General features: G+C 46.7%; 57 protein-coding genes and 1 tRNA gene (1 of these 58 running past the window's edge). 21 read left to right on the plus strand and 37 right to left on the minus strand.

The genetic code is table 11. From position 1 onward, the window contains the following. Window positions 1-310: transposase (locus BP71_RS34805; protein WP_496386296.1), on the plus strand; the 310-nt coding region annotated here is incomplete at its 5' end. A 359-nt stretch (window positions 311-669) separates the two neighbouring features. On the opposite strand, the gene dxs is transcribed toward BP71_RS34805, so the two are convergent. The 5 genes from dxs to nagB all read right to left on the minus strand — a co-directional run bounded on the left by dxs (window position 670) and on the right by nagB (window position 8,783). Beyond that, window positions 670-2,613, minus strand: a complete 1,944-nt coding sequence (gene dxs / locus BP71_RS34810) for a 1-deoxy-D-xylulose-5-phosphate synthase (RefSeq protein WP_496386297.1) — start codon at window positions 2,611-2,613, stop codon at window positions 670-672. Window positions 2,614-2,700: 87 nt separating this feature from the next. Then, window positions 2,701-3,615, minus strand: a complete 915-nt coding sequence (locus BP71_RS34815) for a rhomboid family intramembrane serine protease (RefSeq protein ID WP_496386298.1) — start codon at window positions 3,613-3,615, stop codon at window positions 2,701-2,703. A 3-nt stretch (window positions 3,616-3,618) separates the two neighbouring features. Next, window positions 3,619-4,404: a rhomboid family intramembrane serine protease gene (locus BP71_RS34820; protein WP_496386299.1), complete on the minus strand. Its 786-nt coding sequence runs from the start codon at window positions 4,402-4,404 to the stop codon at window positions 3,619-3,621. A gap of 58 nt (window positions 4,405-4,462) precedes the next feature. Beyond that, entirely contained in the window at window positions 4,463-6,349 is a 1,887-nt protein-coding gene (gene mutL, locus BP71_RS34825; protein WP_496386300.1) for a DNA mismatch repair endonuclease MutL, read from the minus strand. A gap of 493 nt (window positions 6,350-6,842) precedes the next feature. Then, window positions 6,843-8,783: a glucosamine-6-phosphate deaminase gene (nagB, locus tag BP71_RS34830; RefSeq protein ID WP_496386444.1), complete on the minus strand. Its 1,941-nt coding sequence runs from the start codon at window positions 8,781-8,783 to the stop codon at window positions 6,843-6,845. Between the two features lie 350 nt (window positions 8,784-9,133). On the opposite strand from nagB, the gene glyA reads away from it, so the two are divergent. From glyA to serS, 5 genes are all read left to right on the plus strand, one after another. Continuing rightward, a complete protein-coding gene (gene glyA / locus BP71_RS34835) occupies window positions 9,134-10,438 on the plus strand; it encodes a serine hydroxymethyltransferase (protein ID WP_496386301.1) in 1,305 nt (434 codons plus the stop codon). 244 nt (window positions 10,439-10,682) lie between these two features. Further along, on the plus strand, window positions 10,683-11,384 hold the full coding sequence (locus BP71_RS34840; RefSeq protein WP_496386302.1) for a tetratricopeptide repeat protein: 702 nt from the start codon (window positions 10,683-10,685) through the stop codon (window positions 11,382-11,384). Window positions 11,385-11,502: 118 nt separating this feature from the next. After that, a complete protein-coding gene (gene ribH / locus BP71_RS34845; protein WP_496386303.1) occupies window positions 11,503-12,000 on the plus strand; it encodes a 6,7-dimethyl-8-ribityllumazine synthase in 498 nt (165 codons plus the stop codon). 140 nt (window positions 12,001-12,140) lie between these two features. Beyond that, entirely contained in the window at window positions 12,141-13,499 is a 1,359-nt protein-coding gene (locus BP71_RS34850; RefSeq protein WP_496386304.1) for an aspartate kinase, read from the plus strand. Window positions 13,500-13,558: 59 nt separating this feature from the next. Beyond that, the gene (gene serS, locus BP71_RS34855; RefSeq protein WP_496386305.1) at window positions 13,559-14,851 is read left to right on the plus strand and encodes a serine--tRNA ligase; all 1,293 of its coding nucleotides are present in this window, start codon (window positions 13,559-13,561) and stop codon (window positions 14,849-14,851) included. A gap of 29 nt (window positions 14,852-14,880) precedes the next feature. Here the strand turns inward: serS and BP71_RS34860 are convergent, their stop codons facing one another. From BP71_RS34860 to BP71_RS34870, 3 genes are all read right to left on the minus strand, one after another. Next, window positions 14,881-16,224: a MutS-related protein gene (locus tag BP71_RS34860; protein WP_496386306.1), complete on the minus strand. Its 1,344-nt coding sequence runs from the start codon at window positions 16,222-16,224 to the stop codon at window positions 14,881-14,883. Between the two features lie 63 nt (window positions 16,225-16,287). Further along, complete coding sequence (locus tag BP71_RS34865) at window positions 16,288-17,529, minus strand: hypothetical protein (RefSeq protein ID WP_496386307.1); 1,242 nt, start codon at window positions 17,527-17,529, stop codon at window positions 16,288-16,290. Further along, the gene (locus tag BP71_RS34870; RefSeq protein ID WP_496386308.1) at window positions 17,526-18,797 is read right to left on the minus strand and encodes a hypothetical protein; all 1,272 of its coding nucleotides are present in this window, start codon (window positions 18,795-18,797) and stop codon (window positions 17,526-17,528) included. The genes BP71_RS34865 and BP71_RS34870 overlap by 4 nt, the downstream gene beginning before the upstream one ends. A gap of 186 nt (window positions 18,798-18,983) precedes the next feature. On the opposite strand from BP71_RS34870, the gene BP71_RS34875 reads away from it, so the two are divergent. After that, window positions 18,984-20,123 carry an acyl-CoA dehydrogenase gene (locus tag BP71_RS34875; protein ID WP_496386445.1) on the plus strand — a complete coding sequence of 380 codons (1,140 nt, stop codon included), beginning with the start codon at window positions 18,984-18,986 and terminating at the stop codon, window positions 20,121-20,123. A 172-nt stretch (window positions 20,124-20,295) separates the two neighbouring features. After that, window positions 20,296-21,225 carry a helix-turn-helix domain-containing protein gene (locus BP71_RS34880; protein ID WP_234669246.1) on the plus strand — a complete coding sequence of 310 codons (930 nt, stop codon included), beginning with the start codon at window positions 20,296-20,298 and terminating at the stop codon, window positions 21,223-21,225. A gap of 65 nt (window positions 21,226-21,290) precedes the next feature. On the opposite strand, the gene BP71_RS34885 is transcribed toward BP71_RS34880, so the two are convergent. After that, window positions 21,291-21,725, minus strand: a complete 435-nt coding sequence (locus BP71_RS34885; RefSeq protein ID WP_496386309.1) for a nuclear transport factor 2 family protein — start codon at window positions 21,723-21,725, stop codon at window positions 21,291-21,293. Window positions 21,726-21,829: 104 nt separating this feature from the next. Here BP71_RS34885 and BP71_RS34890 point away from each other — a divergent pair, with 104 nt between their 5' ends. Further along, window positions 21,830-22,222, plus strand: coding sequence for a hypothetical protein (locus BP71_RS34890; RefSeq protein ID WP_496386310.1), 393 nt, complete (start codon window positions 21,830-21,832; stop codon window positions 22,220-22,222). On the opposite strand, the gene nadD is transcribed toward BP71_RS34890, so the two are convergent. From nadD to BP71_RS34925, 7 genes are all read right to left on the minus strand, one after another. Further along, window positions 22,223-22,795 carry a nicotinate (nicotinamide) nucleotide adenylyltransferase gene (gene nadD, locus BP71_RS34895; protein ID WP_496386311.1) on the minus strand — a complete coding sequence of 191 codons (573 nt, stop codon included), beginning with the start codon at window positions 22,793-22,795 and terminating at the stop codon, window positions 22,223-22,225. Window positions 22,796-22,807: 12 nt separating this feature from the next. Continuing rightward, complete coding sequence (gene gmk / locus BP71_RS34900; protein ID WP_496386312.1) at window positions 22,808-23,377, minus strand: guanylate kinase; 570 nt, start codon at window positions 23,375-23,377, stop codon at window positions 22,808-22,810. Window positions 23,378-23,386: 9 nt separating this feature from the next. Continuing rightward, window positions 23,387-23,674 carry a phosphohydrolase gene (locus BP71_RS34905; RefSeq protein WP_295929577.1) on the minus strand — a complete coding sequence of 96 codons (288 nt, stop codon included), beginning with the start codon at window positions 23,672-23,674 and terminating at the stop codon, window positions 23,387-23,389. Between the two features lie 83 nt (window positions 23,675-23,757). Beyond that, entirely contained in the window at window positions 23,758-24,357 is a 600-nt protein-coding gene (locus tag BP71_RS34910; RefSeq protein WP_015813277.1) for a sigma-70 family RNA polymerase sigma factor, read from the minus strand. A 218-nt stretch (window positions 24,358-24,575) separates the two neighbouring features. Next, window positions 24,576-25,079, minus strand: a complete 504-nt coding sequence (locus BP71_RS34915; protein ID WP_496386313.1) for a hypothetical protein — start codon at window positions 25,077-25,079, stop codon at window positions 24,576-24,578. After that, window positions 25,076-25,915 (minus strand): rod shape-determining protein MreC, encoded by an 840-nt coding sequence (mreC, locus tag BP71_RS34920; RefSeq protein WP_496386314.1) that lies wholly within the window; start codon window positions 25,913-25,915, stop codon window positions 25,076-25,078. Before mreC ends, BP71_RS34915 begins: the two co-directional genes overlap by 4 nt. 98 nt (window positions 25,916-26,013) lie before the next feature. Continuing rightward, on the minus strand, window positions 26,014-27,039 hold the full coding sequence (locus BP71_RS34925; protein ID WP_019946014.1) for a rod shape-determining protein: 1,026 nt from the start codon (window positions 27,037-27,039) through the stop codon (window positions 26,014-26,016). Window positions 27,040-27,216: 177 nt separating this feature from the next. Between BP71_RS34925 and BP71_RS34930 the strand changes: the two genes are divergently transcribed. From BP71_RS34930 to BP71_RS34940, 3 genes are read left to right on the plus strand one after another with little or no spacing between them, the layout of a single operon-like run. Further along, window positions 27,217-28,719 (plus strand): GH3 auxin-responsive promoter family protein, encoded by a 1,503-nt coding sequence (locus BP71_RS34930; RefSeq protein ID WP_496386315.1) that lies wholly within the window; start codon window positions 27,217-27,219, stop codon window positions 28,717-28,719. Window positions 28,720-28,743: 24 nt separating this feature from the next. Beyond that, window positions 28,744-29,904: a 1-deoxy-D-xylulose-5-phosphate reductoisomerase gene (locus BP71_RS34935; RefSeq protein ID WP_496386316.1), complete on the plus strand. Its 1,161-nt coding sequence runs from the start codon at window positions 28,744-28,746 to the stop codon at window positions 29,902-29,904. Next, window positions 29,905-30,354, plus strand: coding sequence for a hypothetical protein (locus BP71_RS34940; protein ID WP_496386317.1), 450 nt, complete (start codon window positions 29,905-29,907; stop codon window positions 30,352-30,354). Between the two features lie 6 nt (window positions 30,355-30,360). Here BP71_RS34940 and BP71_RS34945 read toward each other — a convergent pair whose 3' ends face one another. The 5 genes from BP71_RS34945 to BP71_RS34965 form a co-directional block, all read right to left on the minus strand. Further along, the gene (locus BP71_RS34945) at window positions 30,361-31,125 is read right to left on the minus strand and encodes a glycosyltransferase family 2 protein (RefSeq protein ID WP_496386318.1); all 765 of its coding nucleotides are present in this window, start codon (window positions 31,123-31,125) and stop codon (window positions 30,361-30,363) included. A gap of 38 nt (window positions 31,126-31,163) precedes the next feature. Further along, window positions 31,164-31,994: a glycosyltransferase family 2 protein gene (locus tag BP71_RS34950; protein ID WP_496386319.1), complete on the minus strand. Its 831-nt coding sequence runs from the start codon at window positions 31,992-31,994 to the stop codon at window positions 31,164-31,166. A gap of 10 nt (window positions 31,995-32,004) precedes the next feature. Next, a complete protein-coding gene (locus BP71_RS34955; RefSeq protein ID WP_496386320.1) occupies window positions 32,005-32,823 on the minus strand; it encodes a phytanoyl-CoA dioxygenase family protein in 819 nt (272 codons plus the stop codon). Window positions 32,824-32,919: 96 nt separating this feature from the next. Then, window positions 32,920-33,855 carry a glycoside hydrolase family protein gene (locus BP71_RS34960; protein WP_496386321.1) on the minus strand — a complete coding sequence of 312 codons (936 nt, stop codon included), beginning with the start codon at window positions 33,853-33,855 and terminating at the stop codon, window positions 32,920-32,922. 38 nt (window positions 33,856-33,893) lie between these two features. Then, a complete protein-coding gene (locus BP71_RS34965) occupies window positions 33,894-34,775 on the minus strand; it encodes a class I SAM-dependent methyltransferase (RefSeq protein ID WP_496386322.1) in 882 nt (293 codons plus the stop codon). Between the two features lie 196 nt (window positions 34,776-34,971). On the opposite strand from BP71_RS34965, the gene BP71_RS34970 reads away from it, so the two are divergent. Next, window positions 34,972-36,165 carry a M20 metallopeptidase family protein gene (locus BP71_RS34970; protein ID WP_496386323.1) on the plus strand — a complete coding sequence of 398 codons (1,194 nt, stop codon included), beginning with the start codon at window positions 34,972-34,974 and terminating at the stop codon, window positions 36,163-36,165. Here BP71_RS34970 and BP71_RS34975 read toward each other — a convergent pair. Both BP71_RS34975 and BP71_RS34980 read right to left on the minus strand, forming a co-directional pair. Continuing rightward, window positions 36,128-36,892 (minus strand): polyprenol monophosphomannose synthase, encoded by a 765-nt coding sequence (locus tag BP71_RS34975; RefSeq protein ID WP_496386324.1) that lies wholly within the window; start codon window positions 36,890-36,892, stop codon window positions 36,128-36,130. The two genes, BP71_RS34970 and BP71_RS34975, sit on opposite strands and share 38 nt — an antisense overlap. Before the next feature lie 54 nt (window positions 36,893-36,946). Then, window positions 36,947-37,357 carry a DUF4296 domain-containing protein gene (locus BP71_RS34980; RefSeq protein WP_496386325.1) on the minus strand — a complete coding sequence of 137 codons (411 nt, stop codon included), beginning with the start codon at window positions 37,355-37,357 and terminating at the stop codon, window positions 36,947-36,949. A gap of 32 nt (window positions 37,358-37,389) precedes the next feature. Between BP71_RS34980 and BP71_RS34985 the strand changes: the two genes are divergently transcribed. Genes BP71_RS34985 through rnhB form a run of 4 tightly spaced genes read left to right on the plus strand, consistent with a single transcriptional unit; the run spans window position 37,390 to window position 40,859 of the window. Continuing rightward, window positions 37,390-38,286: a DUF58 domain-containing protein gene (locus BP71_RS34985; RefSeq protein ID WP_496386326.1), complete on the plus strand. Its 897-nt coding sequence runs from the start codon at window positions 37,390-37,392 to the stop codon at window positions 38,284-38,286. Next, complete coding sequence (locus BP71_RS34990) at window positions 38,279-39,202, plus strand: hypothetical protein (RefSeq protein ID WP_496386327.1); 924 nt, start codon at window positions 38,279-38,281, stop codon at window positions 39,200-39,202. The genes BP71_RS34985 and BP71_RS34990 overlap by 8 nt, the downstream gene beginning before the upstream one ends. A gap of 11 nt (window positions 39,203-39,213) precedes the next feature. After that, window positions 39,214-40,233 (plus strand): VWA domain-containing protein, encoded by a 1,020-nt coding sequence (locus tag BP71_RS34995; RefSeq protein WP_496386328.1) that lies wholly within the window; start codon window positions 39,214-39,216, stop codon window positions 40,231-40,233. Further along, window positions 40,233-40,859, plus strand: a complete 627-nt coding sequence (gene rnhB / locus BP71_RS35000) for a ribonuclease HII (protein WP_496386329.1) — start codon at window positions 40,233-40,235, stop codon at window positions 40,857-40,859. Before BP71_RS34995 ends, rnhB begins: the two co-directional genes overlap by 1 nt. Here the strand turns inward: rnhB and BP71_RS35005 are convergent. The 10 genes from BP71_RS35005 to BP71_RS35050 form a co-directional block, all read right to left on the minus strand. Beyond that, window positions 40,820-41,353: a DUF2480 family protein gene (locus BP71_RS35005; protein WP_496386330.1), complete on the minus strand. Its 534-nt coding sequence runs from the start codon at window positions 41,351-41,353 to the stop codon at window positions 40,820-40,822. The two genes, rnhB and BP71_RS35005, sit on opposite strands and share 40 nt — an antisense overlap. A 75-nt stretch (window positions 41,354-41,428) precedes the next feature. Further along, on the minus strand, window positions 41,429-42,124 hold the full coding sequence (gene tsaB, locus BP71_RS35010; protein ID WP_496386331.1) for a tRNA (adenosine(37)-N6)-threonylcarbamoyltransferase complex dimerization subunit type 1 TsaB: 696 nt from the start codon (window positions 42,122-42,124) through the stop codon (window positions 41,429-41,431). 41 nt (window positions 42,125-42,165) lie between these two features. Beyond that, complete coding sequence (locus BP71_RS35015) at window positions 42,166-43,818, minus strand: S41 family peptidase (RefSeq protein ID WP_496386332.1); 1,653 nt, start codon at window positions 43,816-43,818, stop codon at window positions 42,166-42,168. A 6-nt stretch (window positions 43,819-43,824) separates the two neighbouring features. Then, complete coding sequence (locus BP71_RS35020) at window positions 43,825-44,241, minus strand: ribonuclease P protein component (protein ID WP_496386333.1); 417 nt, start codon at window positions 44,239-44,241, stop codon at window positions 43,825-43,827. Window positions 44,242-44,349: 108 nt separating this feature from the next. Further along, window positions 44,350-44,508, minus strand: a complete 159-nt coding sequence (gene rpmH, locus BP71_RS35025; RefSeq protein ID WP_015813300.1) for a 50S ribosomal protein L34 — start codon at window positions 44,506-44,508, stop codon at window positions 44,350-44,352. Window positions 44,509-44,633: 125 nt separating this feature from the next. Next, window positions 44,634-46,052, minus strand: a complete 1,419-nt coding sequence (locus BP71_RS35030) for a hypothetical protein (protein ID WP_496386334.1) — start codon at window positions 46,050-46,052, stop codon at window positions 44,634-44,636. Between the two features lie 122 nt (window positions 46,053-46,174). After that, on the minus strand, window positions 46,175-46,399 hold the full coding sequence (locus tag BP71_RS35035; RefSeq protein WP_496386335.1) for a hypothetical protein: 225 nt from the start codon (window positions 46,397-46,399) through the stop codon (window positions 46,175-46,177). 381 nt (window positions 46,400-46,780) lie between these two features. Beyond that, window positions 46,781-49,129, minus strand: a complete 2,349-nt coding sequence (locus tag BP71_RS35040) for a TonB-dependent receptor (RefSeq protein WP_496386336.1) — start codon at window positions 49,127-49,129, stop codon at window positions 46,781-46,783. Window positions 49,130-49,201: 72 nt separating this feature from the next. Beyond that, window positions 49,202-50,116 (minus strand): DUF4249 domain-containing protein, encoded by a 915-nt coding sequence (locus BP71_RS35045; protein ID WP_496386337.1) that lies wholly within the window; start codon window positions 50,114-50,116, stop codon window positions 49,202-49,204. Between the two features lie 309 nt (window positions 50,117-50,425). Then, window positions 50,426-50,498, minus strand: a tRNA-Met gene (locus BP71_RS35050). A gap of 108 nt (window positions 50,499-50,606) precedes the next feature. Here BP71_RS35050 and BP71_RS35055 point away from each other — a divergent pair. The 4 genes from BP71_RS35055 (at window position 50,607) to BP71_RS35070 (ending at window position 55,625) form a co-directional block, all read left to right on the plus strand. After that, window positions 50,607-52,562 (plus strand): LTA synthase family protein, encoded by a 1,956-nt coding sequence (locus BP71_RS35055; protein ID WP_496386338.1) that lies wholly within the window; start codon window positions 50,607-50,609, stop codon window positions 52,560-52,562. A gap of 43 nt (window positions 52,563-52,605) precedes the next feature. Then, window positions 52,606-53,529: a GTPase Era gene (era, locus tag BP71_RS35060; RefSeq protein WP_496386339.1), complete on the plus strand. Its 924-nt coding sequence runs from the start codon at window positions 52,606-52,608 to the stop codon at window positions 53,527-53,529. Window positions 53,530-53,596: 67 nt separating this feature from the next. Next, window positions 53,597-54,907 (plus strand): ribosome biogenesis GTPase Der, encoded by a 1,311-nt coding sequence (gene der / locus BP71_RS35065; RefSeq protein ID WP_496386340.1) that lies wholly within the window; start codon window positions 53,597-53,599, stop codon window positions 54,905-54,907. Between the two features lie 322 nt (window positions 54,908-55,229). Beyond that, window positions 55,230-55,625, plus strand: a complete 396-nt coding sequence (locus BP71_RS35070) for a hypothetical protein (protein WP_496386341.1) — start codon at window positions 55,230-55,232, stop codon at window positions 55,623-55,625. Window positions 55,626-55,684: 59 nt separating this feature from the next. On the opposite strand, the gene BP71_RS35075 is transcribed toward BP71_RS35070, so the two are convergent. From BP71_RS35075 to uvrA, 4 genes are all read right to left on the minus strand, one after another. Further along, window positions 55,685-56,521 (minus strand): fumarylacetoacetate hydrolase family protein, encoded by an 837-nt coding sequence (locus tag BP71_RS35075; RefSeq protein WP_496386342.1) that lies wholly within the window; start codon window positions 56,519-56,521, stop codon window positions 55,685-55,687. 110 nt (window positions 56,522-56,631) lie between these two features. Beyond that, window positions 56,632-57,099 (minus strand): RES family NAD+ phosphorylase, encoded by a 468-nt coding sequence (locus BP71_RS35080; protein ID WP_496386343.1) that lies wholly within the window; start codon window positions 57,097-57,099, stop codon window positions 56,632-56,634. Between the two features lie 7 nt (window positions 57,100-57,106). Beyond that, the gene (locus tag BP71_RS35085) at window positions 57,107-57,538 is read right to left on the minus strand and encodes an Xre family toxin-antitoxin system antitoxin (protein WP_496386344.1); all 432 of its coding nucleotides are present in this window, start codon (window positions 57,536-57,538) and stop codon (window positions 57,107-57,109) included. 49 nt (window positions 57,539-57,587) lie between these two features. Next, window positions 57,588-57,671 carry the final stretch of an excinuclease ABC subunit UvrA gene (gene uvrA / locus BP71_RS35090; protein WP_496386345.1) on the minus strand. Its footprint extends 2,778 nt past the window's final position, so the window shows 84 of its 2,862 coding nt (coding positions 2,779-2,862); its start codon lies off the right edge, out of view; its stop codon occupies window positions 57,588-57,590.

A 57,671-nucleotide genomic window follows, 5' to 3' on the forward strand; every position in this document is an offset into this window, starting at 1 on the left:
TATTGGGCAGGCTTACAAGCTAGCAACAGGTTTGGGAACTGTTTTTAGGGTTTGCAAGTCCAAAGAACAAGCATTTAAAAGGCTTGCGCTTTGGTACAATGCAGTGGAAGATTGCGGCCTTGATTCGTTCAAAACTGTCGCCAGGTCTATTCAGACACATTATTTGGATATCCTCAACTTCTTTAATAACAGGACTACCAATGCTTCCGCTGAGTCATTCAACGCCAAAATCAAGGCTTTCAGGGCCTCATCCAGAGGTGTGAGGGATATTCCGTTCTTCCTATTCAGGCTCACGAAACTTTATGCTTAATCTCACCCCAAGAATTCTGCTTGATCCTGGATCCGCCACCCCGGGTCCAACAGAGAAGTTAAGTGGGGACGCCTAGTCGGGGCTGCCTAAGCCCGGGTCCGCCGATGATAAATTAGTGACCGTTTCGAGGTCCGGCGTAGCACAGGAGCCAGAAATGGGGCCTGATCGGCAGTGTGAAATCCAGCGGAGAACGCAATGTTTTTAAATCATGCTGTTTTTACGGTGATTATGTTTTGTCAGGCTAGTTGAGTGTCTTCATTTTGTTCTAATGCTTCGGTTTTTGAAGCTTTACCAACTCCTGCTAAATAAAAAGGCCGATCTCATTTCTGGATCGGCGTTCACTGTCAGGTCAAATCGTTTTAATGAGCTATTGATGCAATTCGTGTTGGCATCTGAATGAATTCGATTGCTGCTGCTATAATACCCGCTTTGTCAATGCCGCATTCATGATATAGTTCGCCAGGTTCACCATGTTCAATGATTGAATCAGGTATTCCAAGTCGCTTTATTTGGCTGCTATAACCATTGTCTATCATAAACTCAACGATAGCACTACCAAATCCGCCTTGTAAGCAGCCATCTTCCAACGTCATGACCCGATCATAGGAAGAAAATATTTCGTGCAGCAGAGCTTGATCCAGCGGCTTTGCAAAACGCATGTCAAATAACGCAGCGTCTATGCCTTGGTTATGAAGCTCTTCACATGCATCCAAGGCAAAATTTCCGAGAGGGCCCAATGATAGTATGGCTAGATTACTGCCATTGCGAATTTTCCTTCCTTTCCCGATTGTAATTTCTTCAAAAGGTGTTTTCCAATCCGGCATAATGCCAGTACCTCTGGGATAACGAATAGTGAATGCATTAGTACCTGACTGGAAAGACTCCAATTGAGCCGTATACATCATATTGCGGAGCTCTTGTTCATTCATAGGTGATGCCACCACCATATTTGGAATACACCGCATAAAGGCAATGTCATAAACACCATGGTGAGTCGGTCCGTCGGCACCAACCAGGCCAGCTCTGTCAAGACAAAAAACAACAGGTAGTTCCTGAATACAGACGTCGTGTACCACCTGATCATATGCTCTCTGCATAAAGGTGGAATAAATGTTGCAGTATACGATATCGCCGCGGGTTGCCATTCCCGCAGAAAATGTCACAGCATGTTGTTCTGCAATACCTACATCAAAGGCCCTTTCCGGAATGGCTTCCATCATAATATTTAAAGATGATCCGGAAGGCATCGCCGGGGTAACCCCTACAATTTTTGGATTTTGTCTGGCCAATTCTACTATGGTATGGCCGAAAACATCCTGATATTTTGGTGCCTGAGGCGTGTCGTAAACTTTCTTCTTGATTTCCCCGGTAATCTTATCGAAAACGCCAGGAGCATGCCATTTCGTCTGGTCTTTCTCGGCCGGACCGTAGCCCTTTCCCTTAACCGTAAGGCAATGTAGCAATTTTGGTCCCGGGATGCTTTTCAGGTCCTTTAATACTTCAGTCAGGTGGCTGATGTCATTACCATCAATCGGGCCGAAATAGCGAAGGCCAAGAGATTCGAAAAGATTACTTTGACGGAGTATCGCCGTTTTCATAACGGTCTCGACTTTGGAAACAACCTCCTGAGCACTTTTACCGAAGTTGCTCATTTTACCAAGCAGATTCCAAACCTCGTCTTTGAACTTATTATAGGTTTGGGAGGTGGTAATGTCTGTGAGATATTCTTTTAAGGCGCCGACGTTGGGGTCGATCGCCATGCAGTTATCATTGAGTATGATCAGCAGATTTGAGTCCGTGGCACCTGCATGGTTCATTCCCTCGAATGCCAATCCGGCTGTCATAGCCCCATCACCAATGATAGCGATATGCTGACGTTCGAAATTCTTCTCTAGTGCAGATGCCACCGCCATTCCCAATGCAGACGAAATGGAAGTAGAAGAATGGCCCACACCAAAGGCATCATAGATACTTTCCTTTCTCTTGGGAAATCCTGAAAGTCCCCCATAAGTGCGGTTTGAATGGAAGTCATCCCTTCTCCCGGTCAAAATTTTATGTCCGTAAGCCTGGTGGCCTACATCCCAGACAAGCTGGTCATCGGGTGTATTGAATACATAGTGAAGAGCCACACTTAGCTCGACGACACCCAGACTCGCGCCAAAATGGCCTCCATAAACCGAAACGTTATCGATAATGAACTGCCTTAATTCGTTACAAACCTGCGGAAGCTGAGAGCTATCCAGTTTACGAAGATCCTCGGGAGAATTAATCTTTGCCAGTAATTTTCCGGGCGTTATAAGCATACCGTAGGGTTATTGAATCAGAATTAACCAGCTGCTCGCTTTATGAAAGAGTAACAAAATTAAGCAAATACGTATTAAATCTGACGATTATTTTTGCTGACTTGCCTTGAACAGCTTTTGTTTTTCTTCACGAGTCAGGCTTTCATAGCCAGATTTGGAAATTTTATCCAGAATAGAATCAATTTCCATTTGGTCAGGCATTTCGATGGTTCCTGATGCAGATGATGAGTAAACACTGGTGCTACGGTAAACCTGTCTTTCACGGTACGTCACCTGCATGGAGGGACGTTTGCGAAAAATACGTGACCATACAGATAGCAAAGCATAGATTGGTTTTCCCAAGTCTGTCCCGTTTTGCAGCAGTTTGATGAACAAATAGCCAATAAAAGCTCCGCCCAGGTGGGCCAGATTTCCACCAGCATTTGGGCCAACTGTTTGTGCAAGTGACAAGATGATGTAGAAAAGTGCAATGAATTTGATCCTTACCGGGCCAAGGAAGATCAAATTGAAAGTGTAGTTGGGTAGCAAGGTAGAAGCTCCGACAGCTACGGAAAATGCGGCAGCAGATGCTCCGAGCATTCTGGAACCTTCAATGTGAGCCTGGAAGTAGGGAAGCAGATTGTATAAAACAATGTAAATCAGGCCGCCTGCTATCCCCCCCAGCATGTATAGTGCAACCACTCTTTTCGCTCCGAGATATTCATCCACCAGCTTTCCAAACCAGTACAGGAACAGCATATTGAATAGAATATGGAAGATATCGTCGTGTGTAAAAAAGTAGGTAATCAGCGTCCAAGGTTTGTAGATAAACTCGTTGGTCGCTGCAGGCAGCTGCAATGTATTGATCACGGTCACATATAGACCTGACGACTGGGAGAGTGTCAAAACGATCTTCATTAGCAGCAGAACCAGAAATACTGCTGTATTAATCAGGATTATCTTTACAAGTGCATTCTCTGACTTTGCAAATTCCCTTTTTACGTCGTCAACAATATTGCTCATCTTTCAATAGAAATTTGTTTTTTGCGTACCCCAGTAACGCAACAATATATATGCAAATAGCATTCCTCCAATGTGTGCGAAGTGCGCGACATTATCGGACTGAGCATTTTGGATCCCGGAATACAACTCGTAAAGCCCATAAAATGCTACGAAATATTTCGCTTTTATAGGAAACGGTACAAACAACAAGAATAGCTCAGTATTTGGAAATAATAACCCAAACGCCATCAGGATGCCGAAAATTGCTCCGGAAGCCCCGACCATCGGTATGCTGATCGACCAGGCGTAAAAGCCCTGTACCAGCTTAATACTCTGTTGAATATACACTGAATTGCTTGGATTTCCTTCAAACCCGTTCAAAAATTCCAGGTTCGGCTCATAAAGAGGCTCCGCATACTTGCTCAAAAAATCGGCGAGTCCATCAGGTGTAGGTTGCTGGATAAATAACTCAACGGCTTTTGCTACCTGGAGATTCTCAATGAGGTCGATTCCGGAGAAAAGCAGGCCTGCTCCTATCCCTGTGAAGAAGTAGAAAAATAGAAACCGCTTAGGCCCCCACATACGTTCCAGCAACGGTCCAAACATAAACAAACCGAACATATTGCTTAACAGGTGGGTAAACCCGCCATGTAGAAACATATAGGAGACAAACTGAAAAATATGGAATTTGGGTGACAGCACCGAACTGAGAGCAAATAGGTTTTTAAGCTCAAAAACGGATGAATCAATAAAATAGAACAGGATATTGAGGATCAATAAATTCCTTACCGTAGGGGTTATGGCTAACATATTAGATTCAAATTCAATAATTTACATTCGATAACTACACATTTCCGATTTTCGTTTCCTAATTTCTGAATATCCCGGCTAATTTATCCATCGTCAGCAGGACGATAATGGATTCGCCACCTGGGGTCCTGTTGGGGTCGGAAGATGCAAAAAGCTGGTTAATCAAAGTGTGTATCTCGACATAAGATAATTTGACCGCATAGCGCACGGAAAAGCGCCTGGCTAGCGATCTTGACAAGCTTTCCGGTTTGTTGAGTTTAAGGTCGGAATAGCTTTGCTTAAGCTGCTCAATAAGCTCTTCGAACAGATCCTGCTCACTCTCTTCGGGTAAGTCGGCAGGAATACCCCTTATGATCAGTTCGTTGGATCCGAATTCGTCAAATTCAAAACCCAAACTCCGGATTTCCTTCTTGGTCTCGTGCACAAGCTGCATATCGGAATGTGTTAGACGGATGGTTTTCGGAAAAAGCAGCTGCTGGCAGGCACCGTTCCGGTTAATAAGCATTTTGCGGTATCTTTCGTACAAAATTCGCTCGTAGGCAGCCTTCTGGTCGATGAGCATGATCCCATCTTTTACCTGGGACAGTATGTAACGGTTATGCAACTGAAACAGCAAAGCATCGCTTTCCGGAGCGGAGATCACTTCGGCCGCCATGCGGTTTACTTTGCTGGCTACTGTTTTTGCCTGCTCCTGAAAAACCGGTCTGGTGGCCGCGGTGGAACCCATTTCGAATGCTGCTAATTCCCGGTGCCGGTCGTCGGTGTTCTGAAGTCCTTCAAATAGTTTGCTCCAGTTGGTCAGATTCGATTTAGAGGGACTGTTCTCATTTTTGCGTGATTGTGCGGCCCAATCCGGCATCACGGTGCGTGGAATCAGGTTATTGTTCTGATCGGTAGGAAGCGGGTTGAGAAAATTGATATTCTCTTCGAAATCAATCGACTGCGACAAATTATAGACGCCCACGGCCTTTTTTACCGCCGCCATAATGATCGCGTACACCGATCTTTCGTCATCAAATTTGATTTCCGTTTTGGTAGGATGGATATTGATGTCGATATGGGAAGGATCTATGTCAATGAAAAGTACATAAAATGGATGACTGCCTTCGGGGATGGTTCCATCAAATGCGCTGATCACGGCGTGGTGCATATAATTATGCTTGATAAAACGATCATTCACAAAGAAGAACTGCTCTCCCCTCGTCTTCCGTGCAAATTCAGGTTTGCCAATATATCCTCGCACGTTAATGTAAGAGGTATCTTCCTGACAGAAAGCGAGTTGTTCCCTGTAACTCTTGCCGTAAATGTCTATAATCCGCCGAACGAGTTTTCCCGGTTGCAAATTGAAGACTTCGGTATCGTTATGGTGCAATGTAAATCCTACTTCGGGGTTGGACAACGCGACCCGCTGAAATTCGTCCAGGACATGCCGCATTTCCACCGAATTGGATTTAAGAAAATTTCTTCTGGCCGGAACGTTGAAAAACAGGTTCCGAACCGAAAAATTGGTTCCCTTTGGACAGGCTACCGCTTCCTGCGTCTTAATTTCAGACCCGTCGATACGGATCAATGTGCCTAGCTCGTCCTGCTCCTGACGTGTACGCAACTCTACTTGTGCGACAGCGGCGATCGAGGCCAATGCTTCCCCTCTGAATCCCATCGTGCGAATTCGGAACAAATCTTCCGACTGCCGGATTTTTGAGGTGGCATGCCGTTCGAAACACATTCGGGCATCGGTTTCTGTCATTCCCGTGCCATTGTCAATGATTTGAATCAGCGCCCGTCCGGCTTCGCGAAGAATGACCTGCACCTGGGAGGCCTTCGCATCAATCGCATTTTCCATGAGCTCTTTCACCACCGAGGCAGGCCGCTGAACGACTTCTCCTGCGGCAATTTGATTGGCTATGGAATCGGGTAATAGTTGGATGATGTCGGATGAAGGCATGTCGGAACGGCAGTTAACTTTAGTATAACAAATAAACAAAAATTTTTCTTACTGCCTGGTGAATTTCGGAGGGTAGCAATGGAGGTAAATTCACTTTTCTTTTAATTGTAATTGAAATAATTATATTATTTATTCAAATTTTAAAGAAAGTGGCGACGTTAGTTAAGTAAAAAGTTGTTGACCATTAATTATTTGTATAACTTGGGATACTAAACTCCTGTTGTAAGCACCTGATCCTGTTATGAAAACGCCAATTATCAGAAGATTTAATTTTACCATGGCACTGCAGTGGCTGATATTTCTGCCAGTGATTCTGCCTTTATGTATCATTTTTGGTGCCCTGCAGGGTATTATGAATATGGTGGAGAAAATGGCTCAAAGGATGTGGATCGACATGGAGTTGTAGAAACTGATATCGAACTGTATTATAGTATATATAAAGCGAAAGAGCCCGGAAATTTTCCGGGCTCTTTCGCTTTATTGCTGTTTTTGATCAGAATTTCCACCGAACAAATGCTTCCATCGCTTCATACTCCGCAAGACCCAGTGAGTCGTACAGCTGCGCAGTTCCACGGTTACGTTCTTCGGCACGTTGCCAGAATTCGCGTGAATCTTCGCCCTGGAATACGACACCGTCTTTTTGAGACTGATGCTTGAAAATTCCCTGACGTTTTTTTAGTACCTGGTCGGGGCTCATCGGAACAGCCATTTCGATCTCGTAGATATCCCATTCTGCCCAGGCGCCGCGGTATAACCATACCCAGCAGTCCTTCATGAAATTTTTGTGTTTCGAACGCTGTAATGCGGCTTCAATGGCATCCCAGCAGACTTTATGTGTTCCATGCGGGTCGGCAAAGTCGCCGGCTGCGTAAATCTGGTGAGGTTTCACTTCCTCGATCAGATTTTCGATGATTTTAATATCTTCTTCACCGATCGGTTTCTTTTGAACAGTTCCGGTTTCATAGAATGGCATATCCAGGAAGTGTGCCTGACTGGTAGGCACACCTACGAAGCGACAAGTAGCTTTCGCTTCGCCGCGACGGATCAAACCTTTTACTTTCCGTACTTCCGGGGTATCTATTTCACTGTTTTTCGTATGTCTCAGAAAGTCTTTAGCGTCCTGGAACAGTTTGCTTGCATTAGGGCTTTCAATGTGGAAGCCATTATTGAAGTCAACAACGAAGTCGATGAATCGCAAAGCCTCGTCATCAGCCACCGCAATGTTTCCGGATGTCTGATAAGCAACGTGCACCTCATGCCCCTGGTCAACCAGTCTTTGGAAGGTACCTCCCATAGAAATAATATCATCGTCGGGATGCGGGCTGAAAATCAGCACGCGCTTTTTAGCAGGCTGGGCTCTTTCGGGGCGATGCGTATCATCTGCATTAGGTTTTCCACCAGGCCATCCGGTGATGGTATGCTGCAGTTGATTAAAGACATTGATATTGATCTCGTAACCTGCACCATATTGAGCCAGCAAGTCACTCATACCATTGTCATTGTAATCCTTGTCAGTAAGCTTGAGAATCGGCTTTTTCAGTGTTTGAGACAAATGGGTAACAGCCTTTTTAATCATTTTGTTATCCCAGATCACAGAATCCACCGCCCAAGGCGTTTTGATTCGGGTCAGTTCGGAAGCAGCACTTTCATCAACTACGAAAGACACATCTGTGTGCGCCTGAAGGTACGAAGCCGGGTTTAGTTCGCTCACAGGCCCTTCCACAGCTCCGCGGATCACGGATGCCTTTCTTTCACCCCATGCCAGCAGGACGATCCGGCGTGCGTTCAGAATCGGGGCTATACCCAGCGTGATGGCTTTGCGGGGCACATTATGCAAACCTCCGAATTCCATGCTGGCCGCAGCGCGGGTCGAGTGGTCGAGTGTGATCAGACGTGTGTGGGAGTTGATCAGCGAGCCGGGCTCATTGAAACCGACGTGGCCGTTACCGCCGATACCCAGCAACTGGAAATCCAACCCTCCTACCGCATTGATCTTGTTTTCGTAGGACATGCAATAGTCACGAAGCAGCGCAGCCGGAACAGTACCGTCCGGAATAAAGTAGTTTTCTTTCGGGATATCTACGTGATTGAACAATTGTTCTTTCATAAACCTGTGGTAGCTGTAAATGGAATCTGGTTCCATCTGATAGTACTCATCCAGGTTGAAGGAAATTACATTTTTAAAGCTCAGCCCTTCTTCCCGGTGCATCTTCACGAGGATCGCATAAACGGTCTTTGGGGATGAACCCGTAGCCAATCCCAAAACGCAGGGCTTGCCTTCCTTTTGTTTCTGACGGATCAGGTCTGCTATTTCCTTCGCTACCGCATGCGATGCTTCTTTAGAATCCGCAAAAATCTGCGTTGGGATCTTTTCATAGGTGATGGGTTGTCCTACCGTACCCGCAGTGCCTTTCCCATTGCTGGAAGCTTGCATCAGAATTGTTTGTGGACTTACCGCTTGTTGGCTCATAACTAAGTTGAATTATTTAAGAGTTCGTGAATAGACTAGGGGTAAAACTGCAATTTACTCATGTGTTCGATCACGCACGAATGGTTTGACCACAAAAGTACAACTGAAAACGAATATTATTAAAATAATTTAAGAAATAACTTATACTTAAAACTACGTTTGATTTGTGTCTTAGGGCTATTTGCTGCTTTGGCGCGCCAACGCCCGTTCGCACTTTAAAGATAAAGTAAGTGTTAGTATTTTATTCCAAAATAATTGCTTGTATTTTTGCGGCTTATTCCACGAAAGTATCACACCATTTTTCTGCCAATCCCATGTCTACACTCACCAGCGTTGAACGTGACACTACCATTTTTGATCTGATTAACAGAGAAAAGCATCGCCAGGAATCTGGTATCGAGCTGATCGCCTCTGAAAACTTTACCTCACGTCAGGTAATGGAAGCGTCAGGAAGTGTTTTGACCAATAAATATGCGGAAGGACTGCCAGGTAAGCGCTATTATGGCGGATGTGAAATTGTGGATGAAATCGAACAGATTGCGATCGATCGTTTGAAGGAGCTTTTCGGCGCAACCTGGGCCAATGTGCAGCCTCATTCCGGTGCACAGGCTAATACAGCAGTGTTTCTTGCGTGCCTGAATCCTGGCGATAAAATTATGGGATTCAACCTGGCACACGGCGGCCACCTTACACATGGCTCGCCGGTTAACATTTCAGGTAAATATTTTCAACCTGTATTTTATGGTGTTGAAGCGGAAACTGGTCTTATTGACTGGGATAAGGTAGAGGAAACAGCATTGAAAGAGCGTCCGAAACTTTTGATCTGCGGTGCTTCGGCATACAGCCGTGACTGGGATTACGAACGCCTTCGCGCAATTGCTGATCAGGTGGGTGCGCTTTTGATGGCAGATATCTCCCATCCTGCCGGCCTGATTGCGAAAGGGCTGTTGAAAGATCCGTTCGATCACTGTCATATTGTAACTACTACAACACACAAGACTTTGCGTGGACCGCGCGGGGGTGTGATCATGATGCGTAATGATTTCGAAAACCCATTTGGCATTAAAACGCCGAAAGGCCAGATCCGCACCATGTCATCTCTTTTGGATTCAGGAGTATTCCCAGGTACACAAGGCGGGCCTCTTGAGCACATCATTGCTGCCAAAGCCATTGCTTTCGGCGAAGCGCTGGGTGAGGGATACTATAACTATGCAACCCAGATCGCCAGAAACGCACAGGCTATGGCCAAAGCGTTTGTCGATAAAGGTTACCGCATCATTTCCGGTGGTACAGACAACCACCTGATGTTGATCGATCTTCGCACCAAAAATGGTGTAGAGTCGGGACTGACCGGTAAACTTGCAGAAAATACGCTCATCAAAGCCGACATCACGATCAATAAGAACATGGTGCCGTTCGATGATAAATCTCCAATGATAACATCCGGTATGCGTGTGGGAACTGCGGCTATGACCACTCGCGGGCTGGTAGAAGCGGACATGGAGCGTATTGTGGATCTGGTTGACAGTGTTCTGGTTAACCACGACAATGAGGCTAAAATCGCGGCGGTAAAAACCGAAGTAAATGAGTGGATGAAACAGTATCCATTGTACAGCTAGTCATCATTATATATGGATTGAAAACTCCGTGGTAGCAACGAGCGATCACGGAGTTTTCGTTTTATATGGATTAGACTGTCAAACTCGTTCTTTCATAAGGTAATGCGAAGGCGTGTCGATTTCCCGCCACCGGGATGGGGGACGATCATCAGAGATAAACATATCCTGCAAAGAATTGTACCCTAACTTGTTTTGACTTAATAAAGTTTTCATAACTTTGCACTCCAAAATCGAATTAATTGATATGAGCAAGAAAAATACGGGCGAATCCGGGCTGGAAATTATTGAAACTCCGGAAGCATTAGCAAGCCAGCTCACGAAAGCAGAGGTTTTTTTCATTAAAAACCGGAAGGTTCTTCTGGGGGTTGGAGGAGCTATTGTGGTTGCTATTCTTGGATTTGTGGGATACCGCGTTTACATCAGCGGCCAGGAAGGAACAGCCCAGAATGCTCTTGCCAGCGTTGTTTACGATTTTGAAGCCGATTCTTTGCAAAAAGCATTAAACGGAAGCGGTGGTAACGAGGGACTTTTGTCGATCGCGGATAGCTATAAAGGAACTGATGCCAGCAACCTTGCAAACTTTTACGCGGGCGTTGCATTGCTGAAACAAGGTAAGTACGACGAAGCGATTAGCCATTTGCAATCTTTCAGCTCATCGGACCTGCTTATTCACGCACGTGCACAATCTCTGATCGGGGATGCTTATTTGGAAAAGAACCAGCCTGCTGAGGCAGTCTCTTATTATCAGAAAGCTGCTGATTATGAGAAGAATGAGTACTTCACACCAGTATATCTGATGAAATTAGCTCTTGCTCAGGAAAAGGCTAACCAGCCTGCTGACGCGGTTGCTAGCTATAAACGTGTCGTTGATGAATTCCCGCTTTCATCGGAAGTGGTGAATGCCAAGAAATATATGGGATTATTAGAGGGACAGGTCGGCAAGTAATGGTTATCCATTCTGTTTCTGAAAAGGGATAAAGCCGACACCGGTTTTATCCCTTTTTTATTCCCTGCAATCGTTCTTTAATGCTCTTTTTAGTGAAATCCAATTGAAAATCAATATTATGTCAAGTGCCGATAAAAATCTAAGTGTATTTACGACGGAAGGCCTGCCGGATATCAGCAACAAGAGATTTGCCATTATTGTGGCAGAATGGAACAATGAGGTTACGGAGAAGCTATTCGAGGGTGCATATCAGACGCTCATTACCTACGGAGCGATAGCCGGCAACATTGTCAGAGGTAATGTACCGGGAAGCTTCGAGCTCACAATGGGTTCGCAATGGTTTGCACAAAGGTCCGACATTGATGCGGTGATCGCATTGGGTGTTGTGATTCAGGGGGAAACCAAGCACAACGACTACATCAACCACGCGGTGGCGCAAGGCATTACCCATGTGAGCCTGAAATACGACAAGCCGGTGATCTTCGGTGTGCTGACACCCAACAATATGGAACAGGCACTGGAACGATCCGGCGGCGTTCATGGCAACAAAGGCGACGAAGCAGCGATGACGGCCATTAAAATGATTGGTCTTAAAGCGCAGGTTAGTCAATTTTGAATAACCGAATGATTGGATGAATAAGTAAAGTAAATCACCCAAACCAACGTGGTTCACTTCAAATTCCATGAAATATTCTCTCAATCATTCGGTCATTCGGACATTCAAAATTCAATCATTCAATCATTCAAAAATAAGTTATGCAAGTCTGGAAATTTGGCGGTACTTCGGTAGGAAAACCTGAGCGTATGCACTCAATCCGCGAACTTCTTAATAATGATCCTAGCCGTAAGATTGTTGTATTGTCTGCATTGTCGGGTTCGACCAATGCATTGATCGCAATCGGAGAAGCAGCGAAATCGTATGATGACGCGAAAGTTGCGACTCAAATCGAGGAGCTGAAAACACATTACGATCTGTTCATCAAAGAATTGTATGCAACATCGGAAGGACTTGCGCAAGGTCAGCAGATCGTCGATGCGGAGTTTGGTTTTATCAAATCGGTCGTAGGTGTGAAGCCGTTTACCATTAAGCAGGAGAAAGAACTGGTTGCGGAAGGTGAAATATTGAGCACAAAGATGTTCCAGGCTTATCTGGAAGAAAAAGGAGAAAGTTCGGTATTGCTGCCTGCGCTGGATTTTATGCGTATAGATGCGGATGGAGAACCTGAACTGGCAACGATTGAAGAAAAACTGGTTACGATTCTGAATCAATATACAGACAAGCAAACTATCGTTACCCAGGGATTCATTTGCCGTAATCCAAGGGAAGAGGTGGACAACTTGAAAAGAGGCGGATCTGATTACACGGCATCACTGATCGGAGGTGCGATCCGTGCCGATGAAATACAGATCTGGACCGACATTGACGGAATGCACAATAACGACCCGCGTATCGTAAAACGTACCTTCCCGATCCGTGAACTGACATTTGAGGAAGCTGCAGAGCTGGCTTACTTCGGTGCAAAAATCCTGCATCCGAGTACGATCACCCCTGCTAAACTCAGAGGAGTGCCTGTTCGCCTGAAAAATACAATGCAGCCAGAAGCACCCGGAACGCTGATCGCCAACCAGACTTCGGACAGGGATATCAAGGCGATCGCTGCAAAGGACAACATCACGGCGATTTATATCCATTCAACCCGTATGCTGAATGCCTACGGATTCCTTCGTAGGGTATTCGAGATCTTCGAAAAATATAAGACGCCGGTGGACATGATCACTACTTCGGAAGTGTCGGTGTCTGTGACAATCGATAATTCTGAAAACCTGGACAAGATCAGCGCCGAACTTCGCGAATTCGCTGATTTGGAAGAACATGACCGTGACCAGAACATCATTTGTATCGTAGGGAATTTCAGCGCGGATAAAGAAGGTATCGCGTTGAAGGTGCTGGATGCATTGAAACATATTCCTATACGAATGATTTCGTATGGTGCGTCGGAACATAATCTCTCGTTGCTTATCCATTCGAAATACAAGGCCGAAGCGTTGAATGTCCTGAATGAACGTCTGTTTTTCTATGAAGACGCGATGAAGGACATATTTACAGCGCCTTGATCAGATAATAATTGTAAATATTAACAGCTGATCGCCGAGAGCCGACAGCCGACAGTCCGATGTTACAAACCAATTTTATCCGCGAAAACAGGGAACAGACCATCGCGGGACTAAGCAAGAAACATTTTAAGGATCCCGAAGATGTGGTAGATCGCATCATCGCGCTGGACATAAAAAGACGCCAGATTCAGCAGGAGCTTGACGATACGCTTGCTCAATCCAATAACAAAGCCAAGGAAATCGGTGCATTGATGAAGTCGGGACAGAAAGAGGAGGCAGAGGCGGCGAAGGCGGACACGGCAGCATTAAAAGAGCGCTCAAAGGCGTTGGATGAGGAGCATAAGGTAGTGGAAGCGACGTTGCTTGAAGAGCTTGTCAAACTCCCGAATTTGCCCCACGAAAGCGTTCCGGAAGGGCGGACTGCGGAGGATAATGTGACCGTTTTAGAAGCGGGCGCGAAACCGGCTTTGCCGGATGGCGCACAGCCGCATTGGGAGCTGATCAAGAAGCTTGGTAAAAATCTGGCGCCCATTATTGACTTTGAACTTGGCAACAAGATTACCGGTGCCGGGTTCCCAGTCTATAAAGGTAAAGCAGCCAGGTTGCAAAGAGCCATGATCTCCTTTTTCCTCGATGAAGCTGCCAAAGCCGGCTATACAGAAGTGCAACCGCCGATTGTCGTCAATGCGGATTCGGGTTTCGCAACCGGGCAACTTCCCGACAAGGAGGGACAGATGTATCATGATAAACAGGATGACCTTTACCTGATCCCTACTGCGGAGGTGCCTGTCACCAATTTATACCGCGATGTGATCGTTGCGGAAAGTGAACTGCCTGTTAAAAATGTAGCATTTACACCTTGTTTTCGGAGAGAGGCTGGCAGCTGGGGCGCGCACGTACGCGGGCTGAACCGGCTGCACCAGTTCGATAAGGTGGAGATCGTGCAGATCAGCAAACCGGAAGATTCGTATAAAGCCCTGGACGAAATGGTTGACCATGTAAAGGGTTTATTGGAAAAACTGGAATTGCCCTACCGCATTCTGCGCCTTTGCGGTGGAGATATGGGCTTCACCTCTGCACTGACTTACGATTTTGAAGTATGGTCGGCAGGCCAGGAGCGCTGGCTGGAATGCAGTTCTGTGTCGAACTTTGAAACTTACCAGGCGAATCGTCTGAAACTGCGTTACAGGAACGCGGACAAAAAAACGCAGTTACTTCATACCCTGAACGGATCTGCGCTTGCATTGCCGCGTATCGTTGCCACGTTGCTTGAAAATAACCAGCAACCGGATGGTACTGTAAGGATACCGGCCGCATTGATACCTTACTGCGGATTCGATGTGATCGAGTAGGAAATTTGCGATATATATGTAAGAGGCTCTCAACAGTTTGGGGGCCTTTTTGCATTTTGAAGGAGCTCGGTCACACCAGTCTGGTCCATGATAAGCCTTCCTACTTTTTCAAAGGCAGCGCCGTCTTCAATTTTGAATGTATTGTCAAATTGACTCGCTGTAATGCGGGTTTTGAAGCACCGGAAAGCGATCCTGGGGTGCTTGTAATAATGGGTGACCAGTTCATGCAAATGAGTGGATAACAGGAAAAACGAGCTTTGGTGAGCGGCAAATCCTTCAATGACGGTTTTGGAGCAGTGAAAAGCATCTTCCTGATTGGTACCCCTGAACAATTCGTCGACAATCACAAAACACTTTTCACCCTCGTGCAGTGCATGGGCCATTTGCCTGATGCGTATCATTTCGTTAAAAAAATGACTGTATCCCAGATCCAGATCATCGGAAAGGTGAATGGAGGTAAACAGGCGGTTGGTGAACGACAAATGAAGCGAATGTGCTGGAACAGGCCAACCCAGGTGTGCCAGGTAAACCAAAATGCCGCAGGTTTTCAGAAAAGTGGTTTTGCCGCTGGTATTGGCGCCTGTGAGAATGCAAACCGGATTATCACTTTTTAACCCAAAGTCGTTGGCGACAGCGTGGGGGATGAGCGGATGCCAGGTGGATTTGACTTCGAAGCATTCAGGAGACCTGCTAAATGTAGGGAATGTAAGGTGGTGCAATCTGGCTGTTTTGACAATAGCCAGGCAGGCATCGATGTAATACAGGGTATCGAGCATTTGCCTGAATTGTTTCCGATGGCTGATTCTGAAATAATAATCCAGGTAGAACAGTGAGGCTTTCGACAGCAAATGGTCTTCTTTGTCCTGAAATGTGGTCATTGCGGGCGCGAAAATGAACTTCCTGAGCGCGGCAATTGAATCGGCAACCTCTTCCGGCAGTGTCGCCGCTTCAAGACTGTCCATTACAGCACTGAGGCCCCGGACCACTCTTAAAGTGGCTAATACGCCGCTCTGAATACGGTAAAATTCAGCTTTGTTCCGAAGAGAGTATAGCCATGTGTCAAACCAATGCTTGAAAACGTCCTGGGACATCGAATGTGAGACACTTAGGGCGTAGTAAGATTCTGCGGCCGCGGCATAGGCTTTTGACACATTGGTTTGCCAGGCCGCTGGCCTGATGGAAATGGTCCGGAGCAAATCCTGAAAACGCAGTACTTCCGCTAGCGTTTTCTTAGGTTTTGTGATGAGGACTTTCAGATAGTCGGCACCACCCTGCGTTTCGGTATGGGAGAAAAAGCTTAAAATGCTTGCCGAGCGACTGTTTTCAGGCAGTATCTGAAGTTCGTGTAAAGTATGCCGGTCAACAGGCAGCATAGGCGACGTGTTTGTTGTCACCAAATGTATAAACAGGGCTGGACCGGGGGCTGTTAAATAAAGTTAAACTTGGTGCTTCCTGGGGAATGCAAGCCATATAAAATAGCCCGTTAGCATCACAATGGACGTTTGCATGGAATAATCAATGAAGAGTTCCTGCGAAGCCAGGGTATCGGATGGCGTCATGTAGCAAGGCATACCCAACCGCCACCAATACGAAGGGTGTACTACGCAAAGCAAATTGAAAACAAACAGTAAGGTAACCTGTGTTTTGTTTTTCCAATCGATCACAAAGAATACGAGCGGTAACAGAAATAGGAAAATGTAATTGCTGTAAGCGCTCTGCTGTACGATCATCATTGTAGCATACAAGACAACCCATACTTTCGATAGCATGACACGAAAATCGGCATTTCGTAACCGCCATGCAGAAAGGCATGCCAAACCCACCGAAGCAACAAGCCCGATCCAGTTCCAGAATTTTTCCCCAACACCGATAGAATCGTGAAACCACGGGTTTAGTATCGAAGGAATATTGGGTGCGCGTAATGTTTTGGCTTCATCCAGCGGCTGCATGAATTCCAATCCAACCAATGGATAGAGAATTCCAAGCGAAAGCGCACCGATAATGGCCATTGGGACCAAAAACCGGATCTTTTCCTTTTCCAAAATAAAAAGCGGAACCAGGATCAGCACAAAAATAGCTTTGGTCATCAGCAGTCCCAACGCCAGGATGATGGCATACCATTCTACCCGTAATGTGCGCTCGCGCAGAAGGTAGGCAAGGATTACGAACAGCCACATCCATACATCCTCCTGCGCGCCGATCACGCAGAGTACGAGCGAACCGGGTAACAACAGGTATATGATTGCCCGGAAGAGAAAGGTCCCGCGGGATTGGAATGGTCTGAAAAAATGATAGGAAGCCAGCAATGCGATGCCATCCATGACGGTCATCGTCAGGACGATCATTTTTGGACTATACCATAGTTTGAGCCAAATTCCAAGAAAATAAGCATACAGCGGCGAATAGGGCGACCAGAAATCGCGGTACACTACCTGCCCGAGCGAAGCTTTGCTGCCTTCGTCCCAGAAGCCGTTCACATCCGAGGTAGGCGCCATATTGGCGATAAGGTACACCCCTATGAATGGCAGAAGCCGCAGTAGTACCCAGGCGACAGCCAGTGTCGGGTTTACAGATTTTTTTTCAAGCCAGTTTGTAAAAAGCTCCCGTTTAAAGAGCAACGCCGACGTCACGAGCAATGCTCCAATGCTGATCGCTGTTTTGGCCAGGATGATATTCATGCCGTTACCAGGTTTGGGAAAGCGACCACTTTGCGAAAGGTTTCGCGGAGGATCCAGAGAAAGCAAAGCACATTGAGTATCTGCAATGCGTATTCAAACAGGTTCATCGGATTTCCAAACATTTCCAGGGACGTATATGCGGGCTGTTTGATGTACACCCAAACAAATGGCTGCACCACAGTAAGCCAATTGAGAGCGATCAACACCGCGACATGGAGTGTTTTGCGGATATCGATCACTTCGAATAAAACGGCCATCAGGTAGGCAATCACGTAGGCGCCCATGGCGCTGGCCTGGAAGAGCATCATGCAAACGAAACATGCAATGAAAATGCCGGGCAAAACTTCGTTGATATGGCGATGGCGTGCTTTGAAGGCCATATACACGGGAATAAAAACCGTAAAAAGTAATCCGAACCAGTTGATGAGAGTCGATTTCTTTTCATCGACATGGAAAAGAAGTTCTATAAATGGTCTTGAAGCCGAAAACAAATTAGGTGTCATAAGCTGTTCCGTATGACGGATAGGCATCAGGAAAAGGTCACCAATCTGCCAGTATAGGAAACCTACCGCCGGCAAACCGACAGCCGCCATTACCAGCAGCATTTTAATGGGTTTCTTCACCATCACGAGCAATGCAGGCAGCAGGAAAATGAAGGTTACTTTAATGGTCAGTAAAACCATTGCGTAAAGTAATCCGATGCCGACCTCATAGTCGACAGGCTTTTTAATTGTATACCGCCAGATAAGTAAGGCAGCACCCCAGAACCATACTTCTTCCTGTCCGTCCACGAGGATATACATGAATGCGGCCGGAAGCATGTAATAGATAATAGCGAGCTGTAATGCTTTGGGCGACCGGGACTTGTAGGTCTGGTAAGTCAGCCAGAGAATGCCGCTTTCCATGAGGACCATAAACAGAACAATGGCCCGTGCATTGTGCCAGATCCAAACGGGTATGCTGATGATATACGCATACAACGGTGCATGGTACGACCAGAAGTCACGGTACACAAAACCACCGGCCTTGGCGCCCTCGGCTTTGTAAAAGAAGAAAGGAATATCGCCCCGCGGTTCCTCGTTAATGATCAGGAAAATCCCTATCCAGGGGATCAGACGGAAGAATATAAAGCCAAGCGTCAGAATCAGCTTATCGTTTTCCCACTGCCATTTGGTAAAGAGCTTTGATTGCCTGATTGTCCAGATAATTCCAATCGTCAATGCAAGGTTGATGAGCAGCTTAATGTAAAAAACGGTAAGAATGGGCATGTTTAATCTATCGTGATAAAGGCGCAAACTTAAGACAAGTTTTCTTCAAAATGAGTAGCAAAACCCAAAGTTTTAATCGGTTATATAATTGTATGCTTGCATACCGTTTTCGTAAATCCTATTTTTGAAGTTCTTCATCCACAAAAATCAACGTCGTCTATGTCAGCTTCCCAATCGCTCACCGGAATGGATTTTAATCTCAGCGAAGAACACCTGGCGGTGCAGGCCGCGGCCAGGGATTTTGCCCGTAATGAGTTGTTATCCGGTGTCATTGAACGCGATAATGCCCAGCATTTTGATCCTGTGTTATTGAGAAAAATGGGGGAACTGGGCTTTCTTGGCATGATGGTAGCCCCTGAATATGGCGGAGGAGGCATGGACACCCTCGCCTATGCCATTGCTATTGAGGAAATATCGAAGATCGATGCTTCTGCAGGTGTGATCATGTCGGTGAACAATTCGTTGGTATGCTGGGGCCTCGAAAAGTATGGTACAGAAGCGCAAAAGCAACAATACCTGACCAGGCTGGCGTCGGGCGAAATCATTGGTGCATTTTGTTTGTCGGAGCCGGAGGCCGGGTCGGATGCCACCTCTCAGCATACCCAGGCGATTGAAAATGGGGACCATTATTTATTGAACGGTACAAAAAACTGGATAACCAATGGCAATACCTCTTCCGTTTGTCTGGTCATGGCACAGACACATCCTGAACTAAGACATAAAGGAATCAATACGTTTATTGTTGAAAAAGGCTGGGACGGCTTTTCAGTAGGTAAGAAGGAGGATAAAATGGGCATAAGAGCCTCTGACACAAATACTTTGATGTTTTATGACGTGCGAGTACCTCGTGAAAACAGGATAGGGGACGATGGTTTCGGTTTCAAATTCGCAATGGATGTACTTAACGGAGGCCGTATCGGTATAGCGGCACAGGCGCTGGGAATCGCAACGGGTGCATTTGAACTTTCCTTGAAATATTCCAAAGAAAGAAAGACGTTCGGGAAACCCATCGCTGAGCACCAGGCCATCCAGTTCAAGCTCTCCGAAATGGCAACAAAAATAGAAGCTGCGCGCCTGCTTGTTTATAAGGCGGCCCGGTTAAAGGACGAAGGCAAGGATTATGTCCAGGCGGCGGCGATGGCCAAGCTGTACGCATCCGAAATAGCCATGTGGGTGACAACCGAGGCGGTTCAGGTGCATGGAGGCTATGGTTATGTGAAGGAATATCATGTAGAACGCATGATGCGGGATGCAAAAATTACCCAGATTTATGAGGGTACCTCCGAAATCCAAAATTTAGTGATAGCACGTGAACTTTTGAAATGATCCCTTTTTTCGGATAAACTCCTTTTTATTCCGAATGTTGGATTAAAATAATATCAAAATATCACTTTTTTTTAAATTTTTGTGAAACTATACTTGTATTAGTTTTGTACAATTTATTAGATTTGTACAAAATTTGGAAAATCGGTCAAAACGGCCCTTAAATATATCAAGTATGGAAGACTATAATAAGATTATTGAGTCGCTGGGAGTGAAATTTGTCAAGGCCCGTCATATCAGGATTTTACAGCCCATTACCATTAAAAACTTTTATGACGTACAGAACTCATTGACGATTTTGTACGACGGTGAAGTTTCTTTCGGTTCCGAAGAGTCGCAAAGGGTTGAGGAAGGAGATATGCTCTTTATTCCGGGAGGCAAGCACGCCACAGTAACGTACGGTAACACGCAGACAGCCAAGACCGTATCGAACGAAGAGTTCATGACTAATCGTGATAACTATATTGAGGCAGGGCACGATCCGGCATTAATTGGAAAACTGCCTAACTCATTCGGATTGATCTCATTTGAGGCAAAGGTTTTTGATACCGTTAACTTTTTTACATCACTTGATGTACCTCCGTTCCTGATCAAACGGGATGATCAGATTGCAGCTACGATCAACCAGATTCTGACGGAAGATATGCTGGATACACCCGGTAAGGGCCGTATCATCAAGATCAAGACTGAGGAGGTCGTGATCGAGATCATCCGGTATATTTTGAAAAACAAGTTGTTTGTAGAGCAGCTGGTTACCAATAGTACGTATTTCAAAGATCCCCGCCTGATCGACATCTTTGCTTATATCAAAGATAATCTTGGTGGTGACTTGTCAAACAAGGTATTGGCCAATGTAGCGAACGTTTCAGAAGATTACGTTGGGCAGTATTTCAAAATGCTGACGGGTATCAACCCACAGGATTACATTGAATATCAGCGCATGGAGAAAGCCGTGGATTTGCTGCGTACTTCTAAAAAGAGCATCCGCGCGATTGGTTCGGATGTAGGCTATAAAGACACCGCTTATTTCTGCCGTCGATTCAAGATGATGTTTGGTATTCCAGCCGGTAAGATGCGCCGTCGCGAATCCCTGATGAATGTTTAGAATGTAATGTTAGACTATATTTGAAAAGAGAACTGGTTCCGGTTCTCTTTTTTTATGCCCCTACTTCACTGGACCGGCGTTAGCTGCGCGGCAGTAATCCGCCATTTTCCACCGGAGCGAACGCATACCGTGGTGTAAGTAACCTCCCCATTGAAACCGTTGTTCTGGATTCGTGCACTTACATTCCAGTTACCGGAAGTTACGGCCACATCACCGTAGGTTCGCGTACGCGTACCTGTGAGCATCCCCGAGTCAATTACAATATAGCCCTGACCGATGGCTTGCTGCAATGCCGGGCCGTCGACAGTTTGGCCGTTAAAACTGATCACGGTAAAATCATTGGAAATGAGATTGGCTACACTCGCAGCATCTTCATCCAGCAATGCCTTAAAGAAAAGGTTGGAGCAATCGGTGCCATCGACCGGCTGTGGTGTATTGTTTTGGGCTAATGCGGGAAGGAAAGTAATGGTCAGGAAAATTAGGATCAGTAGTAGTTTCATGTTGTCAGGCCCCTAGGACATAAGGGGAAGTAAATAGTGAAATTCTCGCGCGCTATGGCTAGATTCGCCTCTACATTGGAATGAACGATTACCTCGCTTTTGGCATGATGAAATTACAGATAAAAATCCTCTTTCTTTCCCTGTTGACTCTATTCAATGCTTGCTCGGATGCGCCGGACAAAATAGGTAACCTGGACCTTAAAAAGTGGCGTAGTGACCGAGGAGGCTGTAACGACGCCCGAAAAGCATTGGAAAGCGATTTTAAAGCGGTAGAAAAAGAGCTGAAAGGGAAGTTTGCCGACGGTGTGGGAGAGATCCTGGGGCGACCGGATATTCATCAGCTCGGCGAGCGGAATACCAAGTTTTATGTCTATTATCTTGAAAAAGGGCCTCAATGTGAGAATATGCAAGCTAAATCGGATGCCCGCAAGGTAATTCTGAAATTCAATGCAGTGGGGTTATTGTCGGAAATAACTTACCAGGAAAGACCGCTCTGATCACAGATAGAACTTCTTGATTTTGATCAGCTGCTCCACCGGCTCGGGCACCATGTAGCGAATCGAAACTCCTTTTTTAATGCAGCCACGCAGAAAGGTAGCCGAAATATCGAGCAAAGGCGCATCCACGAATTTCACATCAGGATGGTTAGCGAAAGCATGCGACCTGGAATTGGGGCGTGGATAAACGTATAGCCCGGTGTATTCAAGAATTTTCTCGTAATTCTTCCAGTTGGGAAACTGCGCCAGATTATCTTCTCCCATGATCAGCTTGAACTGGTGCTGCGGGTATTTTTCCTGCAGGCGAACCAGCGTATCGATCGTATAGCTTGGCTTGGGCATATGGAACTCGATATCGTTGGCTTTGAGCAGCGCATTATCCGAAATGGCACGTTGTACCAGATCGTACCGATCGAATTCGTGCAGCAGGCCGCTATTCTTTTTGAAGGGGTTCTGAGGGCTTACAATAAACCACACCTGTTCGAGGTCGGTGGTGGTAGCCATCGTGTTCGCAATGATCAAATGGCCGATGTGAATGGGATTGAACGATCCAAAAAACAGGCCGATCTTCATTGCCAGCGATGATTAAGATTGAATGAATGCCTGGACAAGATCTTCTGCTTTGGCGAGCGTTTCGTCCAGATGGTCATTGACGAGAACCTCGTCGAACTCGTGTTCGAAGCTTTGCTCGTAGCGTACTTTGGCCAGCCGGGTAGCGAGTGTTTCGGGCGTTTCGGTACCGCGGCTTGAAAGCCGCCGCTTAATTTCCTCGTCAGAAGTGACTTTTACAAATATGCCCAATGCCGCATCGCCATACGCCTCTTTCAGTTTGAGGCCGCCCTTAACGTCCACATCAAAAAGGACGTGTTTGCCTTGATCCCACAGACGTTGTATTTCGGATTTGAGGGTGCCGTAGTAATTTCCGGCATATACCTCCTCCCATTCGGCAAACTGTTGATCCGCGATTTTCTGACGGAAATCCTGTAAGGTCAGGAAGTAGTAATCTTTGCCATCTACCTCATGATCGCGCCGTGTGCGCGTACATGCGGAGACAGAAAATGCCAGTTGTTGTGTGTATTTATTAAGAAGATGCCTTACAATCGTAGTCTTTCCGGAACCGGAAGGGGCAGAAAATATAATTAGCTTACCTTTCACTCGAACAGCTTAACTGTTAATTTTTGATATGATCGTGTTGAGAATGCTCTCCGGGCAGGGTTTCTTTACAATTTTAAAATTGAGAGAGTCCTTAATGCATTTTTCGAGACGGTACGACTCGATGCAGGGGATGCACTTATCCATGTTCTCGCGGAAATGATCCTTCTCAGCTTCTGTGGCTTCGTCATCCAGGATGGCCTGAATGATTTTCATACACTCAGCATGATGCTCGCAGGTATGCTTCATTTGTTTTTGCGCAACTTCTGTTACAGAAGGCGTCGTGGAAGATGCATTCATTAGTTAAAATGAAAAAAAGAATAATGGAATATATGTACAGTTGTACCCTATAACCGAAGAGGTTGCAAAAAAAGTTTCACAACCTATGAATCATATCCCATTGAGCTCGCATAACTTCTGAGTTTTTCTTTCAGCAAGTTACGCGCGCGGTGCAATCTGGATCTCACCGTTCCGATCGGAATGTCCAGGATTTTGGCCATCTCCTCGTAGGTAAAACCTTCGATGTCGCAGAGTATGATGACCGTTCTGAAGTCGACAGGCAGTGCGTTGAGTGCGTTGGCCACTTCATCGCCTATCAGTTCCTGTACAGCATCAGCACGGAGGTCTACGGTATAAGTAGTATCGGATGCTTCCTCGGAATTATAGGTCGTTTCAACTTCCTGATAATCAACTTTGGAAGGTTCTTTACTTTTTTTACGGTAGTCGTTGATGAAGCTGTTTTTGAGGATCCTGAAAAGCCAAGCTTTGGCATTAGTACCCTGCTCGAAAGAGGAAATAAAACGGAACGCTTTCAGATATGTGTCCTGCACCAGGTCGTTGGCATCGTCTTCGTCCATGGTAAGACGGAAGGCGAAGTTGTACATGGAGTCAATGTGTGGCATGAACTCGCGGTTAAATACTTCATACCGAAGATCGTCCGTGTATTCATTAGTCGTGAGCGTTTCTGACATGGCAACTAACATAGGAATGCTGAATTTACAAAGATTAATAACAGCTCCAAATCGTACAAATTAAAATTTGATAAATGGCTATTTGGAGCGTCCTAACTGCCCTAGATTCACGATAAAATTAAAAAGAGATGGAATGAGCAAGCCTTCCAAGCGGTGTCGCCTCCTATCGTTAATTCAATGTTGTTACATCAAATTCCGAGCCAAAAAGCGAATCGCGTCAAAATGTCATACTACCGTTTGGAGAATAGTTCCAGGAGCACGATGAGGATGGTTGTGAAGAGAGCGCTGGCCCCGATGCGGATCAGTGTGTAAAGAATCATTCCAAAATTATTCATTTCCATCAGAAACAGCATCGAATGATGCACGAAGATCAACGGAAAGATATAGGAAAGAAATGCGCCCAACCCCTGCGCCCGGATGCCCACCTCAGCACGTTCAGCGCCCCGGGACTTCATCTGGTAGTGGATCAGGAATGGTCTCAGGTAGGCAACGAGTACCGTTGCCGACGCATGCATACCAAAAGTATTGGAGAAGACATCCACGGTAAAGCCAACGGCAAATGCGATCAGGAGCGAATACATGCGATCCATATCGGCCGGTAACAGTAGGATCGTGGCGATGTAGATGAAGGAGAATGCATAGTTGAACAGGACGATATTCCGCATAAAGAAGATCTGCAAAAACAAGTAAAGCAGGATCATCAGGAAATATTGTATCGCTTCGCGTAAGCTCATCGGGGTTCTACTGTTCTTAATTTAAGGTTTTCCTGTTCTACAAGTTGGTGATTTTGTACAACATACACATATGACAGGTTCCGGAAGTCCGTTGCGAGATGCAGGACGATATTGTAAAAGGTCTGGTTCGGGTTGACGGTTACGCTCTGAACCCTTCCAACCATAATCCCAGGCGGAAATACCGAGTTCTGGTCCGAGGTTACTGCCGAGTCGCCCTTGAAAACTTTGGTATACTTCGAAACATCAATGAGATCCACGAAATTGGGGTCCTTTCCGGGCCATTTTGCATAGCCGATCTCTTTACTGCGGACGAGTTTGGAAGAGACCATAAACTGCGAATGCAAAATAGAAGTAACCACCGAGTAGTTTTCCGAACAGAACCGCACTTTACCTACCACCCCTGTCGCTGAAATCACACCCATACCAGGCTTAATGCCATGTTTGGTTCCCTTGTCAATTGTAAGTACGTTGTTCGCCCGGTTGGTTTCGTTGTCTACCACTTTTGCTACTGTATAGGTGAACCTTGATGCAAAAGTCGAATCAGGTAGATATCCTGCCGGAGCTTCACGCGGTTTTTGCTGACTTAGTGAGGTCACCATCGCGTGAAGGCGGGCGTTTTCATTGGCCAGGTCTGCGTTAATCTCGTCGAGCTTGGTATACTCTCTCGCTGAATTGGAAAATGCCAGCGTTTTCGCGACGTAGTAGTTGGAAGTGTTGAAGTAGGTAGCGCCCCAGTAGGTGTTGCTACGCACGACCAGCCAGATACTGAGCACTTCCAGCAACACAAAAACCAAAAAGAAACGATTTCTGACTACGAAATCAACGAGTTGGAGCATGGGCTAAAATGTTCACACGCAGTTCCTCAATCGGCGCACGATGCGCAAAAATATAAATTTTTTTGAGTGCCGATTGAGGAACTGCGGGCGATCCTGTGCTATGAAATCAGTACGGGCTTGTAAAGTTCGAGGTTTTTGAGGACTTCCCCGGTACCTTTTACCACCGCTTTCAGCGGATCATCGGCAATATGTACGGGTAGTTTTGTCTTTTGAGCAATTCGTCTGTCGAGTCCGTGAATCAGTGCGCCACCGCCGGTGAGGTAAATGCCATTTTTGAAGATATCGGCAGAAAGCTCCGGAGGGGAGATTTCTAGGGCCTTCATAACACCTTCTTCAATTTTAGAAATGGATTTATCGAGAGAATATGCTATTTCGCTGTAAGTGACACGGATTTCCTTTGGAATACCTGTCATGAGGTCACGTCCGCGGATCTGATAGTCGTCGAGCGGGATTTCCAGTTCAGGAGAAGCGGAACCGATCGCCATTTTGATCAACTCGGCTGAGCGCTCACCGATCAGCAGGTTGTGCTCGCGGCGCATGTAATCCACAATATCGCGTGTAAAAACGTCACCTGCAATGCGTACCGACTGCTCGCAGACGATACCGGACAACGCGATGACCGCGATTTCAGTTGTACCACCGCCAATATCGACGATCATGACGCCGTTTGGCTGGGTAATGTCGATCCCAATCCCGATGGCCGCTGCGATCGGCTCGTGTACCATGTATACTTCTTTCGCACCTGCATGCTCGCAGGAGTCTTTTACCGCGCGCTTTTCCACCTCGGTAATTCCTGAAGGAATGCAAACAACCATCCGGTGGGAAGGTGTGAAAAATCGGCTGCCGGTGTCAATCATTTTGATCATGCCGCGGATCATCATTTCAGCAGCAGTAAAATCGGCGATTACGCCATCTTTCAATGGGCGGATCGTTTTGATATTCTCATTCGTCTTCTCATGCATCTGCATTGCCGTGTGCCCGATGGCAAGCACTTTGCCGGTGGTTTTATCCATGGCAATAATCGACGGCTCATCAACAACAACAGTATCTTTATGGATGATCAAGGTATTGGCCGTACCCAAATCAATCGCTATATCGCTCGTCAAAAAATCAAACAATCCCATATATAATTTTAAAAAACTTTTGCTCACTTTGATTTCAGGATGGCAAAATTACAGATTATTAACCACAAACAAAGGCATTTAAAAAATTTCGACGCAGGGTGTTTTGAGGCTGTAAAGCAGCCCTGAAGCGGGGGTAAATCAGGTAATTTACAAATCCTGTGTACATTTGTTTTCACTATGGGAATCAGATCAGTTTTGAGCAGGCCGTTGGCCCGTTACATTGTCAAACAGCAGCAGGAATGGATCGCGAGGAGCGTCGAGGTTCAGGAAAATTGGCGGATGAAGTTGGTGGCCAAAGCAACTGACACGCAGTTTGGGAAAGACCATTTTTTCAGGGATATCCAGAGTTATTCAGATTTCAGAGAGGCCGTGTCTGTCAATGACTATGAAGACCTGAAACCTTACGTAGAACGCATTAAATCCGGGGAAAATGATATTTTGTGGCCGGGTAAGCCGTTGTATTTTGCCAAAACCTCTGGTACGACTTCCGGTACCAAATATATTCCTATTTCAAAAGACTCAATTTCGAATCACATCGATTCGGCCAGGAATGCCATTTTGACGTATATTGACGAGACTCAAAAGGCTGATTTTCTGGATAATAAACTGATTTTTCTCTCTGGAAGCCCTATACTGACAGATACCGGAGGGGTACTGACAGGCCGCCTGTCAGGCATTTCCAATCACCATGTACCTGCATACCTGCGCTCGAATCAGCTGCCGAGCTATGAGACAAACTGCATCGAGGATTGGGAAACTAAGCTAGACCGGGTTATAGACGAAACCCTTCAAGAGCGGATGTCGCTGATCTCCGGCATTCCGCCGTGGGTACAAATGTATTTTGACCGCATTATCGAACGGACCGGCAAGAAAATCAAGGAGGTCTTCCCCGACTTCTCCCTTTTTATATATGGAGGTGTAAATTTTGAACCCTACCGTGCCAAATTGTTCGAATCCATCGGCAAGAGGATCGATTCGATTGAATTGTATCCGGCCTCCGAAGGCTTCCTCGCTTATCAGGATAAGCAGAGTGACGAAGGATTACTGCTTTTGCTGGACACGGGTATTTTTTTTGAATTCATTCCTGTGGAGCATTATTTCGACGAAAAACCACCGCGTCTTTCGATCGGTGAAGTAGAGGTAGACCGCAATTATGCTGTTATCATCAATAACAATGCAGGATTGTGGGGTTACTCTCTGGGGGACACCGTCAAATTTGTATCGACAAATCCTTACAAAGTAGTCGTGACGGGCCGGATCAAGCATTTCATCTCGGCATTCGGCGAGCACGTGATTGGTGAAGAGATCGAGAAGGCATTGCGCTACGCGCAAGAAAGGCATCCCGAAGTGGAAGTTGTGGAATTGACAGTCGCTCCGATGGTCAATTCGCTTGATGGCGGCCTTCCTTACCACGAATGGTTGGTGGAGTTTGCTACACCGCCAAACAATATGGAACAATTTGCAAACGACCTCGATCGCCGTCTGACGGAACTGAATATTTATTATAAAGACTTGATCACAGGTAGTATTCTGCGTCGCCTTGAGCTAGTGTCGCTGCGCAAGAATTCGTTTATCGACTATATGCGCGCGAGCGGTAAGCTCGGAGGACAAAACAAGGTACCCCGCCTTTCCAACGACAGGAAGATCGCGGACGAACTGACCCGGCTAAACCGTAATTAATCCGAATCTATCCGTGAGAATATCATGAAAAAAAGAGTTGCCATATTAGGTTCGACAGGTTCTATCGGAACCCAGGCTCTCGAAGTGATCGAAGCTAATCCGGATATTTTTTCGGTGTCGGTACTTACTGCCGGCGGCAATGCTGATCTGCTCATCGAGCAGGCTGTTAAATTCAAGCCGACGGAGGTCGTCATTTGTAACGAACAGCATTTCGAGAGGGTGAAATCAGCCCTTTTACCTTTCAATATAAAAGTTTACAGCAGCGCGGCTGCATTGGTGTCGGTCGTGGAATCCGACGAGGCGGATGTTGTACTCACTGCCATGGTGGGTTATGCGGGCCTTTTACCAACTATCCATGCCATTAAAGCCGGGAAAAGTATTGCTCTGGCAAATAAGGAAACGTTGGTGGTAGCGGGGGAAATGATAACCTCGTTAGCGAAGGAGCATGGTGTCAGCATTTACCCGGTCGATTCAGAGCATTCGGCCATTTTCCAATGCCTCGCCGGAGAATCGGATAATCCGATTGAAAAAATTATCCTGACAGCTTCCGGTGGGCCGTTTCGGGGCAAAAACCGGGCATTCCTGGCACATGTGACCAAAGCGCAAGCTTTAAAACACCCTAACTGGAGCATGGGCGCGAAGATCACGATCGATTCCGCGACTTTGATGAACAAAGGGCTCGAAGTGATCGAGGCTAAATGGCTCTTTAATTTGAATGCTTCGCAAATCGATGTAATCGTGCATCCGCAGAGCATTGTCCATTCACTGGTGCAGTTTGAAGATGGTAGTATGAAAGCCCAAATGGGCCTGCCGGATATGAAACTACCCATTCAATACGCTCTGAATTATCCGCTCCGCCTGAAATCAAACTTTCCGCGCTTCAATTTCATGGACTATCCTTCACTTACTTTTGAAAAACCTGATCTGGATACATTTCGTAATCTGGCTATCGCTTACGAGGCACTCGAGAAGGGCGGAAATGCAGCTTGTATCGTTAATGCTGCCAATGAAATTGCCGTTGACGCATTCCTCCACGATAAGATAGGATTTCTGGATATTTCGGACGTTATTGTCGAGAGCCTTGCCAAAATTACATTTGTTGGGAATCCTTCATTTGCTGATTATGTTGAAACCAACGAGGCGACAAGACGTTTTGCTTCTGAAATGATACAGGTAAAAGTTTAAATGAAAACCACCTTTCTAAAATATTTGTCCGTTGCGCTTGCCAGTACATTAAAATTCTTCGGAGGGCCGATTGCGGGGGTTGTGCTTAAACTTACCTGGATAGAAACCGCCTTGTGCTCGGCGGTGGGCATGATGTTCACGGTGCTGGTGCTTACGTACCTGGGCGGTGCTGTGCGAAATCTCATTCAGAAATATCGGAAATCGCCGCCTAAAAAATTCACGAAAACCAACCGTATCGCCGTCAATATCTGGCGCAAGTTTGGGATTGTAGGCATTGCATTCCTGACACCGCCGCTTTTCACCCCGCTTTTCGGGCCTATCCTGGCGGTTGCATTCCGCGTGCCGAAAGCTTCGATATTCATGTGGATGTCGGCCAGCGCGCTTGTGTGGGGGCTGGCAATCTCCTACATCGCTCACAAAATGACGTTTATCCAGGAATGGATCAAATAGGGCGTATTATCTGCTGACTTCTTTCTTCGGCGCGGTGCTTTTCTTCATAAAGTCACCTTGCGAAAAGTATTTTTCGATGAGGCAATACATTAATATAAAGAAATACCGGCTACCCATTTCCTTGATTTTCAGTTTCGACTCACCATATTTCCGGTTTGTCCAGCTATTGGGTACCACTGCGTAGTTGTAACCTCGTACCATCGCTTTGAGCGGTAATTCAATGGTCAAATTGAAGTGAGGGGCCAGAAATGGCTTGATACCTTCGATGGTCTCGCGCTTGTAGAGTTTGAAAGCATTAGTGGTGTCGTTATACTTAATGCCCATCACTATACGTACGATGAAGTTGGCAACACGGTTAATGACCTTTTTCAAGGCCGGATAGTCGATTACCTTACCGCCTTTCTCCCAGCGTGAACCGAAGACGCAGTCATAATCACCCTCCACCATTTTATAATAGTATTTGACCAGATCTTCGGGGTCATCGGACATATCAGCCATAAAAACAGCCACGCAATCACCTTTGAAGCGTTCCAGTCCATACCGTACCGCATAGCCAAAGCCATTAGGACCGGGGTTGGTGTAATAAACCAGTGTGGGAATTTGAAGCGAAAGCTCGTCCAGTACCCTCAACGTACCATCCTTCGAATTGTCATTAGTGACGCAGATCTCGTGAGGGATATTGTACTTATTTAATGTACTGTGTAATGACGTAAGAGTGTGGGTAATAGATTCTTCCTCGTTATAGGCTGGTATTACGACGCTTAGCTTCATAGATGTGATAGGTATTAAACAGTACAAATTAAAGATTATTAATTTGAACTGCCAATTTTTTGAAAACCAGACAGCAGCTCGTCGTAACGCAACAGGGTTTTGGCTACCGTGGCATCATACTTGCCATGAAGCCACTGACCTACGTTTTCAAACATTTCCCTTCTATTTTGTAAAAATTTGTAGTTGGTAGAGGCATGGACATTGCTTAGCCCGGCACTGTGTTTTCGGTAAACGCCCATTACTTCATTCAGATAGCCGATTTTTCCTTTCGCAGCCAGCTGAAACATGATCGCCCAATCGCCTGCTGCCGCTTTCGCATGCCACTCGGCGAAATCTTCGGTTAAGAAATGGTTGCGGTAAACCCAGCTGGCTGTGGCCATAAACCATTTATCTTCCAGAAGATCTTCGATAGTCGAAACGGATTTCTGATCGGGGGCATTGAAATAGTGGGAAGGAGAGCCGTCTTCGTAAGTGACCTCCATGTTGTGATGACAAACTGTAAAGTCAGGATTCTGATCGAGAAAATCGACTTGTTTTTGCAACTTCAGCGGGTCTGTCCAGTAATCGTCGCCCTCACACATGGCCACGTATTCGCCCCGGCAGGTTTTTAGCAATTGCAGCACATTGTTCCTTCCGGCGAACTCACGTGGCTCTTTCGGCCCCTGGTTTTCAGAATGCAGAAAAGCCCGGATAATCCCCGGCCTTTCTGCGGAATATTTGCGGATAATGTCAGCTGTCGCATCCGTCGATGCATCATCACCGATCACAATTTCAAAAGGAAAGCTGGTCTGTTGCATCAACGCGCCTTCCAGCATTTGGCCTATGTATTGTTCGTGGTTGTACGTCGGGACGCAAACGGAAACTTTCATTGTATGTTTTTCAGCTAAACACCTCTTTCAATTGCTCTACCGTTGGGAAATCCGGTGTTACGAGCTCGGTTTCGGGCTTGTAAATGTAGGCCATCGGATAGCTGCGCTCGACGAATGTCGGTTCGTCAAGGTTGTTGTAACGCAGCTGCACCGACCAGCGGATGTTGTTGGTTATGTTGTTGCCGGATTGGTGGATCAGAAACGCTGAAAAAATCAAGATATCGCCGACCTGAAATTCAGTCTGAACAAAATCTTCATCCTTTAACTCAACAGTAATTCCGCCCTGGTAGCCCGAAGTGGAAGAGGCTTGTAAACCGGTCTTGTGGCTTCCCGGGATCACTTGCAATGCGCCAATATCCGCGCCGGCATCGACCATCGGGAACCAAATTACTGCGCTATCCAGCGAGCCCTGGCCGGTGCGCCAGTCCTGGTGTGCATCGAGTTTCCAGTGCTTGCTGCCGTCTTTGGATAAAAAACGGCTGTTGAATTGCATGGCCGCGCGGGCTCCAATGATGGGGGCGGACAGGCCGATCTCTTTAAGAAGGTTTTCAATAACCGGATCGACTCCCAGACGGTGTAGTGAGAATGTATGCTGAACGGTTTTTCCTGTACTTACAAAGCCGTTAAAATCCTTTTCAAAGAATTCGAACATCGCATTCTCGAATGCATCCCTGTCGTCGATATCGACCGTGCGGCCGGTCACGCGTTTGATCTGCGTCGCGAAAATCCTGCGGGCTTCGGTATATATTTCGTTAATGACACCCTTGTCGAGGTAATTTCTCAAAAGGATATAACCATCGCGGTTGAACTGCTCCTGAAGTGTACTCATTTTGCGATCACTTGTGTGACATTTAATGGTGATTTTCTCAAAATTATCTCGCCATTGACACTGAGACTATGACCCATCTCAGTTTGTTTCAGAATATTAATCTTCCCAAACCGCATAACCAAATCCTGCCGCACCGAAACCGTTACCATTGTAAAGCAGGTAACGTTTGCCATTGTGCTGGTAGAAGTTGGCGTAATCGATCATTTCATAGTCGAAATCTTCAGGGTTTTCAGATTTCTCGATGCCTACCAAATGGTCTTTGCGTTCCCAGCTCGTACCATCGACCGACTCTGCGTAACCCAGGCGATAGCTCTGGTTACGGTCTGTGCGGTAGTCGCGGCTATGGCGGTAGGAATAATACATTTTATAAATGCCGTCTTCCTTGAAAACACTTGGACGGCCTACGGCATGCAGGAAGTCGTCAAAATCGAGTGTTGGAATGTCGCTGATTTCCCAGTGGATACCATCTTTGGAAGTAGCCGACTGTGCGCGGTAGTAAGGCTCGGGATAGTCGTGGATGATCTCGCATTTGTGACCTGAAATGTACCACATCCGCCAGGTGCCGTCGTCGTCGATCAGTACCGAAGGCTGTGCTGCCCACAGCGGGTTTTGAATGCTGCGGTCCATAATAGGGCCTCTGAACATCTTCTTGAACGTCAAACCACCATCGTGGCTCACTGAAAGACCCATTGAAAGCCGGTAGGAGTTCCAGGTGCGGTTCCAGCCGGTGTAATAAAGCCAGATATCGCCGTTGGGACGGTCCACAAACCATGCGGGCATGGCACCGGTTTCATCGTATTCACCTGGTCCGCCGAGGTCGAGCACGGGCTTGTCGTGTATATAAAGGATCTTCTTGGGATCGTCATAATCCACATCGATGAATGTCGGGCGCGATTGTGTGTTGACATCCCGCGACGAAAAATAGATCCTTAGAAAATCTTTGTGTTTATAGGCAAACGGAACCTGCGCATGGCTCTGGCTGTGTGCCAGACTGCCGTCAGGTTTGTAAATAACTCCTTTTTTAACCCACATTGGAATCGCTGAATTTTGGTATTGAAAATGGCGTAAACTTAGTCGACTGCTTTTTCAGCACGAATGCGCCAGTTATCAACAAAATCTTTGCCCGGGATCGGCAGATCGATATCCACTTCCGGTGCTTTGGCAGTTACGCGATATTCCATTACATAGAATGCATTTCCGAAAACATAATGCAACTTGAAGTTCTCGATATTGGCCGGAACATCTTCCAGCGGCACTTCGGCGCGGAACAGCGGGTTCGCTTTCAGTAATGTAGCGTAAGTAAGTGTATTCCGAAGCCAGGGCGCAACACTTTCGTCGCCTACCACTACTTTTCCACCAGGTTTCACCACTCGGGTCAGCTCTTCGAATGCTTTTTTGCGCTCCGAAAACGTATTGATGCCGCCGAAATGGAACACGGCGTCGAAAGTATCGTCAGGGAAAGGCAGGTAGGAGCCGTTGCCAAGGAAGTAATGCACGTTTAAGTCATCGGTAACCAGTTTTTCCTGCGCCAGTTTCAGCATATTAGGCGAAAGGTCGGACAATACGGCAGTTCCGCCTGGTCTTACTTTATCCAGAATCAATGCTGAATCTTTACCGGTTCCCGCGCCTACTTCGAGGGCACTCATGCCTGGTTTTAGCTCCATCAGATCAATGAAGAAGCGGCGTGTGGCAGCTTCATCGGAATGGTTCAGGGTTTCGAAAACCCAGGAAACGCCACGATCGTAGCGAAGAAACGCCTGGTCATACAGGTATTGCTCGCGGGCATCTTCGGGTAGTAATTCTTTGGGGTATAGCATGTTAACAATGCCTGTGTCACCAATTTCATAGGCGGTACCATCTTCGCTTTTGAGTGACTTACCGTCTTCGGCTATTGTTAAAGGGGTTCCTGTGCGTGGACAAACCAATGATTCTAAAAACTCCTGTTGATTCATTTTTGCGTGTCTGATTGATTCATATCTGGTCAAAATTACCTTTTTTCTTTGGAACACCAGTCAAGGAATGGCCGCTTCTTAGCAAATGGGCAATGTGTTTCTCTTTGCATGGTAAGGTTATCACGCCGTTTTTTTATTATTACCTTTGAATGTTTAGTAAAGAGAACCCATAGTACTTCAATATCCCAGTTGCACCATGTCCCAGCTTCAGGAAAAAATCAAAGCGCTTGCCAAAGATCAGTCGGAAGACATTATTGCCCACCGTCACCATTTGCACAGTAATCCCGAATTATCTTTTGAAGAGTTCAAAACGGCCAAATACGTTGCATCTGAGCTTACGGCGATCGGGCTTCAACCCGAAGAAGGCATTGCGGGAACTGGCGTAGTCGCGATCATCGAAGGCCGTAATCCAGGTAAGAGAATCGTGGGTCTGCGGGCCGATATGGATGCATTACCGATCCTCGAAGCGAATGATGTCCCGTATAAATCGACTGTTCCGGGCGTCATGCACGCTTGCGGGCACGATGTGCATACGTCGTCGCTCCTGGGTACTGCGCGTATCCTGCACGCGCTCCGCGAGGAATTTGAAGGAACAGTGAAACTGGTTTTCCAGCCTGCCGAGGAAAAAGCACCGGGCGGGGCGTCATTAATGATTAAGGAAGGAGTATTGGAGAATCCGAGACCTGCCAGTATGGTTGGTCAGCACGTGGCGCCCAATATTCCGGTTGGTAAAATCGGCTTCCGCGAGGGCATGTACATGGCTAGTACAGATGAGCTGTATCTGACCGTAAAAGGCAAAGGCGGCCACGCGGCGGCACCACATCAGCTGGTCGACCCCGTTTTGATGGCGTCGCACATCATCGTGGCATTGCAGCAGATCATCAGCCGCAATCGCAATCCGGCGAACCCATCCGTGTTGTCTTTCGGCCGGTTTATCGCCGACGGTGTCACCAATGTGATTCCGAACGAGGTGACAATCCAGGGAACCTGGCGCTGTATGGACGAGGAATGGCGTGAGGACGGTTTGCGGAGGATGAAGAAAATGGCCGAAAACATTGCCGAAGCAATGGGTGGAAGCTGCGAGTTTGAAATCGTCAAAGGCTATCCTTTCCTGAAAAACCATCCGGAACTCACCAGGCGCGTCCGAACAGCGGCTGTGGGTTATATGGGTGCAGAGAATGTGATTGACCTCGATTTGTGGATGGCCGGCGAAGATTTCGCATTCTATTCACAGGTGGTTGACTCCTGTTTCTATCGGCTCGGAACCCGCAACGAGGCACGCGGCATTATTTCCGGCGTGCATACTCCCACATTCGACATCGACGAAAGTGCACTCGAAATATCTACTGGCCTTATGAGTTGGCTGGCAATTTCTGAGCTGAATGCTTAGGAATATACCGTTTGAAATAGCTATTGATCTTCAACGTGATCACACCAAATATGGCTTCCTTGAAAATGCCTTTTGACATTTTCGAGGCGCCTTTGGTGCGGTCGGTGAAAATGATGGGCACCTCGGTAATGCTGAAACCGTATTTCCACGAATTGAACTTCATCTCGATCTGAAATGCGTAGCCGATAAAACGGATATTGTCCAGATTGATCGTGTTCAGTACTTTGGCAGTATAGCAAATGAAACCTGCGGTGGGGTCCATAATCGGCATTCCGGTGATCATACGCACATAATATCCCGCAAAATAGGACATGAGAACCCGGTTGATGGGCCAGTTGACCACATTTACTCCGGTAATGTACCTCGATCCGACGGCTACGTCATGTCCTTCGTGGGCGCAGGCATGATGCAGGCGGATCAGATCTTCGGGTGGATGTGAAAAATCAGCATCCATTTCAAATATATACTTGTAGCCTTTTTCAAGGGCCCATTTGAAGCCGTGGATGTATGCGGTGCCAAGGCCCAATTTTCCTTTTCGTTCGACGAGGTGAAGGGAGCCTACAAATTCTGTCATTAATTCCTTGACAACTGCTGCGGTGCCGTCCGGAGATCCGTCGTCGATTATCAACAGGTCAAACGGATGGTTCAGATTAAAAACTTTCCGGATGATGGCTTCAACATTTTCAATTTCGTTGTAGGTGGGGATTACTACAATACAATCGTTCACAGGAATTGTCTAGTTTTAAAGTTAAATGTGTAGTATAGAGAGTGATACAGGTTTTCAGAGCTTAATATTATTATTTTTCTCCCTAACCTCAATCTTCTTGTTCACATTTTCATAAATACGCGTCATCAGCTCCGGACGTGTCATATAGTACGAATAACTCTCGCGATAGGCCACTGTATCCACCCTCTGTTTCTTCCAGATGTCACTCTTCAGCCTGTTAAAAATCATCAAGGACGAATCCAGCGATTTCAATTGCAGCCGGTTCACACGGGCCTCTGCCAAATGGACGTCGGTCAGAATAGAAGCCATTTTTTCCTCGGATAATGTGCCTTTTGGAGGCTTTTCGTCCTCTGAGCAGGCCAGGAGGGTCATTATAAAGAGCGTAACAAGAATTACTCCGGTCTTGAATTTTATCGTCGGACGCAGCATACTTTCAAAATACCTATCTTTGTTTAGGTACACCATTGGACAAAGGTGGTAATTTTTTTGCAAAACTTATGTTTGAGCAGTTTCTGGGAAAGTTGAGGAAATATGAGATCCGGATGCGCAAAGCTGTAACCAGTGAACGTCATGGTAACTTTCATTCCGTCTTCAAAGGTTCTGGTCTGGAGTTCGACGACCTGCGGTTGTACCAGTATGGCGACGATGTCAGGGCCATTGACTGGAACACCTCGGCGAAGGGCCATGGTACATTCGTAAAGATCTTCAAGGAGGATAAAGAGCAGACAGCGTTTTTCATGCTGGATGTCAGTGCATCGCAGCAGGTGGGGGAGATCAAAAAGCTGAAAATCGACATTGCGAAAGAGATATGCGGCGTACTGACACTTTCCGCGATTCAGGAAGCGTCACGGGTCGGGCTACTTTGCTTTTCCGACCGGAATGAACGCTATATCCGCCCATCGGACGGCATGAAGCATGGCTATGGCCTCATCTCTGAACTTTATAAGCTCGTTCCGGAATCTACAAAAACCAATATTGCTGATGCCATTCTGGTTGCGCTCAATGTCCTGCGCCGTAGAAGCCTCATTTTTTTAATATCAGATTTTATTGACAATAACTATCAGCACAATCTGAAAGCGCTGGCACGAAAGCACGATCTGATCGTGATCCACTTGTACGACTCCAGAGAGGTGAATTTGCCGGGACTGGGCATTATTCCGCTTTATGATGCGGAAAAGAAGAGCACGGTGTGGGTCAATACATCTTCCAGGCAGTATCGTCAGGAAATGGCCAGCCGTTTCGGCAAAAGGAGTTCCGAACTCCAGAGATTGTGCCACCAGAACCGGGCAGATTACATTTCCATCAACACACAGGAGGATTATGTTCCCGCGTTGATCCATTTGTTCAAGGTAAGACGTTACACCAAAAGCTCAGCTACGTCGTCAAATGGATAGAAGGGTTTTTCAATGGCGGATGATTTTGTGCGTTTTGCTGGCCACGTTAGGTACTCTTGGAACGGCTGCCGCACAGGGTATCAGACCGAAAGGCGTTTTCCTGACCGATAGTATTGAAGTCGGGAAGGCTGTATATTTTTCGCTCAGCGTTCGCCATAGTCCCGATTCCGAGATTTTCTTTCCCGACAGCACCTTCGATTTTGCACCATTTGAGCTGATCTCCAAGCGGAGTTTTGTGTCCAGCACCGACAGTCGGGGCAGCTTGGATAGCGCGGTTTACCATCTGGTATCTTTTGACGTTTCCCGTGTACAGCAACTTCGATTGCCCGTATATGTTTTTCAAAAGAAGGACTGCACCGCCGTTTTTGCGCTGGCCGACTCGGTTTTGTTGATCCGGAGTAATAATATCGATCTTCGGAAGAAGCCGGTGTTAAAAGAAGAGACGGACTTGGTTCCGTTAAGCAGCGAGTTCAATTTCTCGGTGCTGATCGGCTCGATCGCATTGATCATCGGTATAGTAGGAAGTGTCTACTGGGTTTTCGGACAGGACATTTATAAGCAATGGCAGCTTTTGAAACTGCAACGACGGCACCTGGAATACCTGCGGTCCTTCAATCGTCTGATGCGCAGCGCCCGTGAGAAAAATAACATCAAAGACGCCGAAAAGGCGATCATTATATGGAAAAATTATCTGGAAAGGTTGGAAAAAAAGCCGTTTGCGACTTACACTACCCGTGAAATTATGGACAATATGCCCGACGACGAACTTGCCGAAGCATTGAAGAGTATGGACAGTATCGTGTATGGCCAAAGCCGCTCGGGAAATATGGATGTTTACCTGGAAGTACTCAAGACAGGAGCGACCAGGTTGTACAGGCGAAAAAGGAAGTTTGTACTGGATAGTCCCGTAGCTTAACCGATCGGTATATGGAAAACTGGTTTTCGCTGGAATGGTTTGGGTATGGGACGTTACGGTCTTACGAGTGGGTGTATCCTTATTTTTTATACCTGTTGCCGGTGGTACCTATGCTCTTTTGGCTCCGAAATGCATTGCACAGGAAACATAAGCAAAGGCTGACGATCACTTATACATCCGTAACAGGTTTCAGAAGCTGGCTGACACTGCTGCGTTTTGTGCAGCCAGCTTGTGTGGGGCTTGCTATTTGCCTGATATTGGTTGCGCTGGCCCGCCCGCAGGTGGTTTCCGAGCGGAAGGACCAGTACTCGGAAGGGATCGATATTATGCTGCTTCTCGATATTTCTGACTCCATGATCGAAAAGGATCTGAGTCCCAATCGTCTGGAAGCGGCCAAAAGAATGGCGAGACAATTTATCAAAGGCAGGTTGCAGGACCGCATCGGCCTGATTGTTTTTGCCGGGGAAGCGGTCTCGCTTTGTCCGCTTACCACCGATTATGAATTGTTGTACGGATTCCTGAATGAGGTCAACCCCAGCCTGATCCCGACACCGGGAACGGCGATCGGGAGCGCGCTCGCTGTGGCGGTCAACCGGATGCGGGATACGCAGGGAGAAAGCAAGGTTGCGATCCTGATCAGTGATGGCGATAATACCTCCGGTAATCTCGGGCCTACGACTTCGGCCCAACTTGCCAATGCATTTGGTGTTAAAGTTTACACGATTTCAGTAGGCCGACCCAAAGGTGCTTCCAGGGCAGATACCACGGCTAACGCAAGTGCGATGATTGACGAGGGAGAACTGCAGAATATTGCAGGGATCGGGAATGGGAAGTATTTTCGTGCCACCGACAATACAGCATTGGAGAAAGTATTTAAACAAATCGACCAATTGGAAAAGGTAAAGTCCAGGGATGTGCTGTCCCGCGATGTAAAGGATTTTTACCGGGTGTACCTGTATTGGGCGGTCACGTTACTACTGATCGCAATCGGGACAAAAAGTACATTTATGGCGAATATTCTGGAAGATTGATGCTGAAAGCTTACTATAATATCGATGCAGTTGAAGCGGGCCTTGATGAGGTGGGCCGAGGATGTCTGGCCGGGCCGGTGGTAGCGGCGGCGGTTATTTTGCCCAGAGATTACAGGCATTCATTCCTGAATGACTCCAAGCAGCTTACAAAAGCGCAACGACTGGAACTGGAAAAAGAAATTATCCGTGAATCGATTGCCTGGGCAGTAGCGGAGGTCGACAACCTGGAAATAGATAAGATCAATATCCTGAAAGCGAGTTTCCTGGCCATGCATCGTGCCGTGGATAAGTTAAGAACCCGTCCGGAACATCTGCTGGTGGACGGTAACCGGTTTACGCCGTACCCGATGATCCCCCACACCTGTATTATCAAGGGAGATGCGCATTATCTTTCGATCGCAGCGGCATCGGTACTGGCCAAAAATTACAGGGACGAGCTGATGACGAATTTATCCCGGCAATTCCCGCATTACGGCTGGGAACACAACGTCGGTTATCCGACGATCCATCATCGCAAGGCCATTGGAATGCATGGGCCGTGTGCTTACCACAGGATGACTTTCAAGTTGTTGAAGGACGATAACGATCAGTCTGTGGAGGGAACCGAGGATTTAGGCTTTTTGTAAAGCGGAACGGTGCTGCATGGCTCTCCAAACATAAGACTTTGCACAACAGGTTTCAAAAGACGGCTTATTTCCACGTAAGCTGAAACCGGGACGGACACTTTGCTGCATCCTTTTACCACTACACGTTTTCCTGCAAATTCATTAATATCCAGTTTCGAAATCGCATCTGCAAAGAGCTTGTCTTCGAGTGCATTTAGGTCCCCGAAAACAAATGCATTGGCAAACGGTTCGAGCTGGACTGCCAGTAGCATGTATGCCCATGTAGGTACAATGGCATCTTCGGAACAGATAATGGAGATATTCTTTCCCGTGTATTGCGACCAGTCATGGGATTTCAGGAAATCACGAAAATCCTTTTCCCGCAGGATCATGCCTTGCCACAGATTGTCTTTAATATCATAAACAATTCGTTTGCCGGGGTGGTAAAGCTCTTCCAAATCCAGTGAAACAATGCCGCTGGTGGCAACCCGGTTTACAATTTCGTCAGTTTCCATTCTAAGATATCTTTTACAAAAAGGCTAACAACGAAAAGCCGGAGATTGTTTTGCAAACTTCGTAAAATCCGTTGGCTACTGAACAAGCGTGCTGGCTTTCCGTGGCGCGGGTGACATGAAATCTTTCAAATAGTAAGGTTCAAAAGCCGCCACATCTTCGAACTGCGCATGATGGAAAGCGATTGTGCCCAGGTGGCCGACGGTTCGGGCCGATGGTTTGATATCTTCGACAGGGAAAATTGCATTCGGATGTTTTTGCAGTAACGGCTTACATTTCGCAGCCCCATCTCCGAAGAATACGACCCTATGTTCAGCAAGCAGGTCATGGAAGGAGCTTTCATCCATAATTATCGCTTGTGTTGGCCGAATAAATGCATTACTCTCATCCAGGACGGCGGCATAAACTTCCATTCTCCGCGCATCGATCATGGGGCATAATAAATGTCCGGGGAAAAATGGCGCTAGCTGTAACGCCATTGCCTGCAAAGTATTGATGGCGATCAAAGGCTTATCGAGCGCGTAGCATAAGCCTTTCGCAGTGGAGACGCCTACACGCAGGCCCGTGTAAGAGCCGGGGCCTTTAGCGACTACGATCGCATCCAGATCGGATAATTTAAAACCGGCATGTTCCACACTGTCGCGCATGAGGGTTGTGAGCATGGCAGAAGAGGATTTATCGGTAAAGAGATCGTAGGCAGCCAACAACCCGGAATCATTGTGAACAGCTACGGAGCATCCGCGGATGGAGGTATCGATACTTAGTATGAGCATATAAAACAAAAAGCCCGCCGGGAACGACGGGCCGGATGGTATTACTTTTTTTTCAGGATCTGGTTGTAGCGTGCGGGATCCTGGAAAAGCGCCAGGGCAGCCTTCACTTCGGGATCTTCGTTGAACGAAGCTTCCCGCATTCCTTTTTCCAGGTAGTAATGTTTGATAATCTCTTCTTCCAGGATTTGCTTGATCTCAGGCTTGAAAATCTGCAGGTCATTGTCTTTGCTATGCGAGAGTTTGGATCTGAGGGCTTTCAGTTGGTCTTCGATCACTTCCAGCGATTTTTCCTTCTTGGCCGAGGCTTCCAGGTTTTTCAGATCCCGCTCTACTTGTGTCGTATATTCGTATTCCTTGTCACCGAGCCATTTCGTGAACGCAGCATAATCGGCATCCGTCAAATGGAATTCCTTGGCAGGCTTGATGGTAGGGTGCTCAAAGTGATATTTGATGGCGTAGTCGAAAAAGAGGCGATTGCGGCCGAGCGATATGGCCAGTGGCGAGAAATTTTCCTTTTCGGTCAGGATGTCAGGCAAGATACCACCTCCATCAAAAACAGCCCGGCCATTGCGGGTCTTGAACTCCGTCATGAGCGAATCCGGTATTTTGCCCACGCTGCCGTCATCATTACGATGGCTGTAATCGATGGCCTGGATGCACCGGCCGCTCGGAATGTAATATTTGGCTGTAGTGATCTTCATTTTGGTGTTAAAGGACAGATCACGTGTGGTTTGTACCAGCCCTTTACCATAAGTGCGCTGGCCGATCAATACGCCGCGGTCGTAGTCCTGGATCACACCTGAAACGATTTCGGCTGCCGACGCACTGCGGTTGTTGGTCAGTACCACAACGGGAATTTCGGTGTCCAGTGCCGGATTATAGGCGGTATAGGTCTTGTTCCATTCGCTTACTTTTCCTTTGGTAGACACCACTTCTTCACCCTTAGGAATGAATATATTGGAAATCTCGATCGCCATATTGAGCAAGCCACCGGGGTTGTCCCGAAGATCCAGCACAACAGATTTCATTCCTTTCCCTTTTAGCTCCTGGAATGCATTCCGAACTTCCCTCGAAGCTGTGGCGGTAAAATCTTTAAGGTCAATGTAACCCACTTCGGCATTGAGCATGCCGTAGTAGGGCACGTTGGTAACTTTTACAATGTCACGGTTCAGCGCAATTTCAAGCGGTTTCGTGATCCCATAACGTTTAACAGTCAGGGTCACACTTGTTTGTGTCTGGCCTTTGAGTAGTTTTCCTGTATCAAAATCCTCCCTGGTCGAGAGGTCGATCCCATTGATCTTGGTGATTTCGTCCCCGAGTTGCAAACCGGCCTTTTGGGCGGGGGTGTCTTCATACACCATCATCACTGTATGCTTACCATCTGCCGAGTTCACCATGGCTCCAATGCCATTGTACTTGCCGGTGGTCATGGTCATATAGTCTTCGATATCATCCTCGGCATAGTAGACCGTATAAGGGTCCAGCGAACGGAGCATGTTGTCGATACTGGTTTTGATCAGCTGGTTAGGATTGATCTCATCCACATAATAGGCATTCAGTTCCTTGAAAAGAGTCGCATAGATGTCCAGATTTCGCGCAATTTCGAAAAGTCGGTCATCCTGACGGAAAGAAACAAATGCCAGTCCGCCAACTACCGGAGCGGCCAGCAAAATGGAGCGAAGATACTTTTTCATCTATGTTCAGGAAATGGATTGTTCTTTGAGAAAGGCTGGCGGCAGTTTTTCAAGTTTTTTGAAAGACTGCTTCATGGCCGTTTCAATAACGTCGTATGAGGTTATTTCTTTTGCAAGATACAAAAAAGCAATGTAGGAAGGGCGGGTTTCGGGAGGCAATGCAGTAAGCGGGGCTTTATGCAGCCGGTATGCTTCACGGCAGCGACGGCGGACCTGATTGCGGTCTACTGCTTTTTTGAATTGCCTTTTGGAAACAGAAAAAAGTACTTGTGGAAGGGCGGGAGGAGTCTGTCTATCATACATATACAGCACCCGGAATGGAAAAAGGTAGAATGTTTGAACCTCCGGGCTACCTTTCTTGAAGAGCCTGCCGATGATACGGAGATTGCACAGACGCTCGCTTTTACCAAATGTTTGTTTCAAGCTCTTGTAGAAAAAAATGTCTGATAAGTTCGATGAATCAAACTTATCAGACTATGAGAGACTAGGCGTCCCCGACTAGCGTACTCTACTCAAACCTTCAAGCGTCGACTATTGCTTGTGACGTTTTTCGTCAGAAACGGTTAATTTCCAACGGCCTTTTTTCCGGCGGCCAGCGACTACTTTACGTCCGTTTGCCGTGGACATTCTCTCACGAAAACCGTGCTTGTTTCTCCTCTTGCGATTCGATGGTTGAAAGGTACGTTTCATCTCAGTATCAAATTATTGCGATATAAATCTCTGTCTACCCGTAATTTTGGCTTGCAAAGGTAGATAAAAAATTAAATTAAGTCAAAGTTTATCAACTTTTTTCAGAAATAGTCTGTCGATAGTGGCTACTTATAGAAAAACTTTTTCTTGAAAAACCATTCTGCGCAGCCATTATTGACCTCTACGGATGCCCAGGCAGGATCGGTTTCATCATTTACAATCAGGATTGTGTAAGGCACATTTTTGAGTTTGGGCACATACACCTGCGGCTCTTTGGTATTCAGTACCAGGGCCGTACGATCATGCATTTCCTGATTGAAGCGGGCTGCACGACCGGTAAGGAGGTCGGACCACGCTGAGCGGTAATTGAAGTTACCGGCAAACAGGAAGAAAAAATACAATCCGACGACCCAGCTCACGGCGCTCTGGTTATTTACCGGCGCCATATGTCCCTTTTCTATCGCCCAGAACGTCAATACAAAGACATTGTAGGTCCAGCCGATGAGTGTCCAGAAGGTGATTACGCATTGCCCGCGAAGATTAGGCGGCTCGGCAATGGACCAATAGGAGGGGAAATAGCTGAGGTAAAGGCAACCCGCAAAGATCAAAATCGAAAGCGCCGGATGTACCCCGAAAAACTTGAAATCGTCGGAGCCCTTGCTTTTGTAAAGCTGGCAGGCAATCGGTATCAGCACTATTGTCAGGACGCACAATGCGGGCGCTATTTTGGAAAAATTATGGATTTCCCAGGCAAGGCTGTTTTTGATGGAAAACAAAAGATTGTATTTCAACGGAGTGGGGTAAAGCCCCGACTCTGCCCGGGCCGCATTACCCGGGGCGGTGACGGAGAGCACACCAAATGCGAGCGCGACCATGCTCAGGACCATCAGGCGTATCTGTAACTGACGGCTGAGCACGCTCTTGAAAAAGAACAATGCGCCCGACAGGATCACGAGCCACACGAGCGTGTATTCATTCATGCCGATCAGCAGGATCAGGCCAAGGCTCAGTATGGCGATATGCTTAGGAGAAAGACGGGAATAATTCCGGAACAGATAGGCAAATAAATATAGCGTCCCGATATCGGCAATTGTGTAATAATAGCCTGTGTACCAGTAAAAATAGCCTGAGACAACCGGCAGTTCGGCAATCAGAACAAAAACGAGCAGAAATGCCAGCAGATATGTCTGCCATTTGGGAAGCTTATCAGCCGTAAGCGCACCGGCAAACCTGAATGAGGCGTGCACGTAAAATAATAGCAGGACGATCGGTGCGAGCTTGTAGCCAAGATATGAGTCGTAAGCCAGTGGCTGGGTAGAGGAGATAAGTGTTCCGATATAACGTCCCGACCAGGTTTTCCAGTAATGTTGCTGATACCCCCAATAACCCATTTCTTTTACGGCCAGTGTATGGCAGTAGTCATCTGTGGTGGGAAATGCAAAGAATGAAACGGCGACGAAGGGGAACAGAAGTACAAAAAATGCGATAATAAGCAGCTTTGTTCTGTTGTCGGGATTGTAAAACCAGGAGAAGTAATGTGTCATATGTTCTTACCCTTGTGAAAGAAGTATTCAAACATAAGACATTTATTTTAAACAGGCGCGTTGGCGGGCCTGCCGCAGGATAGGTAATGAAAACCGAAGCGATATTCCCGTCAACGCTTTGTTCAGGCCGACATGAGATTGTAGGCTGAATAGTTTTTAGTGAAAGACTCCCTTACGTCCTCTATCTGGTGGTTCAAAAGCCAGTTCCTGAAACGGTTGGCGTCTTCCACCTGGTGATGAACGATACGTCCTCCGGAAAGTAAAAGCGTAAATGTTTTGTGTGTCTGTAAGAATCGACGGATTTGGGCTGCACTATGGTCGAAACCGGAGAAATAAGGATTTGTCATAGTCATATTCGCATGGCATCATTGAGTAATCGACGGCAAGATACAACATTGTAGGTGTTCTTGTAAATAATTGTAGAATAAATTTAACACTTACTCTAAACTTCTTCAAATATAACGCAAATCATGTACAATAATATGTCACCGATAGCAAATAATTTGTTTCGGTAGGTGTTTTTATTAAACGGTAAAGTGATTGACTATAATTGTGACAATCATTGCAAATGCGAGTGTTGAGGTAAGGCAAAATTCGAGCATATTATGGCTTTCAATGAAAAGCTGGCAGGCTGATCACAAAATTGTTTGGGCAACTAATAGTGTATTTTTGAACACCCATCAACTATTTGAATTGATACGGTATAAACGGAGGTAAGTATTCCGGGATCAAAACTTGAAATTATAGGCAACGGAGGGGACTACCCCGTACAAAGAAACCGCTGTGATAAAAGACGTGTTCAAATAGTTGTCATCCTTGGGTATGACTTCCGCCGAAAACAGGTTACGACGATTATAAGCATTATATACGCCGAAAACCCATTGTCTCTCGCCCCATCTTTTTTTCCTGATAAAAGTCACCTGAAAATCCAATCGGTGAAACGAGGGCAGCCGGAAACCGTTTCTTCCTGAATAATAATTGAAAGATGCAGCCTGGAACTCATACACAGCTGCGGGTAGTGTAGCCGCCCCTCCCGAGTTGTACTGGAAGTCTGCAGAAAAAGTGATGCCTTTTTTTACCTGATAGGCAGATACCAGCGATACACTATGCCGCCTGTCATACCTGGTCGGATAGGCAGTGCCCCCGTTGATTCCGTCGATTGTCCGGTCTGTCTTTGCCAGCGTGTAGGTGAGCCAGCCTGTCAGCTTCCCCGTCCTTTTCTCAATCAGCGTTTCGACACCATAGGCCCTGCCTTTTCCGGACCTTATTTGAGACTCTACATATTGATTAATAAAAAGGTCTGCATTGTCAACAAAATCGATGACACCGTTCATATCCTTGTAATATGATTCGATGCTAAGGATGTAGACTGGCATAGTTTGCTTGTATCCCAATGATATCAACGACGAGGACTGGGGACCCACCTTTTTATTGGAAGGAAACCAAATGTCCGTTGGTAGTCCTACGGATGAGTTCGTAAGTAAATGGACGAATTGTTTGGACCTGGATAATGCCAGGGACAAAACTTTTATACTGTCGATCGCATAGTTCAAAGAAAAACGGGGCTCGGCTGCCCATCTGAAATCCATGACACCTTTGTCGTGAACCATCGAATCTATCGCATACCCTTTTTCATACTGATATAGTGTACCGGGGCCAAGTAGCGCAAATGTCGAAAATCGTATCCCCAGATAGGTCGACAACCGGGATGCAATATGTTTGTTCAAACCGGCGAAAACGGCGATCTGGCCAGTTTGCTTTGAGTCCAGCTCGAACGGTCGGATAATGGAGCTGGCTGACTTTGGCTTAATAGCACCGGGTTGGTAAGCTGTGTGAATAAGGTTAAAACCAGCTTTGAGAACCGATTTATCGTTGATGAAATAGTCTACTTCATTTTTTACGCCCGTTTCCGAAAGCCCTGCTTTCCATTCAAAATCGCGTCTGTCGTTGACCAGGCTGTAATCGTACCGGTAGCGACTGTAATAAACGGTGGTGTTGGAAAACAGGTTTTGGCTGAAAACATGATTCCAGCGCAACGAAGCCGTCGTATTTTGCCATTTTGTAAACGTTCCTCTCTCGAACAAATAGTATTTGAACCAATCGCGTCCGGAATAACCTGATAGGAAAAATTGATTCTTACTGTTTTTCGACTTCCAGTTCAGCTTTCCGTTCAAGTCGTAGAACCGGATATCGTTTCCGCTCGGGAACTTTTGGAAGCCACCCAGATTGATTTTCTCGGCCAGCTCACCGGCTTTGTTAGCGATGATGCCAGCATAGCTGTACCTGCCTGAAAGGATAAACGAGGAGCGGTTCTTTATCAGCGGCCCCTCGGCGGTTAGTCGGCTGGCAATGAGACCGATCCCTCCCGAAACTTTGAGCTCCTGGTTATTTCCCTCACGCATTTTCAGGTCAACCACCGAGGACAACCTGCCGCCGAACTGAGCAGGTATCAGGCCCTTGTAAATATCGATCGATTTGATTGCGTCCGGATTAAAGGTCGAGTAAAACCCAAGCGCATGCGACGCATTATACACCGGAGCGTCATCGAGCGCAATCAGGGTTTGATCGAAAGAGCCTCCCCGAACCGACAGTCCGGTTGTACCTTCAACCGCAGCGCGGATGCCGGGTAAATATTGCAATGCATGCAGGATGTCCGCTTCACCGCCCAAAGTGGGCATTTTCTTCACCTGGGCCACTGATATGCTTCCTTTGCCAGGAATCAGGTCTTTGTCTGCATTGAGGTAACCCGCATTAACCTGAACCTCTTCAAGCTGCTGGTCAAACGGAACAAGTCTCAGATCTTGCACAACGTTCTTTTTCGCGTCGATTTTGACTTTCAATTTCCGGTACCCAACATAGGATACTTCTATTTCATGAGTACCTTTTTCGAGCAATACAGAATAATATCCGTAAGCATTCGCCGTCGAGGTCAATCGGGCCGATTTGATCCTGATGCCAGCATAAGGAAGTACTTCGCCCGAAGTCGAATCGGTGACACTTCCACTGATCCTGAATTTCTGGGAGTGCGCAGTTAAACTAAGATGGAGCAGTAAAGAAATGAGAAAAGTTTTCAGCATATAACCGAACTTGAATGAGCGAGAATAACCTCCAATACGGTGACGACCAATGGAAAAGATTTACGAAACCAGCTAAGGCTGAGTATAGACCCTGTACGACGAAACGCTTGAAGCATTGAAAAAACCCGTGGCGAGTGCTGTGCCTCGGATGTTGCTGGGCGCATTCGCGGGAGCAGGTGAAAAAACGCCCCCGTCGCTCGCCAGGCTCTTGACTAATGCCTGGTAATACGCATACGCCTCTTCGGTAAACGAATACAAGTAAGCGGTGTAATAGTAGCCGGGACTAAGCCACCAGCTGTTGAAATCAGGATTGGGGGTGACGCCGACGGTCACATTCAGCCCCTTCACGTATTCGGGAAGTAGCCGGTCGTCCAAAATTGCTACGTTCCAGATACGATCGGTAAACTTGCATGGGTACCTTTTGATCTCCATACCGGTATCATTTGTCTGGTCACAAAAGTTGAACATATAGAAATTCCGCGCAGGGCGAGGGTCGTGAAAATAGATCAGGGGAAGGTAGCTAAACCCATGAACAGGGCGGCCGTCTACACGAAGCAGAGCGACAGAGTCAAGGCGCGCTACCGGTGGCATATAAGCGTCGGCTTCATAAACATTTCCCCCGAGCTTCACCGTGAGGTGATACGTATCACCGGCTTTACATTTCAATGTTGTTGTGTAGTAGTATCCATTAAAATTCGTGGTGTCGTCGGCGTAAGTCTCGATTTCCCGCTCATTTACCAGAGTATCGACTTCGCCCTTTTGGTTAGAAATGACCACAATGGCGCTATCCGCGGTTACGACCGACTGGTCGGTAACTTTACGCGCCCAGGAAAGACGGACATAGTTATTTTTGTTCAGATCGGTAAGCTGTCCGTCGATTATTAAAACTTGATCCTTGCTCTGGTCGAGATCCAGGTCGATACTTTTTGCACAGGAAAGGATCGTCCCCACAATCACCAGCAACAGAAGCAATGTTCTTTTCTTCAAAGTGATATCAGAATAGATGTATATGATGGTTACTCACCAATAACGTTATTGGAAATGTATTTATTCAAAGCTCTTATTATGGTTTTCCATTATGCTTCCTATCGTTGACTAGCATCGTCGATGTTAGCGAGACTTTGAATTACTTGCCTATTTTTTGGAAACTTATTGGCGGGTAGTCAATGTATGATATTAAGCCAGCGTCTTGGTTCGATGTAACTAACTTTTCGGACTGATCCACTAACTGTCAGCGACGATGGAGGTGAAGAAACGTAAAAAAGCCACCTTCTTTCGAAAGTGGCTTTGGCCATGTAGCGGGAGCTGGACTCGAACCAGCGACCTTTGGGTTATGAGCCCAACGAGCTACCAACTGCTCCATCCCGCGGTGTCGTTGAATTGGAGTGCAAACATACAACAAATCTTTTAAGGAAAACAACTATTTTTGTGAAAACTTTTTCAAAAAGTTTGCCTCTAACATTCTGACATCAGTTTTATGAGTTCATATTCAGGCGCCACCGGCTTTGGATGGCGCATTCATCAGATGCTCGCAGTCCGGCTGCTGGGCATCATGATTTTGTTCACAGTCTGCCGGGTTCTGTTCTACTTGTTCAATCAGTCCTTTTTTCCCGGAGTGGGGTGGGCGCTGGCACCGCGATTATTGCTGGGGGGTGTCCGCTTTGACCTCGTTGCGGTCCTCTACACCAATATTCTCTACGTATTTCTGACACTCATTCCGTTCACATTTAAGTACAGATCTCCCTATCAGAAGTTCCTGGACTATTTGTTCATTGTCACCAACAGCATCGCTTTGCTCGCCAACTGCGCCGATTTTATTTATTACCGGTTTACGATCAAAAGGAGCACCTGGACGGTATTGCAGGAGTTTTCCCATGAAAATAATCTTCACAAGCTATTCGGAGGGTTTTTATTCAACTATTGGTATGTGTTCCTGATCTGGGTCCTGCTTGTGACGGTGGTCGTTTATCTGACGCGGCGGTGGAAGGCGGGGGGGAAACCGGCACGTCCGGCGTGGCAGATATTTCTTGTTCACAGTGCCCTGATGACCGTTTCAGTGTTTCTTTTCATTGGTGGTGTAAAAGGCGGATTCCGGCACAGTACCAGACCCATTACATTGAGCAACGCGGGGGAGTATGTCGATAAGCCGAAGGAAATGTTCATTGTTCTGAACACACCGTTTTGTATTTACAAAACACTTAAAAGGTCGGATTACCAACGTGTTGACTTTTTTAAGACGGAGCAGGAAACGAATGCGGTCTATTCTCCCATTCACAATCCAGATCCGAACGCGCCTGCTTTTCGTCCCAAAAATGTGGTGATCCTCATCTGGGAAAGCTTCGGAAAAGAAATGGTGGGATCTTTCAACCGCGATTTGGAAAATGGAACTTACAAAGGATACACCCCGTTCATCGATTCCCTGATGCGGCACAGCAATGTGCACTGGTATTCATTTGCTAATGGCGCGAAGTCTATCGAGGCAATTCCATCGGTACTCACAAGTATCCCCGGGATTATGGAGCCGTTCATATTGACGCGCTACACCGACAATAAACTTCCCAGCCTGCCTCAAATGCTGGAAGCGAAAGGTTACCACACTTCATTTTTTCATGGAGCACCCAACGGTTCCATGGGTTTTAAAGCGTTTACAAACCTGATCGGCGTCAAGAACTATTATGGGAAGACGGAATATAACAATGACACGGACTATGACGGGATTTGGGGGATATGGGATGAGGAATTTCTGCAATTCTGGTCTAAAAAGCTGGATGAATTTCATGAGCCTTTCCTGAGCACATTGTTCACGGTTTCCTCTCATGACCCCTTTCAGATTCCGGTCCGCTACAAAGGGAAGTTTCCGAAAGGGCCCCTGCCTATTTACGAGACCATGGGCTATACCGACCAGGCGATCCGGAAGTTCTTTGATTCGGCCAAGACAAAGCCCTGGTTCAAGAACACACTTTTTATCATCACCGCCGATCATTCGGCGACATTTGCCCATTATCCAAAGTATCAGACATCCGTAGGGAATTTCTCAATACCTATTTTATTCTATGCGCCGGGCGACAGCACGATGGCGGGCACAGACAGCAGTACGCTGATCCAGCAAATAGACATTATGCCCTCGGTATTAGGGTATCTGCATTATGATAAACCCTATTTCGGTTTCGGAAAAAATATCTTCGGGAACCCTCCGCTGAACTTTGCTGTCAATTATGATGGAGTCTATCAATGGTTCAACGGGCCCCATGTTTTGCAATTTGATGGCAGGAAAACCGTAGGTTTGTATAAATATCAGGAAGACAAGCTTTTGAAAAATAACCTGGCAGGGCAGCTCCCGGCAGTTCAGGGACCGATGGAGTTGCAGGTAAAGGCTTTTATCCAGCAGTATTCCAACCGGATGCTGGACGACCGCCTGACGGTATCGCCGTAGTAATCTTGTTTTTTGTGAGCAAAAAAGTGAAGAAGTTATTTTTATGGAAGAAAAACCGGAAACAAATACAGTATTGCGCAACCACCGTGCTGGTTTCGTCAGTATAGTTGGTAAACCCAATGTGGGTAAATCAACGCTGATGAATGTGCTGGTGGGAGAGCGGATGTCGATCATTACCTCGAAAGCCCAGACAACCCGGCATCGGATCATAGGTATATTGAATGGAAAGCATGAAGATATTCCATTCCAGCTCGTGTATTCAGACACACCGGGCGTGATTAAGCCGTCCTACAAATTGCACGACTCCATGATGACCTTCGTAAAGGGATCGCTGGAAGATGCGGATGTAGTCCTTTTTGTAGTCGAAGTTGGGGAAAAGGCGGCGGATCATGAAGTATTGCCGTTGCTGAAACGGACGGAATCGCCTGTGGTGCTGGTGTTGAACAAGATCGATCTGTCGGATGAGGCGCAGGTAAAAGCAAAAATGGCGGAGTGGGAAAGTGAGATCCAGCCAGCAGCCATTGTACCCATATCGGCCCTCGAAAATGCTAACATAGGCACATTGTTCGATGCGGTGGTGTCACGCCTACCCTTTCACCCGCCTTATTTTGATGAAGATGAACTAACCGACAAGCCGGAGCGTTTTTTTGCTTCCGAAATAATCCGGGAAAAGATCTTCTTGAATTACCGCCAGGAAATTCCATACAGCTCCGAAGTAGTAATCACAGAATTTAAGGAAAAGGATGAGATCATTGTGATCCGCGCTGAGATCCTCGTCGAACGTAAAAGCCAGAAAGGGATCATTATTGGCGAAAAAGGGGAAATGTTAAAGAAAATAGGGATCCAGGCCAGACAGGATCTGGAAGAATTCTTCGGCAAAAAGGTCTTTCTCGAACAACACGTGAAAGTGGAGCCGGATTGGAGAAGTAAGGAAAACAAGCTGCGTCAGCTCGGATACCAGGAATAATTTTTAAATAAACGAATGAAGAACAGGTCTCTAAGGCTTGTCCGGATCATATTAATTAGTACAAAAAATGGCAAATATTATATCGATTGTTGGTCGTCCGAACGTGGGCAAATCTACTTTGTTCAACCGTCTGACCGAAAGCCGCAAGGCTATTATGGATAACCAAAGTGGGGTAACCCGTGACAGGCATTATGGTTATGGAGAGTGGACTGACCAATATTTCACAGTTATTGACACGGGCGGATATGTGGTAGGCTCGGAAGATATTTTTGAAGGAGCAATCCGGGATCAGGTAGAGCTGGCTATTGAGGAGTCTACGGTAGTGCTGTTTATGGTCGATACCATGACGGGGCTCACCGACCTGGACAAGGATTTTGCAAATGTGTTGCGTCGTTTCAATAAACCGGTTTACCTGGTGGCCAACAAAGCAGAAACGACGGAGAGATACCAGTCGGCAGCAGAATTTTACGAATTAGGGCTGGGAGATGAAATTTTCGCGATTTCGGCCCAAACCGGTTTTGGAACCGGTGAATTGCTGGACAAGGTAATAGAGCATTTTGAAACGGCAGGGATTGAAAACCCCGAGGCGGGAATTCCGCGCATTGCGATCATGGGACGCCCTAATGTAGGAAAATCGTCGTTCCTGAATGTACTCACCGGCACCGACCGCAGTATCGTCACAGACATCGCGGGCACCACGCGTGACGCGATTCATACGCATTACAATGCATTCGGGATGGAGTTTATCCTGACCGATACGGCCGGAATCCGTAGGAAATCGCGGGTGAAGGAGGACATCGAGTTCTACTCGACGCTCCGTTCCGTGAAAGCGATGGAAGAATCTGATGTGTGTATTATTCTGCTTGATGCTACATTAGGTTTGGAAGGACAGGATATGACCATTATCGGGCAGGCAGATAAGGCAAAAAAAGGGATCGTGATTATGGTCAACAAATGGGACCTGGTCGAAAAAGATTCCAAAACTGCCGATACCTATAAAAAAGCCCTGATGGAAAAACTGGCGCCGATGAATTACATGCCGATCATCTTCGCATCGGTGGTCGAAAAGCAGCGCATTCACCAGGTAATGGAGAAGGCGATGGAAGTTTATCAAAACAAAACAAAGAAAATCACCACCTCGAAGCTCAACGACGTAATGCAGGCAGAGATCGAGAAATATCCACCGCCGGCACACCGTGGCAAGTATATCAATATCAAATACATGATACAGTTGCCCACGCCGTCGCCGACATTTGTGTTTTTCAGCAGTAATCCAAAGCATGTGAAAGAACCCTATCTGCGATACTTGGAGAACAGGATGCGAGAAAACTTCGATTTTTCGGGGGTGCCTATCACCATTTTCTTCCGCGAGAAATAAAGCGAGGACGAAAACATTTGAAAAGCGCCGGCCGGAATTTTCCGTCGGCGCTTTTCGATTTATCCGTAACCAGCTACTATTCAGCGGTAAAATATGATGGTTCGTCTTTTTTATAGAACCTGCAGCAACCTTTTATTGTAACTTTACATCTGTTAAGCGGCTACTCAGAGTACCATTACGAGAGTCGAATAAAAAATTTTCGTAAAATTTGTTAAAAACAAGGTACTATGTATTGCAAGATACCTAATGAAACATATATATTTGTAAGGTCAATTAGTTACACCCAATTCCATCCGGATTCTTAACGATTGAGAAACAAGCCATGAAAACGATCAGACTCTTTATTATACTAACTTTATTGAGCCTTCAGGCTGGTGCTACCGGTTATGTGCACAACATGTTCGTAGCGCACAGAAAGCTGCAGTCAGGAAAAGAATGTGTGAATGAAAAGGTTGCAGCCAGAAAGGTAAAGCCTGCGGTGAAAGTGATGAAGACGCCGGTACAAGTTAAACATGCAGGCGTCGTTAAAAACGCGAGGATAAATATGTCTGGCCCGGATATTGTTACCTTAAATGCGCGGATCCTGGAAGAAGGTCCTGCGGCATTTTTCGAAAGTGAGCCAAGCGAAGAAAGCGGTGATGAGTCTGTAGTGGCGAAGCTGGTTAGTGTAGTGCGCTGCGTAGTTTACACTTTCATTCCGAAATTAGGTCGTTCGTAAACAATACTTCTATCATAATGTCAAAAGCTGCAAGGAGAACCTTGCAGCTTTTTGATTGTTCAGCCTACGGTGTTGGTCAAAGTCCCGATCGGTTCGATGGTAATGTGGACAGTGTCGCCTGCCTGTAATGTGAAATCGGAGGATGGAACAATGCCGGTTCCGGTCATCAGATAGCAGCCATGGGGAAAGGACATTTCCCGGAAAAGGAAATGCAACAGTTCTTCGGGCTTCCGTTTCATTTGTGACAGGGCAACTTCCCCGTTAAAAACTTCTTCGCCTCCGCGCACAATCGAGAGGTCGATAATTGTATCTGCGGGTAATTGCTCTTTGAATACATAAAGGCATGGCCCCAGTGCAGCGCTTCCGGTATACGATTTGGCTTGGGGCAGGTACAAGGGATTTTCACCTTCGATGCTTCTCGAACTCATATCGTTTCCGATCGTGTAGCCAACCAGCACGCCTTCGGTGGTGGCAAACAGGGTGAGTTCCGGCTCAGGAACGTCCCAGGTTGAATCTTTCCGGATACGTACGGTGCCGTGGTGACCTACTACGCGCCAGGCCGTGGATTTGAAAAACAATTCAGGACGTTCGGCTTCGTAAACGCGGTCGTAAAAGCTGCCGCCGCCCGCTTTTTCAGATTCTTCCATCCGTGCCGTACGGCTTTTGAAATAGGTTACTCCGGATGCCCATACCTCCTGCGAGCCGATCGGTGCCAATACTTCGGGCATCGGGATATCGTCGGTGAAAGTAAGCGGAATCAGGCTTTTTGTTTGGTTCTCAAGCCATTCGTATAAATTATTCCGGTTCACGACAGTGTCCCAATCAGTCTCATGGAGTCGGAAAAAAAGGTCCTCAGTTTCCAGGAGGATGCCTTTTTCGGTCTTATATAACTTCATTGAATGCAAATTTTTGGTTTAGTCTGAATAAGTACCTTACCTGTTGTCTTTACTGTGAATACGAACAGGAAACTGTTTCAGGCCATAGGCTTTGGATTTGAATGTGCATTTTATGTCGAACGCCACAGACGACGGTCAATCGGGATGGGCTCCTGTGCGACAAGTTTTACCAAAGCAAACGCAGCGTGATCGGGATGTATAATGATGTTGTGCGAAAAAGGCACGATGACCGACGGAAGGGCAACCGCCAGTGTGTCGGGTTTGATGAGCCAGTCTTTCAGCCATAGTTGCGTTTGGTCATAGGTTTTGTCCTGCCAATAAGAAGGCATATCCGCCAGGAAGTAATAATGAATATCCAAAGGGATGTCTATGGAGCATAGCCAGTAAGCGGGAAGATCTTCATAGCGAACGCCCGGAGCATGGGCGAGTGTTTCAACAAGCCCGAGCTCCGGTGTGGAGGTAGTATTGAGTACTCCTGTTCCCCTCGGGTTCCAGCGTGCGCCGAAAAGGCGGGCACCTTCTGCAGACAAGCAATCATGCCTGAATTTTTCGCGTATGATTCTGTAGACAATAGGCATAGCAGGGTCAGGCGGGCAAGCCGTAATCCAGACGCCCCAGCACCTGTTCTACCAGTCCAAAGCCGGTAACCGTATCCATCAGCTGTAAGGGTGACTGGTCGTTCAGTTCACTTATGGGAGTGCGCAGCCAATGTCTCACGATAGTATCCTTCCCTTCAAAGGTATCGAGTGCATGGAGCAGGACATTCCGTAGTAACAAAAGCCGCTCCGAGGCATCCGTACTCAACCGTTTTTCAGCTTCGATCCGATGCAAATTACGTGGAGTCATACCCAGTACATGCGCAATTTCATTGTCGGTTAGACCCACAAGCTTGGATACCTCATCAGCTGCGCCACGCAAGACGCCCTCGCGGGAACTATTGATGACTGCAAAGTCGGAAGTAGGCTTCTTGCCGTAAGGCACAAATTCTTCCTGAAAGAAGCGAATGGGTGTTTTCATAAAAAAAAGTGTGAAATGCGTCACTAATATATGTGACATATTTCACACTTCAAATCTTTTCCTTCAAAAATGCAGCGGTGTAGTTGTCTTCGAGTTTTATCATGTCTTCGGGTGTGCCGGCGAACGTAAGGTA

This window comes from Dyadobacter ginsengisoli DSM 21015 (genome assembly GCF_059568735.1).

Excerpts from the sequence above, each read along its gene's own strand:
- dxs (WP_496386297.1), bottom strand. The coding sequence starts at position 2,613 with ATGCTTATAACGCCCGGAAAATTACTGGCAAAGATTAATTCTCCCGAG.
- BP71_RS34815 (WP_496386298.1), bottom strand. The coding sequence starts at position 3,615 with ATGAGCAATATTGTTGACGACGTAAAAAGGGAATTTGCAAAGTCAGAG.
- BP71_RS34820 (WP_496386299.1), bottom strand. The coding sequence starts at position 4,404 with ATGTTAGCCATAACCCCTACGGTAAGGAATTTATTGATCCTCAATATC.
- mutL (WP_496386300.1), bottom strand. The coding sequence starts at position 6,349 with ATGCCTTCATCCGACATCATCCAACTATTACCCGATTCCATAGCCAAT.
- nagB (WP_496386444.1), bottom strand. The coding sequence starts at position 8,783 with ATGCAAGCTTCCAGCAATGGGAAAGGCACTGCGGGTACGGTAGGACAA.
- glyA (WP_496386301.1), top strand. The coding sequence starts at position 9,134 with ATGTCTACACTCACCAGCGTTGAACGTGACACTACCATTTTTGATCTG.
- BP71_RS34840 (WP_496386302.1), top strand. The coding sequence starts at position 10,683 with ATGAGCAAGAAAAATACGGGCGAATCCGGGCTGGAAATTATTGAAACT.
- ribH (WP_496386303.1), top strand. The coding sequence starts at position 11,503 with ATGTCAAGTGCCGATAAAAATCTAAGTGTATTTACGACGGAAGGCCTG.
- BP71_RS34850 (WP_496386304.1), top strand. The coding sequence starts at position 12,141 with ATGCAAGTCTGGAAATTTGGCGGTACTTCGGTAGGAAAACCTGAGCGT.
- serS (WP_496386305.1), top strand. The coding sequence starts at position 13,559 with ATGTTACAAACCAATTTTATCCGCGAAAACAGGGAACAGACCATCGCG.
- BP71_RS34860 (WP_496386306.1), bottom strand. The coding sequence starts at position 16,224 with ATGCTGCCTGTTGACCGGCATACTTTACACGAACTTCAGATACTGCCT.
- BP71_RS34865 (WP_496386307.1), bottom strand. The coding sequence starts at position 17,529 with ATGAATATCATCCTGGCCAAAACAGCGATCAGCATTGGAGCATTGCTC.
- BP71_RS34870 (WP_496386308.1), bottom strand. The coding sequence starts at position 18,797 with ATGCCCATTCTTACCGTTTTTTACATTAAGCTGCTCATCAACCTTGCA.
- BP71_RS34875 (WP_496386445.1), top strand. The coding sequence starts at position 18,984 with ATGGATTTTAATCTCAGCGAAGAACACCTGGCGGTGCAGGCCGCGGCC.
- BP71_RS34880 (WP_234669246.1), top strand. The coding sequence starts at position 20,296 with ATGGAAGACTATAATAAGATTATTGAGTCGCTGGGAGTGAAATTTGTC.
- BP71_RS34885 (WP_496386309.1), bottom strand. The coding sequence starts at position 21,725 with ATGAAACTACTACTGATCCTAATTTTCCTGACCATTACTTTCCTTCCC.
- BP71_RS34890 (WP_496386310.1), top strand. The coding sequence starts at position 21,830 with ATGATGAAATTACAGATAAAAATCCTCTTTCTTTCCCTGTTGACTCTA.
- nadD (WP_496386311.1), bottom strand. The coding sequence starts at position 22,795 with ATGAAGATCGGCCTGTTTTTTGGATCGTTCAATCCCATTCACATCGGC.
- BP71_RS34905 (WP_295929577.1), bottom strand. The coding sequence starts at position 23,674 with ATGAATGCATCTTCCACGACGCCTTCTGTAACAGAAGTTGCGCAAAAA.
- BP71_RS34910 (WP_015813277.1), bottom strand. The coding sequence starts at position 24,357 with ATGTTAGTTGCCATGTCAGAAACGCTCACGACTAATGAATACACGGAC.
- BP71_RS34915 (WP_496386313.1), bottom strand. The coding sequence starts at position 25,079 with ATGAGCTTACGCGAAGCGATACAATATTTCCTGATGATCCTGCTTTAC.
- mreC (WP_496386314.1), bottom strand. The coding sequence starts at position 25,915 with ATGCTCCAACTCGTTGATTTCGTAGTCAGAAATCGTTTCTTTTTGGTT.
- BP71_RS34925 (WP_019946014.1), bottom strand. The coding sequence starts at position 27,039 with ATGGGATTGTTTGATTTTTTGACGAGCGATATAGCGATTGATTTGGGT.
- BP71_RS34930 (WP_496386315.1), top strand. The coding sequence starts at position 27,217 with ATGGGAATCAGATCAGTTTTGAGCAGGCCGTTGGCCCGTTACATTGTC.
- BP71_RS34935 (WP_496386316.1), top strand. The coding sequence starts at position 28,744 with ATGAAAAAAAGAGTTGCCATATTAGGTTCGACAGGTTCTATCGGAACC.
- BP71_RS34940 (WP_496386317.1), top strand. The coding sequence starts at position 29,905 with ATGAAAACCACCTTTCTAAAATATTTGTCCGTTGCGCTTGCCAGTACA.
- BP71_RS34945 (WP_496386318.1), bottom strand. The coding sequence starts at position 31,125 with ATGAAGCTAAGCGTCGTAATACCAGCCTATAACGAGGAAGAATCTATT.
- BP71_RS34950 (WP_496386319.1), bottom strand. The coding sequence starts at position 31,994 with ATGAAAGTTTCCGTTTGCGTCCCGACGTACAACCACGAACAATACATA.
- BP71_RS34955 (WP_496386320.1), bottom strand. The coding sequence starts at position 32,823 with ATGAGTACACTTCAGGAGCAGTTCAACCGCGATGGTTATATCCTTTTG.
- BP71_RS34960 (WP_496386321.1), bottom strand. The coding sequence starts at position 33,855 with ATGTGGGTTAAAAAAGGAGTTATTTACAAACCTGACGGCAGTCTGGCA.
- BP71_RS34965 (WP_496386322.1), bottom strand. The coding sequence starts at position 34,775 with ATGAATCAACAGGAGTTTTTAGAATCATTGGTTTGTCCACGCACAGGA.
- BP71_RS34970 (WP_496386323.1), top strand. The coding sequence starts at position 34,972 with ATGTCCCAGCTTCAGGAAAAAATCAAAGCGCTTGCCAAAGATCAGTCG.
- BP71_RS34980 (WP_496386325.1), bottom strand. The coding sequence starts at position 37,357 with ATGGTGTACCTAAACAAAGATAGGTATTTTGAAAGTATGCTGCGTCCG.
- BP71_RS34985 (WP_496386326.1), top strand. The coding sequence starts at position 37,390 with ATGTTTGAGCAGTTTCTGGGAAAGTTGAGGAAATATGAGATCCGGATG.
- BP71_RS34990 (WP_496386327.1), top strand. The coding sequence starts at position 38,279 with ATGGATAGAAGGGTTTTTCAATGGCGGATGATTTTGTGCGTTTTGCTG.
- BP71_RS34995 (WP_496386328.1), top strand. The coding sequence starts at position 39,214 with ATGGAAAACTGGTTTTCGCTGGAATGGTTTGGGTATGGGACGTTACGG.
- rnhB (WP_496386329.1), top strand. The coding sequence starts at position 40,233 with ATGCTGAAAGCTTACTATAATATCGATGCAGTTGAAGCGGGCCTTGAT.
- BP71_RS35005 (WP_496386330.1), bottom strand. The coding sequence starts at position 41,353 with ATGGAAACTGACGAAATTGTAAACCGGGTTGCCACCAGCGGCATTGTT.
- tsaB (WP_496386331.1), bottom strand. The coding sequence starts at position 42,124 with ATGCTCATACTAAGTATCGATACCTCCATCCGCGGATGCTCCGTAGCT.
- BP71_RS35015 (WP_496386332.1), bottom strand. The coding sequence starts at position 43,818 with ATGAAAAAGTATCTTCGCTCCATTTTGCTGGCCGCTCCGGTAGTTGGC.
- rpmH (WP_015813300.1), bottom strand. The coding sequence starts at position 44,508 with ATGAAACGTACCTTTCAACCATCGAATCGCAAGAGGAGAAACAAGCAC.
- BP71_RS35030 (WP_496386334.1), bottom strand. The coding sequence starts at position 46,052 with ATGACACATTACTTCTCCTGGTTTTACAATCCCGACAACAGAACAAAG.
- BP71_RS35035 (WP_496386335.1), bottom strand. The coding sequence starts at position 46,399 with ATGACAAATCCTTATTTCTCCGGTTTCGACCATAGTGCAGCCCAAATC.
- BP71_RS35040 (WP_496386336.1), bottom strand. The coding sequence starts at position 49,129 with ATGCTGAAAACTTTTCTCATTTCTTTACTGCTCCATCTTAGTTTAACT.
- BP71_RS35055 (WP_496386338.1), top strand. The coding sequence starts at position 50,607 with ATGAGTTCATATTCAGGCGCCACCGGCTTTGGATGGCGCATTCATCAG.
- era (WP_496386339.1), top strand. The coding sequence starts at position 52,606 with ATGGAAGAAAAACCGGAAACAAATACAGTATTGCGCAACCACCGTGCT.
- der (WP_496386340.1), top strand. The coding sequence starts at position 53,597 with ATGGCAAATATTATATCGATTGTTGGTCGTCCGAACGTGGGCAAATCT.
- BP71_RS35070 (WP_496386341.1), top strand. The coding sequence starts at position 55,230 with ATGAAAACGATCAGACTCTTTATTATACTAACTTTATTGAGCCTTCAG.
- BP71_RS35075 (WP_496386342.1), bottom strand. The coding sequence starts at position 56,521 with ATGAAGTTATATAAGACCGAAAAAGGCATCCTCCTGGAAACTGAGGAC.
- BP71_RS35080 (WP_496386343.1), bottom strand. The coding sequence starts at position 57,099 with ATGCCTATTGTCTACAGAATCATACGCGAAAAATTCAGGCATGATTGC.
- BP71_RS35085 (WP_496386344.1), bottom strand. The coding sequence starts at position 57,538 with ATGAAAACACCCATTCGCTTCTTTCAGGAAGAATTTGTGCCTTACGGC.